Genomic DNA, 55,849 nt, shown 5'->3' on the forward strand with positions numbered 1-55,849 from the left:
CTGCAACGTACGCGCCGCCTCGCGCTGGCGCTCGGGCGAAGCGCCCAGCAGTTCCATGCCCGCCAGCGCATTCTCCATAGCGCCGCGCAGGCGGTTGTTGATCATGATGTCGCTGGCGTCTTCCGGCAGCGTGGCCAGCTTCTCGCCAGTCACCGCATCGATGGCGCCGTCGCCATCCACCAGCAGCACGCGCTCGCCCTGCACACGCACCGCCTCTTCGGACATCGCCTTGATCAGCGCGGTGGCCCGCTCATCCGGCTCCACCGCCAGGCGGTTGATCGTGTCGATGCGGGTATCGGTGTCGCCATCCACCACCGCAAGCGCATCGGCCGGCGTGAGCGCATGGGCCACGCCCAGCGACATGCACACCACAAGCCCCAGCCCCACGCTGCGGAGCCACCAAGTCTTCATAACAAATCCCATCCGAATGAAGGCGCATCTGCCAGAGGCATCAAGGGTCCGGCTTTGCCGGCCCGAGATGCCGTCCCCCCTCGAAGCGCCGAAGGCGCGCCACAGAGGGGGGAAGCCGCGTCAGCGGCGCAGGGGGGTGTTACTTCTTCTCCGGCACGTTCTTCTTGCCCTTGTTCTCGGGGATGTAGTCGCTCCACGGATCCGCGACCACGGGACCCGGCGTCTTCCACACCACGTTGAACTGGCCATCGGCACGCACCTCGCCGATGAACACCGGCTTGTGCAGGTGGTGGTTTTCCTTGTCCATGGTGCTGGTGAAGCCACCCGGCGCCTTGAAGGTCTGGCCGGCCATGGCGGCGATGACCTTGTCGGTATCGGTCGACTTGGCCTTGGTCACGGCCTGGGCCCACATGTTGACGCCGATGTAGGTGGCTTCCATCGGATCGTTGGTCAGCGGCTTGTCCTTGTGGCCGGGGATGTTCTTGGCCTTGGCGTAGGCGCTCCACTTCTTCACGAACTCGGTGTTGGCCGGGCTCTTGATGCTCATGAAGTAATTCCATGCAGCCAGGTGGCCCACCAGCGGCTTGGTGTCCACGCCGCGCAGCTCTTCCTCGCCCACGGAGAAGGCCACCACCGGCACGTCCTTGGCGGACAGGCCTGCATTGCCCAGTTCCTTGTAGAAGGGCACGTTGGAGTCGCCGTTGATGGTGGAGACCACCGCCGTCTTCTTGCCAGCCGACGCGAACTTCTTGATGTTGGCGATGATGGTCTGGTAGTCGCTGTGGCCGAAGGGGGTGTACTCCTCCATGATGTCGGCATCGGCCACGCCCTTGCTCTTGAGGAAGGCGCGCAGGATCTTGTTGGTGGTGCGCGGGTACACATAGTCGGTGCCCAGCAGCACCCAGCGCTTGGCGGAGCCACCGTCCTTGCTCATCAGGTATTCCACCGCCGGAATGGCCTGCTGGTTGGGCGCGGCGCCGGTGTAGAACACGTTCTTGCTCAGTTCCTCGCCCTCGTACTGCACGGGATAGAACAGCAGGCCGTTGTTCTCTTCCACCACCGGCAGCACCGACTTGCGCGACACCGAGGTCCAGCAACCGAAGATCACCGCCACCTTGTCCTGCGTCAGCAATTGCTTGGTCTTCTCGGCGAACAGCGGCCAGTTGGAGGCCGGGTCCACCACCACGGGTTCGAGCTTCTTGCCCAGCACGCCGCCCTTGGCGTTGATCTCGTCGATGGCCATGAGCACCGTGTCCTTGAGCACGGTTTCAGAGATGGCCATGGTGCCGGAGAGGCTGTGCAGCACGCCGACCTTGATGGTCTCCTGGGCGTGGGCAGGCAGGGCGGACAGGCCGCCCAGCGTGGCCACCATGGCGGCGGCCGAAAGGGTCTTGAGGGTGATACGACGGGTGTTCTGAGATTGGGACATCGCGCTTCTCCAGTGTTCCTGTGGTCCCCGTGAGGGGGTGGTGTGTTGGCGCCGCCGGCTGCCCTCTTCGGACGTGGCACAGCGGACGAACTGGATGCTAGGGATGCTCCGCCGCGGCGTATGTACGCCGGGTGGCGTACGCCGCCTTCTGTCTTGAGCTATATGTCCCCGCGCGGACTCCAGCCGATACCCGAGCGAGCCACGCTCGCATCGGCCTGAGACACCTTTTCGAGCGTCGGCAATAGCGCGTCAAAGGTGTCTTGGCACAGTTGCTTCCGGTACATCTGATCCCCTGTCTGGCTGTAGCCTCGGTACTGGATCAGCCGCTTGAGCGCGAGCCCTGCGTCCTGGGGAGAAGCTTGAACACGAAGGGGAAATTCCCTCAAAAGGACTTCGTGGTGTCTGCGGATCAAGCGCTCGCTGCTCAAGCCCAATGTCAGCGCGACGAGATCCTGCATCGCAGTCGGCGAGTTCACACCAAACCACCGCTCTCGGCAGGTGTTAAGACGGTTTTCAAAGGCCACCATCAATGGATGTTGCGGGTTCGGAGGAATGTGGCGATTCCTGTGCGAAAGCACCTTGTCCTCCAACAAGCCCAGCGCGTTGTCCAGTTTGCGTGCAACTTGGACAACGCCCGAAGGTGCATTGCCAATGGGCGAGGACAGTTCGCGGGCCACATGGTGATCGAACCGCCTTAGCGCCGCGTCCGCAGTTGAAGCGGTCTGGTCCGAATAGAAGGAAGCGGCAGCAAGCAAATGCAGCCATTGCCCTTGCTCCTCGGACGAAATGCTCTCGATAAGTGCCAGGCAGGCCGAGGGCAATCGGGTCCAGTAGTCACCACTTGGATCACCGTACCGAAACAAGCAATCCAAGGCGCGCAGGCGGGACTCGACGCTTGCGCCCGGAGTATCCAAGGTCCATACGACCAGTAGCGCACTCATGGGCGCCAGCAAACTGTCCACAGCCACCCCAAGCGAAACGCTGCGATCATTTCCCAGAAGCTTCAACGCCGTATTGAAAATCGCCTGTCGCAGCATCTCCTCCGAGAACTCTCTTCGAAACGGCCGAAAGCGGGTAGCCAACTGGTAGGCCAGTTCGGGGCTTTCGTGGAAATAGAGCGGAAAGAAGACGGCGGATCCCCCACTGCTTTTCCAATGCTCATCGACAAACGCCGCTGCGGCCTCCGTGTCCCTGCTCACAACCTCCAGCAAAAGGCCCCATGTCAGTCGTCGCAGATCAAGCAAGTCTCGTCCGTTGCCTTCATGTAACAGTGATCGGATCGCAGCCCTCAGTCTGACTTCTGGCGGTACGCGGCCATCTTTGACCCACTGCTGCGCAGCCAGAGTGAGACGCTTTTCCAAAAAAACTCGCGTCCACTCGCGCCCCAGTTCGACTTGCAACAAACGGAAGAACAGGAGCACACCGAGCGCGGTGTCTTCTTGAGCATTCACATCCGACTCATCCGCGATCTTGGAAATGAACTGCTCGTGAAGCCAATGCGAGTACCTATCCTCGGCCTTACCCCTTGCCACGTTGAGTTGGGCCAGACCTCGCACCAGCAAGTTGGGCTTGGGAAGTCCGTGCAATGGAAAGAGCAACTGATTCGAAACCGCCATTGAACTCCTGTTCAGGAGCTCGATAGCTGGCAGCAACGACTGCTTGCGTATCGCGTACCAGTCCGCCAGTCGCAGTACACACTGCTGCTCTTCGGACGACAGATATGAGTACAGGCTGTCTCGCCGCTCGATGAATGCGCGACGCGCATTCTCATTGAGCGCACGAACCGGCAAGAAAGCTTGATCGGACAGTTTCACAACAACGCGCCCTCGCCTGAGTCTGGTCTAACGCAACCCGTTCGCCTTGAACTCGGTCAGCATCCTAACCGAGGCGCCGCCGGGAACATCCACCAAGCGCTGCCGCTTCATCCTTCGTGAAAACCGCCGGCTCCCAGATAGGACATAGCATCAACCGACAGGCAAATCGAGCTGACGCACCCGGTTGATCGCCATAGCCGCTGCCGCGGTGCGCGTCTCCACGCCCAGCTTGGCGTAGATGCGTTCCAGGTGCTTCTTCACCGTGGCGGGGCTTGCGCCCAGGATGTCGCCGATGTCGCGGTTGATCTTGCCTTTGACCACCCAGTACAGCACCTCAGCCTCTCGCGCCGTCAGGCCAAAGGCGGCGGCCAGGCCGGAAAGCACGCTGGCGTCGGAGGTCTCCTGCATCACGATCAACCAGTCTCCACCTTCGCCATTCACCTCGTCGCCCACGCACTGGTGCAGGCGGAAGGTCAGGCGGCGCGGGCCGTTTTCGATGCTCAGGCGTGGCGGCTCGCGTTGCTCTCGCGCATCGGCCAGGTGGCGCCGCAGCCATTGCAGCACCTCGGGCGGCGTCACGGGCGCTTCGGTGCCGCAGTGGTGGCGCAACAGGTCGCGCGCCAGCGGTGTCTGCCACATCAGGCGGCCGTCGCGCTCGCGCACGGTGATGGTGGCGTAGCCAAAGGCGTCGAGCGCATTGCGCGCCTGGCTGCGCTCCACCGCGCCCTGGCGCACGTGGCGCGCGGTGCGCAGGTGCACACCCATGCGCGCCATCACTTCGCGCGGCTTGATCGGCTTGGTCACATAGTCCACGCCTCCCGCATCCAACGCCGCCACCAGGTGCTCGGTGTCGGTGAGCCCGGTCATGAAGATGATGGGAATGTTCGCCGTGGCGGGCTGACCCTTGAGCCGGCGCGCCACCTCGAAGCCATCCAGACCGGGCATGACGGCGTCGAGCAGCACCACGTCGGGCAAGGCCTGCGTGGCGCGCCGGATCGCGCTCTCTCCGTCCAGTGCCACCAGCACGGTGTAGCCCGCCTCGTCCAGCGCGTCGTGCAGGGGCGCCACGTTGTCGGGCACGTCGTCGACGATGAGGACCACCAGACTGTCCGTCAGCGGCAGGCTCAGGCCGGCGACGGGCGTAGGCGCGAGGGGCTCAACCGGATGCGGCATGGTGTTGCAGCAATTGCTGTTCGATGGCTTCGAAACGGAACTCACGCGCCAGGGCGCGCAACGACTGGGCAAAGGCGGCCTGCTCGGGATGGCGCGACACCCATTCGTCCAGCCATTGCACGATGCCCTTGTAGTACCCCAGGCGGACCAGCTCCAGCAGGGGTTCGATCTCGGCGCGGCTGGCCGGGGCGGGCGCTGCCGGCGCCGGGACCGGGGTGGGTTGCGCCGGCTCGATGCCAGCGCCCAGCCAGTCGAGCGAGAGCTTCTGGCCCAGCCAGTTCAGCAGGTCGTCGCGCCGCACCGGCTTGACGAAGAAATCCTGCGGGCGATGGCCCTGGTCGCCGTCTTCCGCCTGCAGGCCCTTGTCGAAGGCATTGGCCGAAACGATGGCCAGGGGCACGGCACCCCACCCACGCGCCCGCAGGCGGCGCAGCGTCTCCCAGCCGTCGATGCCGGGCATGGCCAGGTCCATGAAGACCGCGTGCGGCGCCTGCGGCCCACCGGGCTGCAGGTCATCGAGCAGGGCCAGCGCATCGAGGCCGCTGGTGGCCAACATCACCTCGAACCCCAGCGGCGCCAGCCAGCGCGAGAGCAGTTCCCGGTCGGCCTCCTCGTTGTCCACCACCAGCACGCGGCGGCGCTCGCCCGTGTAGCCGGTGAACTGCAGGGCCGCCTGCGGCCCGGGCAGCACCGCGCCGTGCAACTCCGGCAGGAACAGGCGAACCGTGAACACCGTGCCCTGCCCGGGTGCGCTGCGCACGGTCATCTCGCCGCCCATGAGGTCGGTGAGCATCTTGGCGATGGTCAGGCCCAGCCCGGTGCCCGCGCCAGCCGCCGAGGCGGCGTCACCCTGCCCGCGCGCGAAAGGCTCGAACACACGTTCAAGCTCCTGCGCGCTCATGCCTGGCCCGGTGTCGTGCACCTCGAACTGGGCCATCTCGCGCTGGTGCGTGACGCGCAGCCGCACCTGGCCCTGGCGGGTGAACTTGACCGCATTGCCCAGCAGGTTGATCAGGATCTGCCGCAGGCGCTTCTCGTCGGCGCGCACCGCGTCCGGCAGACGCCCACCGGTCTCGAATGCAAAGCGCAGGCCCTTGGCGGCGGCCTGCAGCTCGAACATGCTGGCCACCTCCTGCATGGTCCCGGCGAAGGCCATGGGCCGCACGTCCAGCGCCAGCTTGCCCGACTCGATGCGCGCGATGTCCAGCGTGCCATCGATCAGCGAAAGCAGGTGCTCGCCGCCGCGGTGGATCACACGGATGGCCTGCGCCCGGTGCGGTGCCATGCCGGTGTCCTCCTGCAACAGTTGCGCGTAGCCCAGGATGCTGTTGAGCGGCGTGCGCAGTTCGTGGCTGATGGTGGAGATGTAGCGTGTCTTGGCCTGGTTGGCCTGTTCGGCTGCGTGGCGTGCCTGCTGCAGGGCTTCGTCGGTGCGCTGGTGCGACTCGATCTCCTGCATCAGCAGACGCGTCTGGCGGTTGGACTCCTCCTGTGCCACCTCACGGCTCTTGTGCGCCAGCACCAGCCACCAGGCCACGGTGGCGGCGATCAGCAGCAGCACCGCGTAGACGCGCACGAAACCTGAGCGCAGCGCGGCATCGAGCAGCGAGACGTTGGCGGCCACGCCCAGCCCCTGGCTCAGGCCCTCCACTTCCTGGCGGTACAGCAGCCCCAGCACCGCCGCCAGCACGGGTGCGATCACCAGCATGAGCAGCAGGTAGTGCGCCAGACCCGCTTCCAGGTAGGGCCACACGGTGCGCGGCATCACGTGGCGCAGCGCCCCCATCCACTGCTCGGACAGGCGCGCATGCGGCTTGCAGAGGTCGCCGCAGCGCGCATCCAGCGTGCAGCACAGCGAGCAGATGTGGCCCTGGTAGGCCGGGCAGTGCGCCATGTCGGGGGCCTCGTATTCGCGCTCGCATATGACGCAGGTGTGGGTGACACCCCCGGCGCGGCCTGCGGCGTCGGGGGTCGCACTGGCCACCTGGCGCAGCCAGATCCCCGGCGCGGCCGTGCGCGCCTCGCCACCGCTTCTGGCGATGTAGTAGCGCCCCTGGGTGATCCAGGCGATCGCCGGGGCCGCCACCAGCGCCGTCACCATCGCGATCAGGGCCGAAAAGGCCTGCGGCCCCGGCCCCATGAGCCCGGTGTGCGCCAGGATCGACAGCGCCGATGCCAGGCCCATGGCGCCCACACCCACGGGGTTGATGTCGTACAGGTAGGCGCGCTTGAACTCGATGCCCTTGGGCGACCAGCCCAGCGGCTTGTTGATCACCAGGTCTGCCACCACCGCCATGATCCAGGCGATGGCGATGTTGGAGTACACGCCCAGCACCTCGCCCAAGGCCTGGAACACGTTCATCTCCATCAGCATGAAGGCGATCAGTGTGTTGAACACCACCCACACCACGCGCCCTGGGTGGCTGTGCGTGATGCGGGAGAAGAAGTTGCTCCACGCCAGCGAACCGGCGTAGGCGTTGGTGACGTTGATCTTGAGCTGGGACACCACCACGAAAAGCGCCGTCGCGGCCACCGCCCAGCCGTAGTCCGTGAACACGAACTCGTAGGCCGCTAGGTACATCTGGTTGGGGTCGACCGCGCGCTCGGGCGGCACCATGTGGCTGATGGCCAGGTAGGCCAGCAGGGCGCCGCCCAGCATTTTGATCACGCCGATCACCACCCAACCCGGGCCACCGGCGAGCACGCCGGCCCACCAGCGCCAGGCCTTGCCCGGCACGCGGGCGGGCATGAAGCGCAGGTAGTCGGCCTGCTCGCCCATCTGGGTGATGAGCGCGATGCCCACCGTCAGAGCCGCACCAAACAAGTGCCAATCGAAGCGGGTGCCTGCACCAGATTCGCCTCCGTAATGCACCACGTTGGTGAATGTCTCTGGCGCCATCCAGGCCACCGCGGCGAAAGGCACCACCATCATCACCAGCCACAAGGGCTGCGTCCAGACCTGGAAGCGGCTGATGACCGACACCCCGTGCGTCACGAGCGGAATGACCACCAGCGCGCAGATCAGGTAGCCCCAGGCGGGCGGAATGTCCAGCGCGAGTTCCAGCGCATAGGCCATCACCGCGGCCTCCAGCGCGAAGAAGATGAAGGTGAACGAGGCGTAGATCAGCGAGGTGATGGTGGAGCCGATGTACCCGAACCCCGCCCCCCGCGTGAGCAGGTCCATGTCGATGCCGTGGCGTGCGGCATAGACGCTGATGGGCAACCCGGCCAGGAAGATGATGAGGCCGGTGCACAGGATGGCCAGGGCGGCGTTGATGAAGCCGTACTGCACCAGCAGGGTCGCGCCCACCGCTTCCAGGATCAGGAAGGAGGCGGCGCCGAAGGCGGTGTTGGCCACCCGCCATTCCGACCACTTGCGAAAGCGCTGCGGCGTGTAGCGCAGCGCATAGTCCTCCATGGTCTCGCTGCCCACCCAGCTGTTGTAGTCGCGGCGCACCTTTATGATGCGCTGCGGCGCCGCGGGCTCGGCCGAAACCGGCAACGGAGAAAGGTCGGACGGGGCGTTGTTCACACCGGGTTTGTGCAGCTTTCATGCCACGCCGGCGCGTGGGGCACGGGAATTGCTGACCCGGTCTGCCAGACAGATCGAAAGCGCCCGCACCACCATGGAACTCACGCCCCGAGAAAAAGATAAGCTGCTGCTGTTCACCGCCGCGCTGCTGGCCGAGAGGCGCCGCGCGCGCGGGCTCAAGCTCAACCACCCGGAAGCCATCGCCCTGATCAGCGCCGCCGTGCTGGAGGGCGCACGCGACGGCAAGACCGTGGCCCAGCTCATGAGCGAAGGCCGGCAGGTGCTCACACGGGCCGACGTGATGGACGGCATCGCCGAAATGATCCCGGACATCCAGGTGGAAGCCACCTTCCCCGACGGCACCAAGCTGGTGACGGTTCACCAGCCCATCACCTGAAGTGCATCCAGCCGGGCCATGCCATGGGGCTTGCGGGCAGCCGACATGCGCCAGGCCTCTTTTTGACATTGGAGAACCTTTCATGAAAACCAAACACCTTCTGGCGCTGGCCTTTGGCACCTTGCTCAGTACCTCCGTCCTCGCGCACGTGGGTGCCGATGGCGGCGGACACCATGGATTCCTCACCGGCTTCTTCCACCCCATCACCGGGCTGGACCACCTGGCCGCGATGCTGGCGGTGGGCGTGTGGAGCGCCATGACGGCGCGGCGAATCTGGGCCGCGCCGCTGGCGTTCGCCTCTCTGCTGCTGGTGGGTGCACTGCTGGCGCAGGCAGGCATCGCCTTCCCGGCCATCGAGCCCATGATCGCGGCGTCCATGCTGGTGGTTGGCTTGCTGCTGGCGGCGCAGGTGAAACTGCCCGAGGCGGCGGGCGCCGTGCTGGTAGGGGCGTTCGCACTGTTCCACGGCGCGGCGCACGGCCAGGAACTCGCGGGCGCGGGCGCACTGCTGGGCATGGTGGCCGGCACGGCGCTGCTGCACGTCGCTGGCATGGGCGTGGGCCTGGTGATGCGCCGGCACAGCGCCTGGTTGCCGCGCGCGGCGGGCGCCGCGGTCGCGCTGTTCGGGCTGAACATGGCCTGGTCGCTCATGGCCTGAACCGAAGCTGCGCGAGGCAACACCCCATGATCCCCGGCGAACTGATCATCGACACAGGCGAGCACGAACTCAACCCGGGCCGCCGCACGCTCACCCTGGTGGTAAAGAACGGCGCCGACCGCCCCATCCAGGTGGGCTCGCACTACCACTTCGCCGAGACCAACGCGGCGCTGGACTTTGACCGCGATGCCGCGCGCGGCATGCGCCTGAACATCGCCTCCGGCACGGCGGTGCGCTTCGAACCCGGCCAGCAGCGCACCGTGGAACTGGTGGACTACGCGGGCGAACGCATCGTCTATGGGTTCCGCGGATTGACGCAAAACAAACTCTGAGGACGAACCGCCCATGGCCCACATTGCCCGAAGCGCCTACGCCGACATGTTCGGCCCCACCGTGGGCGACCGCCTGCGCCTGGCCGACACCGGCCTGGTGATCGAGATCGAGAAGGATTTCACCCTCTCTGCCGGCGGCTACGGCGAGGAAGTCAAGTTCGGCGGCGGCAAGACCATCCGCGACGGCATGGCACAGAGCCAGCGCACGCGCGCCGAAGGCGCAGTGGACACCGTGCTGACCAACGCCGTCGTCATCGACCACTGGGGCATCGTCAAGGCCGACATCGGCCTCAAGGGCGGGCGCATCGTGGCCATCGGCAAGGCCGGCAATCCGGACACCATGCCGGGGGTGGACATCGTCATCGGCCCGGGCACCGAAGTCATCAGCTGCGAAGGCAGCATCGTCACCGCGGGCGGCATCGACAGCCACATCCATTTCATCTGCCCGCAGCAGGTGGACGAGGCCCTGGCCTCGGGCGTCACCACCATGCTCGGCGGCGGCACTGGCCCTGCCACCGGTACCTTCGCCACCACCTGCACGCCCGGCCCCTGGCACATCGAACGCATACTGCAGGCCGCCGATGGGCTGCCCATGAACCTGGGTTTCCTCGGCAAGGGCAACGCCAGCCTGCCGAATGCGCTGCACGAACAGATCAACGCCGGCGTCATCGGCCTCAAGCTGCACGAGGACTGGGGCACCACGCCCTCGGCCATCGACAACTGCCTGGCCGTGGCCGAACAGGCCGACGTGCAGGTGGCCATCCACAGCGACACCCTCAACGAGTCCGGCTTCGTGGAAAACACCATCGCCGCCACCCGGGGGCGCACGCTGTGCGCCTTCCACACCGAGGGGGCGGGCGGCGGCCATGCGCCAGACATCCTGCGCGTGGTGGGCGAAGGCAACTTCCTGCCCTCCTCCACCAACCCCACCATGCCCTACACCGTGAACACGCTGGACGAGCACGTGGACATGCTGATGGTGTGCCACCACCTGGACGCGGGCATCGCCGAAGACCTCGCCTTCGCGGAAAGCCGCATCCGCCGCGAGACGATCGCCGCCGAGGACATCCTGCACGACATGGGCGCCATCAGCATGATGAGCAGCGACAGCCAGGCCATGGGCCGGGTCGGCGAGGTCATCATCCGCACCTGGCAGACCGCCGACAAAATGAAGACCCAGCGCGGCGTGCTGCCCGAGGACAGCGCGCGCAACGACAACTTCCGCGTCAAGCGCTACATCGCCAAGTACACGATCAACCCGGCCATCGCGCACGGTGTCTCGCACGTGGTGGGCTCGCTGGAGGTCGGCAAGTGGGCCGACCTGGTGATCTGGAAACCCGCCTTCTTCGGCGTCAAGCCCGCGCTGGTGCTCAAGGGCGGCAGCATCGCGCTGGCCGCCATGGGCGACCCGAACGCCTCCATCCCCACGCCGCAGCCGGTGCACTACCGGCCCATGTTCGGCAGCTACGGCGGCGCCACCGCCCGGGGCAGCCTGACCTTCGTCTCGCAGGCCGCGCTTTCGGCCGGTGTGGGTGAGCGCTTCGGCCTGCACAAACCGCTGGTGGCGGTGCAGGGCTGCCGGGGCGTCACCAAGGCGCAGATGGTGCACAACAGCCTGCTGCCCCGCATGGAAATCGACGCGCAGACCTATTCGGTGCGCGCCGACGGCCAGTTGCTCACCTGCGAACCCGCCAGCAAGCTGCCCATGGCCCAACGCTACTTCCTGTTCTGACCCCATGCTGCAGGTCTCCCGCATCGTTCCCCAGGGCAAAGGCCTGGCGCCCGTGCTGGTGCAGCGCGCCGCCCAACTGGTGCTGGACTGGGACGTCCGCCAGAAAAGCCGCTTCGACGCCACCGCCTCGGACGAACGCCACGTCGGCGTCTTCCTGCCGCGCGGCACCGTGGTGCGCGGCGGCGACGTGCTGATCACGCAAGACGGCTCGCTGTTGCGTGTGGTGGCCGCGCCGCAGCCTGTGATGCGCATCACCGCCTGCCCCGACCATCCCCCACAGGAGCAGGCCTTTGACCTCATGCGCGCCGCCTACCACCTGGGCAACCGCCATGTCCCCATCGAGTTGCGCCCCGATCACCTCAAGATCGAGCCCGATCACGTGCTGGCCGACATGCTGCGCGCCATGCATCTCACGGTAGAAGAAGCACGCGAGCCCTTCGAACCCGAAGGCGGTGCCTACGGTGGGCATGGCCACGGACAGGCCGCGCACGGTCACAGCCACAGCAACAGCCACAGCCACGATCACCACCACCCTCACCACGACGCCCACCACCCGCACGGCCACAGCCATGGCTGAGTCCACCACGGGTCTGCTGCAGATCCTCTGGCTGGCCTCGCCGGCCTTGCCGGTGGGCGGCTTTTCCTACTCCGAAGGCCTGGAAGCGGCAGTGGACGCCGGCCAGGTGCACGACGAGGCCAGCGCCGCCGCCTGGCTGGGCGACCAGTTGCACCTGGGCCTGGCGCGCGCCGACCTCGCCGTCGTCGCGCAGGCCATCCCCGCCTGGCGCAACAACGACCTCGCGCGCGTGAACGAACTCAACCAGTGGGTGCTGTGCACGCGTGAAACCCAGGAGTTCCGCCTGCAGACCGAGCAGATGGGCCGCTCCTTGCTCGAATGGGCGCGCCAGCTCGGCGAGCTGGGCGGCGGCGTGTTCGAGCGTTTGCTGGCGGCCGAGCTGAACCCGCCCACCTACCCCGTGGCCAGCGCCTGCGCCGCCGCCCACACCGACGCCAGCGTGCGGGACTGTCTCATCGGCTATGCCTTCGGCTGGAGCGAGAACATGGTGCAGGCCGCCATCAAGTCCGTGCCTCTGGGCCAGAGCGCCGGCCAGCGCATGCTGGCCCGTCTGGCCGCCGACATCCCCGCCGCCGTCGACCACGCCCTGGCGCTGCCCGATGCGCACCGCCAGGCGTTCGCCCCACTGCTCGCCATTCTTTCCGCGCGCCACGAGACGCAGTACTCTCGCCTGTTCCGATCGTGACCACGACAAGGAGACACCCCATGAGCGCCCTGCACCACATCCCTCGCCGCACCAAGACCCTGCCCCCCTTGCGCGTGGGCATCGGTGGCCCGGTCGGCTCCGGCAAGACCACGCTGCTGGAGATGCTCTGCAAGGCCATGCGCGAACGCTACGACCTCGTCGCCATCACCAACGACATCTACACCAAGGAAGACCAGCGCCTGCTCACCGTCAGCGGCGCACTGCCGGCCGAACGCATCATGGGCGTGGAAACCGGCGGCTGCCCGCACACCGCCATCCGGGAAGACGCGTCCATCAACCTGGAAGCCATCGACCGCATGCTGGGCGACTTCCCCGAAGCCGACGTGGTGTTCATCGAGTCCGGCGGCGACAACCTGGCCGCCACCTTCAGCCCCGAGCTCTCCGACCTCACCATCTACGTCATCGACGTCGCCGCTGGCGAGAAGATCCCACGCAAGGGCGGCCCCGGCATCACCAAGAGCGACCTCTTCGTCATCAACAAGACCGACCTGGCCCCACACGTGGGCGCCGACCTGGAGGTCATGAAGGCAGACACCGCGCGCATGCGCCCCGACCCCACACGCCGCCCCTGGGTGATGACCAACCTCAAGACCCTGGCTGGCGTCGACGAGGTGGTGAAGTTCATCGAAACCCGCGGCATGCTCCAGGCCAGCGCCACGCCCGCACTGGCCTGACCGCGCAGGCTAGAATGCCCCCCGTTGTGCCGCATCCGGAGACGTGGGTGAGCGGTTTAAACCAGCAGTCTTGAAAACTGCCGACGGGCAACCGTCCGTGAGTTCGAATCTCACCGTCTCCGCCAGGCCCTTAGTGTTTGTCCGGCTTCCAGCCTTGTGTCGTTAGCCATAAGGTGTCCCAAATGACAGCTTTTGGTTTTTCTCACGATCCGCCACATTTTGCTTTTCTTGCGAGATGTGTTAGCGGAGTCATGTAGCTTTGATCGTGCCTTGGGTCGGCGTAGGGCGCCGAAGTAGTTGCTTTGGCGCAGTCGAAAAATCAAGGACTTACAGAACCTCGTGCCACAGGGCTGGCACGGTCCCGGTCAAGGTTGATGCGACTGGCCTACACGACCGCCAAAGTTGTTGCGGCTGAACACCCACGTGGACGGCCTTCGGAAAGCTGTCCCTCTCGGCTACGATGTCGCAGATCGGCCAGAAGCGGACATGCGAAGGAGGGGGGCTATGCGAAGTGCTTTTTTCGTTCTTCTTTGTTCAGTCTTGTTTTTTGCGGTTGGACCGCTGGTCCCACTCCTGGCTCATGGCAGCTTTAGCCCTTGGGCATTGGTTCTTTCACCGTTTGCTTACTTCTTTGGCGGAATTTATGCTGCGGGCCTTGGCGTGGTATTCGCGCTCGTCTCGTTGCTTTCGGTGCGCTTTTCGCCGCGCCTGATACCGAGGGGCGGTCGAATTCCTCTGGCGCTGGCTGGGGCTCTGCATGGCCTTGGGGTCGGAGTACTGCTATTTGTCGTTCCTGCATTGTGGTGGGCTCTTGATAATCCAGCACTAGCGCAAGCGAACAACAATACCTTTGGATATTGGCTTCAAACGGACGCGCCTGGATACGTGTTCCGTACCTTTGTTCTGCCAACAGCAGTCTGCGGAGCAATGGCCTGGTCTTGGCTATTGCCGCGACTTCTCCAAGTGTCACGCGTGAACGCATCTGACGGCGGACAACCCCAAAGTTGAACTGCGACGCTTGTCTGAGCAACGTCCGCTCAGGGCCCGAAGCTGACGTTGCATCATTCCGAGAACGGTTGCTGGGCGCGTGCCGCAAATCAGACTGAAGGTCGCACAAAACGACCTTGATGGCATCGGCGTGTTCGAGAGCGAGACGCCTTCAGCGCGACAAATACCCCCCATTCGGGCTGAGCACCTGCCCCACGAAGAACGACGAGCGCTCGCTGACGAGGAACAGGATGGTCTCGGCGATTTCACGGGCTTCACCGAGGCGGCCCAAGGGCGTGGCGCGCACATGGCCGCGGGCGATCACCTCGGGCAGCTCGGCGCGCATCGCGGTGGCGATGAAGCCGGGCGCGACGGCGTTGACGCGGATACCCAGGGGCGCCACCTCCTGCGCAACGGCCCGGGTGAAGCCGTTGATGGCCGCCTTGGTGGCGGCGTAATGCGGCACGCCGCTGCCGCCGTCGATCCCCAGCACCGAGCTGAGGTTGACGATGGCTCCGCTGCGCCGAGGCTGCATGTGGCGCAACGCCGCCCGCGTGCAGAAGAAGGTGCCGTCCAGCCCGATGGCCAGCATGCGGCGCCATTCTTCGTCGCTCAGGTCGGCGGTGGCGTTCAGCGGGGTCTGCACGGCACCGGTGGCCTGTATCTCGTCCAGCTGGTGCACGCGCCGCGCGAGGTTGCGGCTGTACTCCGCGCCTCCGACGATGCCGGCGTTGTTCACCAGCACATCGATGCGGCCGAAGTCCACCGCCACCGCATCCACGGTGGCGTTGACCTGGGCCGAATCGCTCACGTCGCAGGCGTATCCGCGCCCACCCAGGCGTTGCGCCAGGGCCTGGGCGCGCGGCGCATCCAGGTCGAGCACCGCCACGCGGGCGCCTTCGCGTGCGAAGGCCTCGCACACGGCGCTGCCTATGCCCCCCGTGCCCCCGGTGACGATGCAGACCTGGCCGTCGAGCTCGCGGCGCGGCGCGGTGGAGCTGCTCATGACACAGCGAGCTGCTGGATGTCCTCAAGGATGGCGATGGTTTCCGCGCCAGCGTTGGGGAAGGCGCGCATGCGGCCCTCGTCGCTGATCTCGCCCCAGCGCGCCAGCAGGTCTTCGGGCGAGGCAATCTCGGCCGGGTCCAGTTGCACCCCGCTGGTGCAGGCCACGCGCACGGTGGCGTAGTGGCCGGCGGCGGCCGAACAGATCACGCCGGATTCCTCGAACGCTTCCGAACAGAGCAGGGCCACGGCTGCGGACACATGCTCCGGCTTGAAGTGCGGCGCAATGTCCGCCGGCATCACGCCTTCGGTCATGCCGGTCATGGCCACCGGAGCGATGGTGTTGACGCGGATGTTGTACTTGCCGCCTTCCTGCTTGAGGGTGTTCATCAGGCCCACCATGCCCATCTTGGCGGCCGAGTAGTTGGACTGCCCGAAGTTGCCGTACAGGCCGCTGTTGGAGGTGGTGAACACCACGCGCCCGTAGCGCTGCTCCTGCATCAGCGGCCAGGCGGCGCGCGTGACGTAGGCCGTGCCCGAGAGGTGAACCTTGACGACGGCGTCCCAGTCGTTCATGTCCAGCTTGCCGAAGGTGCGGTCGCGCAGGATGCCCGCGTTGTTGACCACGATATCCAGGCGGCCGAAGTCGCGCACGGCCTGGTCGACCAGGCGCTGCGCACCCGCCATGTCGGCGATGGAGTCGTGGTTGGCCACGGCCTCTCCGCCCGCGGCACGGATCTCGGCGACCACGTCGTCGGCGGCCCAGCCACCTTCGTTGTCGGCGCGGCGCGATGGCCCGGGGTCGTTGACCACGACTTTGGCGCCGCGCGCAGCCAGCAGCAGTGCGTGGCTGCGGCCCAGGCCTGCGCCCGCGCCGGTGATGATGGCCACGCGGCCGTCGAATCGAATGCTCATGGTGGTGTTGTCCTCTCTGCGATCGGTCGTTGGGGTCAGGCCGGCGTGAACACCGGAATCGTCACGCCGCCTTCCGATGGCCGGAAAGCGACCTTGACACGTTGGCCGATGGCCAGCTTGTCCAGGTCGGCATCGACGATGTTGCTCATCACGGTGACGCCTTCGTCCAGCGTCACGTAGGCAATGGCGTAAGGCACCTCGACGCGCCGCATCACGCTGTACGAGTAGATGGTGCCCAGACCCGCGCTCTCTTGCCATGCCGTCTGGTCGCTGAAGCAGTGCGGGCAGATGGCGCGCGGGTAGAAGTGCGCATGGCCACAGGCCTTGCAGGTCTTGAGGAGGAAACGGCCGGCGGCGGCGCCGTCCCAGAAAGGCTGGTTCTCGACGTTGGTACCCGGCGAGATGAAGGCACGTGTCGCGCTGCTGTTGCTGCTCATTTCAGTCGTTCCTTTCGAGGATGAGGACACCTGCGCCGTGGCGGCTGCCCATCCACCCGCCCATGCCGCTGGCCAGAGCCAGCTTGCAGTCGGGCACCTGCACGGCGGGGTGGGCCTCGCCGCGCAGCTGGCGCACCGCCTCGATCGCCTTGGTCATGCCACCGCGGTTGGCCGGGTGGTTGTTGCACAGGCCGCCCCCATCGGTGTTGAAGGGCAGCTTGCCCACGCCGGAGATCAGGCCGCCATCGGCCACGAAGCGGCCGCCCTGCCCTTTCTCGCAGAAGCCGAGGTCTTCGAGCTGCATCAGCACCGTGATGGTGAAGCTGTCGTAGATGGAGGCGTACTGGATGTCCGAAGGTTTCACGCCAGCCTGCTCAAAAGCCTGCTGCCCGGCCCACGCGGCGGCCGAGTGGCTGAGGTCGATGCGGCCACCGCTCTGGTGTTTGGCGGCCTCGCCGGTACCGATCACGCGCACCGACTTGCGCTTGAGCGTGCGCGCGATCTCCGGGCGCGTCACCACCAGAGCGCCGCCGCCGTCGCTGACCACGCAGCAGTCCAGGCGGTGCAGCGGGTCGGAGATCATGGGTGAGTTCACCACATCCTCCACCGTGACCACCTTGCGCAGCATGGCGTTGGGGTTGTGCTGGGCATGGTGCGAGGCCGCCACCTTGATCCAGGCGAGTTGCTCGCTGGTGGTGCCGTACTGGTGCATGTGGCGCATGGCGCACATGCCGTAGGTGTTGACCACGGTCGGGCCGTAGGGTTGCTCGAACGGCATGTCGGGGATGTTGTAGTCCACCACCGGCTCCGCCGTGAGGCCGGCGGCCCGGGGCCGGCCCGCCAGCGTGATCAGCGCCACATTGCACTTGCCCTGGGCGATGGCCTGGGCCGCGTGGGCCACGTGCAGCAGGTAGGCCGAGCCGCCGGTGTCGGTGTTGTCCATGTAGCGCACCTTCAGGCCAAGGTAGTCCACCATGGACAGCGGCCCCAGGCCGGGCGCCTCGGTATCGCAGAAGTAGCCGTCCACGTCGTCTTTGCTCAGGCCGGCGTCCTCCAGGGCGCCGCGGGCCACTTCAGCGTGCAGCTGTGCCAGGGATTTGTCGTCTGCCTTGCGCGTGGGGTGTTCGTACGCCCCCACGATGCAGGCATGGGTCTGTGTGCTCATGCGTTCTTCAACCTTTCCTGAAAATCATGTGGTGCTGGCGGTGAGTACGGCCTTGCCATGGTCAAGGGCGACCACGCCGCGCTCGACCACGCGGGTGCGGAACGAGACGGTGTCGCCATCCACCCAGTAAGCGGTGCTCAGGGTCTCGCCGGGAAACACGGGCGCGGTAAAGCGCGCCTCGAAGTGGGTGATGCGGTCCGCGCGCATCCCGCAGGCGCCGCGCACCACGCTGACCGCCGCCACGCCGTAGCTGCACAGGCCATGCAGGATGGGCCGTTCAAAGCCGGCACGCCGCGCGAAGGCGGGGTCCACATGCAGCGGGTTGCGGTCGCCGCTGAGGCGGTAGATCAGCGCCTGTTCAGGCCGCGTGCGCAGCGCCACCTCGCCATCGGGTGCCCGCTCGGGCACATGGTGTGGCGCCGGTCCGCGGCCCGTGGGCCCACCGAAGCCCCCGTCGCCGCGCGCGAAGATGGTGGAGAGCAGCGTGGCCACCGGCGCGGCGTCCACCGCGTCATGGATGTCGGTGCGCGCCAGCAGCACCGCGCCGCGCCCTGGCCCCTTGTCGAAGGCATCGACGATGCGCAGCTTGGCGCGCACATGCCCGGCCACGGTCAGCGGCCGGTGCAGCGTCACGCGCTGTTCGCCGTGCACGATCTTCGTGAGGTCCATACCCGTGGCTTCCTGCCAGGTGTCTTCCCAGGCCATCACCGTCGCCTGCGTGGGCAGGACCTGCAGTCCCTGCTCGAAGACGAAGGGCAAGTCGGTGGGCATGTCCTGCCCCATGCCAACGCCCAGGGCATAGAGCAGTGTGTCGCGTTCGCCGTAGCGGAACTCACGCGCCGGAAAGTCCAGCGCCATCAGGTGGTCGTAGCGGATGGCCATGCTCAGAGTACCTCTGTGTCCAGTTCGGCGAACAGCGGGTGGGCCGACGCCAGCAAGGGCAGCCAATGCCGCAGGCGGCCGAGTTCGAAGTCGTAGAAGTAGCGGCAGGCCGCCAGCTTGCCCTGGTAGAACAGGCGGTCGTCCCCGCTGGCGCCCGCGGCCAGCGCCAAGCTGGCCACCGAAGCCTGGCGCAGCCACATCCAGGCGATCACCACATGGCCGAACATGTCCAGGTAGCAGGTGGCATTGGCCAGGTAGACGCGCTCGTTGTCAGCGCCCGCCTGCATGGCGCGCGTGGCCGCTTCCACGTCGTCCAGCGCCTGGTCCAACTGGCGCGCATGGGCACCCACGGCCTCGTCGCCCGCCGGGCAGGCCGCGATGTCGGCGCGGATGGTGTCGAACAGCAGGCGCAGGGCGGCGCCGTCCTGCATCCGGATCTTGCGGCCCACCAGGTCCATGGCCTGGATGCCGTGCGTGCCCTCGTGGATGAGATTCAAACGGTTGTCGCGGTAGAACTGCTCCACCGGGTAGTCGCGCGTGTAGCCGTAACCGCCGAGCACCTGCATCGCCAGCTTGTTGGCCTCCAGGCAGAACTCGCTGGGCCAGCTTTTCACGATCGGTGTGAGGATCTCCAGCAGCAGCGCGGCGCGCTCACGCGCCTGGGTGTCCTCGTGGCTGCGCACGTCGTCCACCAGGGTCGCCGCGTAGAGGCACAGGCCGAGCGCGCCCTCGGCGTAGCTCTTCTGCGTGACCAGCATGCGGCGGATGTCGGCGTGCTCGACGATGGGCACCGGTGGCGTGGCGGGGTCCTTGGCGCCGGGCAGTCGGCCCTGGGGGCGGTTCTTCGCGTAGTCCAGGCTGTAGAGGTAGCCGGCGATGCCGAGCATGGTCGCGCCCACGCCCACGGAGATGCGCGCCTCGTTCATCATGTGGAACATGCACGACAGGCCGTTGTGCGGTTCGCCGATCAGTTCGCCCATGCAATCGTCGTCGTCCCCGAAGCTGAGCAGGGTGTTGACGGTGCCGCGGTAACCCATCTTGTGGTTGAGGCCGACCAGCGTGACACCGTTGTCCGCCCCGACGCTGCCGTCCTCCGCCACGCGCCTGCGGGGCACGATGAACAGCGAAATGCCGCGCGTGCCCGCCGGTGCGCCGTCGATGCGGGCCAGCACCAGGTGCACGATGTTCTCGGAGAGTTCGTGCTCACCGGCGGATATCCACATCTTGGAGCCCTTGATGCGGTAGCCGCCGTCGGGCTGGGGAATGGCTCGGGTGCGGATGTCGGCCAGGCCGGAGCCGGCGTGCGGTTCGCTCAGGCACATGGTGCCCAGGAAGCGCGCCGCCAGCATGGGTTGCATGTAGAGCCGCCGCTGGCGTTCGGTACCGAAGGCGCGGATCACCGCCGCGCCGGAGATGGTGAGAAAGTTGTAGCTGGAGGTGCCGATGTTGGCCGCCTGGAAACACGCCAGCGAGGCCTGCAGCAAGGTGAACGGCAACTGCTGTCCGTCTTCCTCGTAGGGCCGGTCGGCGTTCATGAAGCCCGCATCGGCAAAGGCTTTGAGCGCTTCCTTCACTTGCGGCACCACGCGCACCTTGCCGTTTTCCAGGCGGGGTTCGTCCAGGTCGGCTTCGCGGTAGTGGGGCTGGAACTTGTCGCGGGCCACGGCCTGCGCAGTGTCGAGCACGGCCGCGAAGGTCTGTCGGTCGTGGTCCGCGTGCACGGGGCGCTGCGTCAGGCGTTCGACGCCCAGCACCTCGAACAGCTGGAAATCCAAGTCGCGGCGGTTGATCGTGGGGTGCGTGCTGGATGCGCTCATGGTCATGCGGTCAGGTAGCCACCGTCCACCACGAGCGTGGTGCCGGTGATGTAGGCGGCCATATCGGAAGCCAGGAACACCACCGGTCCGATGAGGTCCTCGGGCTCGCCGATGCGTTGCAGGGGCACGCGCCGGCACAGCGCGGCCATGCGCTCGGGATCGCTGGCCGATGGCGACATCGGCGTGCGGATGGCCCCTGGCGCGATGCCATTGACGCGGACGCCGTGCGGACCGAGCTCGCGCGCCATGGCCACGGTGAGCAGGCGCACGCCCCCCTTGGAAGCGGAGTAGCCGGGCGTGTTGGCGGTGTAGATGTAGCTGGCGATGGAGCCCATGTTGACCACCGCGCCGCGCGTGGCCTTGAGCTGCGGCAGCCAGGCCATGATCACGTTGAACGGGCCCGACAGGTTGATGTCCATGGACTCCTTCCAGGCCTGCATCACCTGCGGGCTGTCGACGCCGGCGTAATGGATCACGCCGGCGTTGTTGACCACCAGGCTGGTGTCACCCAGTTCGGCCTGCATGCGCTGCGCCACATCGGCGCACGCGGCGGCATCGGCCACGTCCATGGCGTAGGCGCGCGCCCGGCCACCCGCAGCCTCGATGGTGGCCACGGTGTCCTGCAGGCTCTTGAGGGTGCGCCCGGTCACGGCCACGGTGGCGCCGTGCGCCGCCAGGCCACGCGCGATGGCCGCGCCTATGCCGCTGCCGCCACCGGTGACCAGGGCGACACGGCCGTTCAGGGAGGTGTCCGCTGTGTTCATGGTTCGCTCAGACCGAGAGGGAAGGCGCCTGGGCGCGGGCGTAGTCGGTATAGCCCTCGGCACCGCTGCCGTACCACTGCGAAGGCTGCCGGGGCACCAGAGGCAGGCCCTGGCGCAGGCGTGTCACCAGGTCGGGGTTGCCGATGAAATCGCGCCCGAAGGCCACCAGGTCGCAGCGGCCCTGCCGCAGTTCCTCGCGGGCCGTGTCCAGCGTGAAGTCTCCTGCGGCCACCAGCGTGCCGCTCCAGCGCGGGCGCACGAAGCCCAGCACGTCCGCCACGGGGCCGCTGACGCTTTGATTGCCGGACACCTGGGCACGCACCACATGCAGGTAGGCCAGGCCCAGCGCCTGCAGCCGCGGCAGCAGGTAGTCGTAGGTACCGGCTTCGTCGGCGCTTTCAGCGCCGTTGAACTTGTTGAAGGGGGTCAGGCGAATCCCCACGCGCTGCGGTCCGACCGCGGCCGCGCAAGCCTCGGCGGTCTCGAGAATGAAGCGGGCGCGGTTGGCCAGGCTGCCGCCGTAGCGGTCGGTGCGCAGGTTGCTGCTCTCGTGCAGGAATTGGCTGGGCAGGTAGCCATTGGCGCCGTGGATCTCGATGCCATCGCAGCCGGCGTCCACCGCACGGCGCGCCGCCTGCGCGTAGTCGCGCACGGTGGCGGCCACCTCCTCGGTGCTCAGCGCCCGTGGCACCGGCACGGGTTGTTCACCCGCGGGCGTGACCACCTTGCGCGGGAAGACCACCGCGCTGGGTGCCACCGGGTGCAGGCCCGGCGCCATGTTGGCCGGATGGGCGATGCGGCCCACGTGCCAGAGTTGCATGAACAGGCGCGAGCCGGCGGCGTGCACCGCATCGCTCACCTCTCGCCAGGCATCGCGCTGCGCATCGGTATGGATGCCCGGCGTCCCGCTGAACCCCTTGCCCTGCGGCGAGATGTCAACCGCCTCGGACACGATCAGGCCGGCCTCGGCGCGCTGCGCGTAGTACGTCGCCATGAGCGCCGTGGCTTCGCCTTGCGCATTGGCGCGTGAGCGCGTCATGGGCGCCATCACCACACGGTTCTTGAGCGCCATGCCACCGACGCTGGCGGACGAGAACACGTCCGGCGGTGCATGGGTATCGGGAGTGCTGTTCATGGCCGCGGCCCTTTCAGGATCGGGAAGGTTTGACAAAGGGCGGCAGGGCCGCGGCGCGGGTGCGCAGTTCCAGTTTGGCCAGCTTGCCCGCTGAATTGCGGGGCAGAGGCTCCGTGCCGACTGTCACGGTCTCGGGGACTTCATAGTCTCCCAGGCGCTCGCTGCAGAAGGCGCGGATGGCGTCGGCATCGAGGTCGTCGCGCGTGGTGGTGACGAAGGCGTGTACCCGCTCGCCCAGCACCGGGTCCGGCCGCCCCACCAGCGCGGCCTCCTGCACACCCGGAATCTGCAGCAGCACGTTCTCCACGACCGCCGAATAAATCTTGTAGCCGCCGCGGTTGATCATGTCCTTGAGGCGGTCCAGCACGTAGAGGTAGCCCTGCTCGTCCAGGCGGCCGATGTCACCCGAGCGCCAGTACCCGGCCACGATGCCATCGGCGCTGGCGGCGGCGTCGTTCCAGTAGCCGCTGACCACGCCCGGGCTGCGCACCCAGATCTCGCCGGATTCCCCGGTCGGGACTTCCACCCCCGTCTCGGGATGGACGATCAGCACCTCGATGCACGACAGCGGTTTGCCAACCGCGTCCAGGTGCGCATTGCCCGCTTCGCGCGGCGTCATGACGGCCGCACCGCAGGTCTCGGTGCTGCCGTAGCCATTGACCAGACGCAGGCCGGGACAGGCAGCGGCGAGCCGCTGGGCCACCGCGGTGGGCATGGGGGCGCCACCGAAATGGCCGACGCGCCAGGCGCTCAGGTCGTGCTGCTCGAAATCTGGCTCCATGAGGCACAGGTTGTACATGGCCGGCACCATGATGGTGTAGGTCATGCGCTCGCGCGCCGCCATGGGCAGGAACTCGGCCGCCTTGAAGCGCGGCGCGAGCAGCAGGGCCGCCCCGACCACCAGTGGAGACACCACGCCGCACATCAGTCCGGTGGTGTGGCTCAGAGGCACGGCGATCGCCACACGGTCCTGCTCATGCAGATCCAGGTTGCCGCAGTGGTGCAGCACCGAATGCACCATGTTCAGGTGCGTGATGGCCGCGCCCTTGGGCTTGCCGGTGGAACCCGACGTATAGAGGATGACGGCGACATCTTCTTCGGACGCCGGCTCGTGCGCCGGTGGCGCGGCATCGGCATGCGCTTGCGGGAAAACGGGCAGACCGGTGGAGGCTGGCAAAGCGATGGTCACCAAAGGTCCGGGCCGCCCGGAGGTGGGCGGGACGCGGTCGGCCAGCGCCGCGTCGTGCAGCAAGCAGCTGGCCCCGGCATTGCGCAAAACATGCAGCACCTCGGGGGCCTTGAGCCGCACGTCCACGGGCACGGCCACCGCGCCCAGCCAGAGCACGGCATAGAACAGGAACACGAACTCTGGCCGGTTGCCCACCAGCAGCACCACGCGGTCGCCCGGTTGCACCCCATGGGCCTTCAGGCCCGCCGCGCAATGCCGGATCTCCGCGAGCAGTTCCGCAAAGCGCCAGCGCTGCGCCTCGAACACCAGGGCATCGCGCTGCGCATGCTGTTCGGCCATGGCCTGCAGCGCCTGCAGCACGCTGCGCGGCCTGTCCTGGAAACACCAGACCACCCGGTTGCCGAAATGGCTCTCGCGGCGCCTGGGCAGCGCCTCCTGTTGAAAGATCATCCATCCACCCTGCAGAGTCGAATGCGGCCGGGGCACGCCGTGCCCCGGCCAGTCCAAGCGCGTGAAAAACTCAGTCCAGCGAGAAGCCGATGCGCTTGATCACCGCGCCATAGGCCTCGGTATCGGACTTGATCAGGTTGGCGAACTCGGCCGCGGTGCCCGTGGCCGGGTCCAGCGACACAGTGGCCAGCCAGCTCGTGATCTTGGGATTGGCAATGGCCTCGCGGAACAGCCCGTTGATCTGCGCGATCACGGGGGCCGGCGTGCCTGCGGGCACGAAGACGCCAAACCAGCTGCCGGCGGTGAAGCCCGGATAACCCGACTCGGCGAACGTGGGCACATCCGGCAGCGCATCGGAGCGCTTGGTCGATGCCACCGCCAGCACGCGCACCTGGCCCGCCTTGACGAACGGCATGGCGCTGGTGAGATCCATCCAGACGGAAGGAATCTGCCCGCCCACCAGATCCTGCATGGCCGGCGCGCCGCCACGGTAGGGGATGTGCGCGGTCTCGATGCCCGCCAGCCCCTTGAAGCGCTCGCCCGCGAGGTGCACCGCGTTGCCCGCGCCCGACGAACCGAAGGTGATCGTGCCGGGCTTGGCCTTGGCCGCGTCAACGTACTCCTTGAGCGTCTTGTAGGGCGCGTCGGCACGGACCATGAGGCCGAAATGGATGCGCACCATCTGCGTCACCGGCACGATGGACGTGGTGGGGTCATAGGCCAGCCTCTTGAACAGGAACTGGTTCATCGCCACGGTCGACGGATCGAAGAATGCCACCGTGTGGCCGTCCGGCGGCGCCTGAATCAGCGCCTGGGCCGCGATCACGGTTGCGCCACCGGGCTTGTTGTCGACGATGAAGGACTGGCCGGTCTTCTCGGCCAGCACCGTCGAGACCTGGCGGGCCAGGTTGTCGGTGGCGCCTCCCGCCGGATAGGGAACGACGATCCTCACTGTCTTGGTGGGGAAGCTGTCCGCCATAGCGGGCAAAGCGACCAGAGCGGCGGCCGCGACAGCGGCCCCCCAGCGAATCCATGCATTTCTCATGACGTGTCTCCTGCAAAAGTTGTCAACCCGTTGAACCACGACCACCACCGGGCTTCCCGCCTGCGCCGATGATCTTCCATCTAACAAACTAACGACCGTTAGTATAAATAGAAAATCCAGACGAATACACCATCGAATCTAGGGAAAACCCTTGGCAGAGAACACTTAAAACCCTCTTAGAAGCTGGGAATCATTAAAACTAACAATTGTTAGCAAATTTCGTCATGAATACCCAAGCTTCCCAAGGCATGGGCAGTCACCTCAGTACACTCGCGTTCGCATTGGAGACCCCGACACATGGCCAAGACCCGCTCCTCCGGCGAAATCACACAGCGCGCGCTGCGTGAAGCCGCCATCCGCCTGATCGCGCAGGACGGCTACCACGGTGTGAGCCTGCGCACGCTTGCCGAGGAGGTGGGCATACAGGCCGCCTCCCTCTACAACCACATCGAGAACAAGCAGCAGTTCCTGTTCGACCTGCTGCGCGCCATCATGGAAGACTTGGTGGAGGAAGTGCAGGCAGAAGTGGCGCAGACCGAGGGCACCCTGGCCAAGGTCTGCGTGTTCGTGGCCAACCACGTTTCATTTCACGCGCGTCGGCAGTTGGAGGTCTACATCGGCACCATGGAACTGCGCAGCCTGCTGCCCGAGCACCGCGCGGTGCAACTTCGCCTGCGCGAGGAACACGAGATGCTGCTGCAAGCGCTCATCGACCAGGGCGAGGCCGAAGGGCTGTTTCGCGTGCCGGACCGGCGCGTGGTGACGTTCGCGATCCTGAGCATGACCACGACACTGGCCAACTGGTACCGGGAAGACGGGCGGCTGTCGGTGCAGGACTTGCAGCGTCTGTATATCGAGCTGGCACTGCGCATGCTCGACGCCAAACCGACCATGCAGGACCTGCTGGCGATCGGCGAGCGTGTGTCCGCGATGAACAACCCCAAGGTCGCTCAGGCGGACGAGGTGCAGGAAGAGAGAGACAAAGCCGCGCCCCGCGCAAAAGCGCCTCGCAAGCTGGGGAGGCGCCGGGCGTAGCGCGGGCCGGCGCGGCTCTGGACATCGCAGCAGAAGAGCTGCTGCTCACCACCGGCCGCGGCCGGCGGCACGGTGGGCCTTACTTCAGCACGACCTGGGTGGCCTGCACGCCCGCCAGACGGATCTGTTCGGCCTGGGCCGGGGTGGGGAAGGTCATGTCCTCGCCGTAGGACAACAGGCCCAGGCGACGGGCCTCGGCGGTCTCCGCGGCCACCTGAGCCCGCGACTTGCCCACGCTGACGTCCGACTTGACCACCGGCGCGATCTCGCCCCGGGCGATCTGCTGCGCGGCGCTCGCAGCTTTGGCTTGTTCCAGCACCGCGGCACGGCTCTGGGTGGACTGGAAAGCGAAGACTTCATTGCCCTGGATGGGGCCTTCGGCAAAGGCGGCGCCGGCGGCGATGGTGAGGGCAACGGGCAGGAGGATGCGGCTGGAGAGTTTCATGATGGTTCCTTGTGAGAGAGGTTGGACGGGTTCTTTGGCGTACCGCCTTGTGTTCGGCACGGATCAAACTGTAGAAACCCAGTCTGTCGTTTCCCGAACGCCAGAATGACGAATTCGTAATCCAGCGAAAGCGGCATTTCCTCGACAATCCAGTTCCATGGGCTGCTCCTTGCACGCCATCCATCCTCCCCCTTCCTCCGATACGCCCCTACTTCCATGCGCGTGCTGGTCATCGAAGACGAATCCAAGCTGGCGGACTATGTCCGGCGCGGCCTGTCCGAGGCTGGCTATACCGTGGACGTGGCGCGCGATGGCATCGAAGGCCGCTATCTGGCGCTGGAAGGCGACTACCAGCTCCTGGTGCTGGACATCATGCTGCCGGGCATCGACGGCTTTGGCGTGCTCTCGGCGCTGCGAGAGAAGCGCAACACACCGGTGCTGATGCTCACCGCCCGCGACCGGGTGGAGGACCGGGTGCAAGGCTTGCAGGCCGGTGCCGACGACTACCTGGTCAAACCCTTTGCCTTCTCCGAACTGCTGGCCCGTGTCGCTGCGTTGCTGCGCCGAGGTCCCGCGGCCACGGAGGCAACGGCGGCCCATGCCCGAATGACCGTGAGCGACCTGGAAATGGACCTCATCAGCCGCAAGGCCTGGCGAGCGGGCCAGCGCCTGGACCTGACCGCCAAGGAGTTTGCGCTGCTGGCACTGCTGGCGCGGCGCAAGGGGCAGATTCTTTCGCGCACCACCATCGCCGAACAGGTGTGGGACATGAACTTCGACTCCGACACCAACGTGGTCGAAGTCGCGGTGCGCCGCCTGCGCTCGAAGATGGACGACCCCTTCAAACCCAAACTGCTGCACAACGTGCGTGGCATGGGTTATGTGCTGGAGGACCGCACCGCATGAACACGCACGCCCTTGACTCGCCCTTGAAGGGAGAGGCACGTCCCGCATCCCCCCCCTGCCATTACTCGATCGGCAAGCGCCTGTCGCTGCTGCTGGCGCTGCAGACCATCGTCGGGCTGGGCGTGTTGCTGGCGGTCATCTATGGCGGGACCTACATGCTCTTCAAGACCAAACAGGAAGAGGAGCTTCGCGCCTACTCGACCGTGCTGGTCGAAGTTCTGCGCGATGCCGACGCCAAGGGTGGCGAGGCCGAGATGCTGCACAAGCTCGAATGGCTGGCCGAGCGTCGCCCAGGCACTTTCGTGCAGATGCTGCGCGCGGATGGCACCGAGTTGTACCGCGACGCCGCCCCGACCTTCAATGTCGAGCGCGCGCCTTCCCGCGAGCAGCGATTCGAGGTGCCTCGCGCGGACGGGACCGCCCCGCTCACCGGACGTCTGGTGATCGATTGCACGCGCGACGCGCAACATGGTCAGCGCATCGCGTTGCTGCTGGTGCTGGCCACACTGGCCGGTGGTGGCTTCGTCGCCTGGGCGACGTACTGGCGCGTGCGCTGCAGTCTACGGCCCCTGCTGGACCTGGCGGCGCAAACCCGTGCCATCGACGTGGGCCGCCTCGACCAGCGCCTGACCTTGCCCGAGCCGGTGGAGGAACTGCAGCCGCTGATCGAGCAGTTCAACGGCCTCATGCAGCGCGTGGAACGCACCTACGCACAACTGGAAGGCTTCAACGCCGACGTGGCACACGAACTGCGCACGCCGCTGGCCAACCTTATCGGCCAGACCGAAGTGGCGTTGAGCCGCGAGCGCAGCGCAGCCGAGCTGGAAGATGTGCTGGTCTCCAACCTGGAGGAACTGCAGCGCATGGCGGGTATCGTCAATGACATGCTGTTCCTTGCCCAGGCCGACCGCGGCGTGAAGGCACGCCGTGGCGCGCCGGTGAGCCTGGCACAGGTGGTCAGCCAGGTGGTGGAGTTCCATGAGGCACCGATCGAAGAGCAGCAGCTCAGCGTGGAAGTGGAAGGCGATGCCCGCATCGCGATGGACGAACCCCTGGTCAAGCGCGCCCTCTCCAACCTGCTGGGTAACGCCATCCGCTATGCCGAAAAGGGCTCCCGCCTGGGGGTCCGTATCGTGCGCGAGTCGGGTGACAGCGTGCGGCTGTGGGTGGAAAACGTCGGCCCCGCGATCGCCCCGGAGCATCTGCCCAGGCTGTTCGACCGCTTCTTCCGCGCCGACGCCGCCCGCTGCGAACTGGAGAAGCCGCACCACGGCCTGGGCCTGTCCATCGTGGCCGCCATCGCGCGCATGCACGACGGCTTCCCGGCAGCGGAGTCCAGCGAGGGCACCACCCGCGTCGGCTTCAGCCTGCAAGCCTGAGGGCGCGGCGCCGCCGCCTCAGTTTTCCGGCAGGAACAGCGCCTGAAGGTCGCTCAGGAAATCGAAACCGCGCTCGCTCGGGCACACACGGCCCGCCTCGCGCTCGATCAGACCCTGGGCCGCAGCCTCCTTCAGCGCCGGTTCGATGCTGGACAGCGGCAGACCGGTGCGCTCCACGAAATCCTGCAGCGCAAAGCCTTCGCGCAGGCGCAAGGCATTGAGCATGAATTCAAACGGCAGGTCGGCACGGCGCACGTCCTGCGCACTGACCACCGCATCCCCCGCCAATGCGCGTTCCATGTACAGCCGAGGCTCGCGCGCGCGCACCAGCCGCGCCACGCGGTGCGCGAAGCTGAGTTTGCCGTGCGCGCCCGCGCCGATGCCCAGGTAGTCGCCGAACTGCCAATAGTTCAGGTTGTGCACGCAACGGTGGCCATCGCGCGCATAGGCCGAGACCTCGTAGCGTTGAAGGCCCGCCTGGCCGGTGAGCTCCGTGATGCGGTCCAGCATGGCCCAGGCATCGTCTTCTGGCGGCAGCTCGGGCGGGTACTTGGCAAACAGCGTGTTCGCCTCCAGCGTGAGGTGGTAAACGGAGAGGTGCGGCGGCGCGAAGGCGAGCGCCGTGCGCACGTCTTCCTCGTTGTCGGCGAGCGTCTGTCCCGGCAAGGCGTACATGAGATCCAAATTGAACGTGTCAAAGGCTCCGGCGGCCTCTTCCACCGCCGCCAGCGCCTGCGCGCGGTCGTGCACACGGCCCAGAGCCTTGAGGTGGGCATCGTTGAAGCTCTGCACGCCGATGGACAGGCGCGTCACACCGGCCTGGCGAAACGCCTTGAAGCGCGCTTTCTCGAACGTCCCCGGGTTGGCCTCGAGCGTGATCTCCGCATCCGCCTCCAGGCGCACGCGGGCCCGCACGTCACCCAGGAGGCGGTCGATGGCCTCAGGTGAAAACAGGCTGGGCGTGCCGCCACCGATGAAGACGCTGTGCACCGTGCGGCCCCAGATCAGTGGCAGAGAGGCCTCCAGGTCGGCACGCAGCGCGTCCAGGTAGGCCGCTTCGGGCAAAGGCTCGCCCGGCGCTGCGGTGGCATTCCATTCGTGCGAATTGAAGTCGCAGTACGGACACTTCTTCAGGCACCAGGGCAGGTGGATGTAGAGCGACAGCGGCGGCAGGCTTTGCAACTGCAGGGTGCCTGGGCGCATCCAGTGGCGCGGATCGTTCCAGGCCGGCGAAGGTGCCTCGGCGCCTGGCCGTTCGCCACCAGGCCAGGGCAGTGGCACTGGCCGGTCCGCACTCATGGACCGCGGCCACCGGCAGCGGGCGCGAACCATTGCTCGCGCATCAGCTCCAGCATGCGTTGCGCCGCACGGCCACGGTGGCTGTTGGCGTTCTTCACGTCGGTGGGCAACTGTGCAAAGGTCTTGCCGAATGCGGGCAGAAACATCACGGGGTCAAAGCCAAAGCCGTTGTCACCGACCGGTTCGCGCGTGATCAGCCCGGGCGCACGGCCGGTCGCCACCAGGGGCTCCGGATCGTCGGCGCTGCGCAACGCCACCAGCGTGCTCACCAGGGCAGCCCGGCGGTCATCAACATCGGCCATCTGTTCCAGCAAGGCGCGCACATTGTGGGCATCGCCCTTGGGGTAACCGAAGCGCGTGGCATAGAAGGCTGTGTCCACACCGGGCAGCCCGCCGAAGGCGTCCACACAAAGCCCCGCGTCGTCCGCGAGCGCGGGCAGCCCGCTCTCGCGCGCGGCATGGCGTGCCTTGGCCAGGGCGTTCTCCACGAAGGTGCGGTGCGGCTCCGGCGCTTCAGGAATGCCGAGCTCGGCCTGACGGACCAGTTCAACACCCAGCGGAGCGAACAAGGCCTGCAGCTCGGCCAGCTTGCCCGGGTTGTTGGAGGCGAGAACCAGTTTCATCCCTGGGCCAGCGCCTGGCGTTGCAGCGCGATCAGTTCGCCAATGCCCTTCTCCGCCAGGGACAGCAGCGTATCCATTTCGCGGCGCGTAAAGGCAGCCCCCTCGGCCGTGCCCTGGACCTCCACGAAATGGCCGGCGCCGGTCATCACCACGTTCATGTCGGTGTCGCAGGCCGAATCCTCCACATACTCCAGGTCCAGCAGCGGCGCGCCTTGCAGAATGCCCACCGAGATCGCAGCCACGTGATCGCGTATCGGCGAGGCCGCCAGCTTGCCACTGGCCAGCAAACGGGATACCGCGTCGTGCGCGGCGACAAACGCCCCCGTGATGGCGGCCGTGCGGGTGCCCCCATCGGCCTGAATCACGTCGCAGTCAAGCGAAATGGTGCGCTCCCCCAGCGCCTTGAGATCGAACACCGCCCGCATCGAGCGGCCAATGAGACGCTGGATTTCCTGCGTGCGGCCGCTCTGTTTGCCCTTCGCGGCTTCGCGGTCACTGCGGGTGTGCGTGGCGCGCGGCAGCATGCCGTATTCGGCCGTCACCCAGCCTTCGCCGCTGCCCCGCTTGTGCGGCGGCACTTTCTCTTCCACGGAAGCGGTGCACAGCACGCGCGTGTGCCCGAACTCGATCAGCACCGATCCCTCGGCGTGGATGGTGTAGTGGCGCGTGATGCGCACGGGGCGCAAGGCATCGGCAGCCCGTTGGCCTGGTCGGGAGAAATCACTCATGTTGGAACCTGCTTGATGGATACGCACCGCGACGCGCACTGGAGACACCAGGCTCGACGCACGCGGAATATGTCAGAGATTGCGTTCGGCCGTGCGGCGGATCGCGGCATTGATCTCGGCGATCGAGCGTTCGATCGCTGCATCGTCCATGTCCTCGATGCTCGGATCCGGCACGCCGGACTGGATGGTGGAGGCGAAAACGCCATCCTCGATGTCCTCGGTGGAGACCCGCGTGGCCTGGAATTCGTCGGCGGTTTCCCACTCCATGGCCAGCACGGTCACGTTGTCGCAGCGCGGCCCGCCACGCTTGAGCGCCATCTCGACCAGTTCGGGCACCGCATGCTCCAGCGGATGCCGCGAGAGTTCAGCGGTGATTTCCTCGTCGGCCACCGTGCCCCACAGGCCGTCCGAACACAGCAGTACACGGTCACCCTGCTGCAACAGCACGGGACCCGAGAGGTCGAACACCGGCTTGGCCGGCGACCCCAGGCAGGTGAACAGAATGTTGCGGTTGATGTGGTCCGTAGAGCGCCCCAAGTGGGCCTGCTGCTCCATGTAGGAATGGTCTCGCGTGCGCGTCAGCAACTGGCCATGGCGCACCACGTAGAGGCGCGAGTCACCACAGTGCACCCAGTGCACATGGCCGCGCTCCATGACAGCCGCCACCAGCGTGGTGCGGGGCGTGTCCAGCATGCCTTTTTCCGCCGCGTAGCGAATGATCTGGTGGTGCGCTGCCATCAGGGCACTGGAGAGGAATTCCGGCACCTCCTTGACGGTGGGATTCGCTGCCTTCTGGAAGTAGGCGGAGAAGGTCTGCAACGCGAGCTGGGCCGCCATCGCGCCTTCGGGATGCCCACCCATGCCATCGGCCAGCACGAACAGCCCGGACTCGCGCGTGTAGGCATAGCCCATGCGGTCCTCGTTCCGCTCCCGACCTCCCTGACGGCTGATCTGGTAGACCGAGAACTTCATCGAAACTTGGTGCCCGCGGCGGTGGACTTGCGCATGGCCTTCTTGTTGTCCGACACGATGTTGTCGAACTGCAGCCGCATTTTTTCGGCCACGGTGAGCTTGGTGTAGCTGCGCTCTGTTTCGCGGCTGAGTTCCTTCTGGAGCGCAAACACCGACTGCGGCCTTGAGAGCGGGTCCAGCGACATGCACCACTCCACCACCTCGATGAGGTTGTCGGAGTAGACCCCCCGCAGGCGGGACAGCGCGAGCGAGAGACGGTCTTTTTCCAGCCGCTGCGGCGCATCGTTGGGCGGATAGCCTTGCATGCTGGCGTAGATGCAGGCGCCGATCGCGTAGATGTCCGTCCACGGCCCCATGGAAGAGTCACGCCGGTACATCTCGGGCGCGGCAAAACCTGGCGTGTACATCGGACGGATGAAGTTGCCTTCCTTGCTCAGCACCTCGCGCGCGGCGCCAAAGTCGATCAGCACGGCGCGGTTGTCGTCGGTCACGAAGATGTTGGCGGGCTTGATGTCCAAGTGCAGCATCTTGTGCTGATGCACGATGCGCAGCCCGCGCAGCACCTCGTCGTAGAGCGAGCGGATGGTGGACTCGCGGAACACTTTCTGCTTCTTCTGTTCCCGCGCGGTGATGATGAATTCCTGAAGGGAGGCGCCCTCCAGGAAGTTCATGACCATGTAAACGGTCTCGTTTTCGCGGAAAAAGTTGAGCACGCTCACCACCGACTGGTGGGAAATCTGCGCCAGAGCGCGGCCCTCCTCGAAGAAGCTCTTGAGGCCCAGCCGGTAGAGCGACAGCTTCTCGGGTTGAACCTGCGGCAGCAGCTCGCCCGGCGCCCGCGTGGCCAGCGAGGACGGCAGGTACTCCTTCACCGCGACCTGCTGACCTTCCGTGTCCACGGCCAGATACACCACCCCGAAACCGCCTGCTGCGAGCTTGCGAACAATGCGGTAGCCGCCAATCACGGTATCTGGCGGCAGCGGAGCGGGTTTGACCTTTGACATAATTCGGTTGGTTTCCGGAACGCCTCGTTTTGGACCACTCAACCCGATGGGGCACAGTTCAATGCCAGTTTACAGCATGACCGGCTACGCCACGGCCCAGCTGGGCGGGCCCGCAGCCACTGGCTCAGGCGAGACGGCACGCGAATCCGGACCCGGCCTGGGCCTGGAAATCCGCTCGGTCAACAGCCGTTTCCTCGATCTCGTTTTCAAGCTGCCCGACGAGTTGCGCGCCAACGAACCGGCGCTGCGCGAGCTGCTGGGCACGCGTCTCAAGCGCGGCAAGGTGGAAGTGCGCGGCTGGGTCGAAGGCCGCGCCGACAACCTGCCCCGTCCTCCCAGTGCGCAAGACCTGCAACGCCTGGTCAGCCTTCAGGACAGCGTGCGCAGTTGGCTGCCTGCCGCAGCGCCGCTGTCGGTGGCTGAAGTGATCCAGATCACCTCGCGCCAGCAGGCCCACACGGGCAACCTCAGTGAGTCTCTGGTTCAGTTGGCGCAGACCGCACTGGACGGTCTGGTCGGGGCCCGTGAACGCGAGGGCAAGCGGCTCGCCACCATGCTACTGGACCGCATCGGACAGCTGCGGCAACTCGTCAAAGATGCCCAGCCCCTGGTCCCGCAGCTCGTCGAACAGCAGCGCCAGCGCTTCCTGGACCGCTGGAATGAGGCCCTGAGCGCGGGTGGCGCCGGCGCGTCAAACCAGGCCATCGCCTCCGACATGGCTCAGGACCGGGCCCTCACCGAAGCCACCGCCTTCGCCATTCGCATCGACGTGGCCGAGGAGCTGACCCGCCTGGACTCGCACCTCTCCGAAATCGAGCGTCTGATCAAGAAGGGCACGGAAGTCGGCAAACGGCTGGACTTCCTGATCCAGGAGTTGCACCGGGAAGCCAATACCCTGGGCTCCAAGTCATCGAACCTGGAACTGACCCGCATTTCGGTGGACATGAAGGTGCTGATCGAACAGATGCGCGAGCAGGTGCAGAACATCGAATGACTATGGACTACCCCGGAAACCTGTTTGTCGTCGCGGCCCCGAGCGGGGCCGGCAAATCCAGCCTGGTCAAGGCCCTGATGGAGCTGGATTCCCGTGTGGTTCCTTCGGTATCGCACACCACGCGCGCACCGCGCGGCCAGGAGCTGCATGGCCGTGAGTACTACTTTGTCAGCAAGGAAACCTTCGACCAGATGGTCCTGCAGGACGCCTTCCTGGAATGGGCCCTGGTGCATGGCAACCGCTACGGCACATCCAAGATGGCCATCGAACAGCGCATGGCGCAAGGTGCCGACGTGGTGCTGGAAATCGACTTCCAGGGTGCCATTCAGGTCAAGCGGATCTTTCCGAACGCGGTGCTCATCTTCATCCTGCCACCCAGTTGGGAGGAGCTGCGCTCCCGGCTGGAGCGCCGGGCTGAGGACAGCGCCGAAGTGATCGAGCTGCGGCTGCAGAACGCAGCCAGCGAGATGCTCCATGCCAAGGAATTCGACTTCGTTATAATCAACGAGTTGTTCGAGCGGGCTTTGTTTGACCTCAAAGCCATCGTCCACGCCCAGCGGCTGAAGTTTGCCGCCCAGCGCATCGCCCGCAGCGATACCTTCAAGGCGCTCAACATCCTCTGAATCCACCGTTCAAGCCCGGAGCAAGACCATGGCCCGCATCACCGTCGAAGATTGTCTGGAAAAGATCCCCAACCGCTTTCAACTGGTGCTGGCCGCCACCTACCGTGCGCGCATGCTGAGCCAGGGCCATGCCCCCAAGATCGAAAGCAAGAACAAGCCCGGTGTGACCGCCCTGCGCGAGATCGCTGAAGGCAAGGTGGGTCTGGAGATGCTCAAGAAGGTGCCGGTCTGAGCAGCAACCGCCTGCAGACCCATTGAAGAGAAACACCGCATCGCGGTGTTTTTTTTCGTCTGGAGCCCCTATCCGACATGTTCCGGCGTCTCGCGCTAAAGTACCGGGATGATGCCGACCGCTGACAACGGTACCCTTTCTGCTCCTACCGACCAGGCCAACCCGGCTGCCAGTGCCGCGGCGGCCAGTTTCGCCGCGCTCCTGGGGAAGCTGGATTACCTGGGTGCGGCCGACATCGAGAGCATTCGTCAGGCCTACCGATTCGCGGATGAAGCCCACCTGGGCCAGTTGCGCAAGAACGGCGACCCTTACATCACGCACCCCATTGCCGTGGCGGCGCAATGCGCCGAATGGAAACTGGACGCACAGGCATTGATGGCGGCTCTGATGCACGATGCCATCGAGGACTGCGGGGTCACCAAGCAGGAGTTGGTGGAACGCTTTGGAGCGCCCGTGGCGGAGCTGGTCGATGGCCTCACCAAGCTGGAGAAGCTGGAGTTCGACACCCGGGAGCAAAACCAGGCCGAGTCCTTCCGCAAGATGTTGCTGGCCATGGCCAAGGACGTGCGCGTCATCCTGATCAAGCTGGCCGACCGCACCCACAACATGCGCACCATGGGAGACATGCCACGCTCCAAGTGGCAGCGCATCAGCAGCGAAACACTGGAGATCTATGCCCCCATCGCGCACCGGCTGGGCCTGAACTTCACCTACCGGGAACTGCAGGACCTGGCCTTCCGTTTCCTGCACCCGTGGCGCTATGAGGTACTCGCCAAGGCATTGAACAAGTCGCGCACGCGCCGGCGCGACCTGATCGCGCGTGTACAGCGTGAGGTGGAGGCCGAATTCGTGCGCCACGGCATGGCGGTGCGTATCGTGGGCCGGGAAAAGACGCTCTACTCCGTGTACCGCAAGATGGACAGCAAGCACCTGTCCTTCTCGCAGGTCACCGACATCTATGGTTTCCGCATCGTCGTGCCCGAGTTGAACGACTGCTACACCGGTCTGGGCATCCTGCACCAGCTCTACAAGCCGCTGCCCGGCAAGTTCCGTGACTACGTGGCCATTCCCAAGGTCAACGGCTACCAGTCGCTGCACACCACGCTGATCGGGCCGTTCGGCACCAACATCGAGTTCCAGTTGCGCACACACGCCATGGATGTGGTGGCGGAATCGGGTGTGGCAGCGCACTGGCTCTACAAGGCCAGCGAGCCGGGCAGCGACATGTCCCAGCGGCTGGGCACGCAGTGGCTGCAGTCGCTGCTGGATATCCAGCAGGAAACGCACGATGCATCCGAGTTCTGGGACCACATCAAGATCGATCTCTTCCCTGACGCGGTCTATGTGTTCACACCCAAGAGCAAGATCATGGCACTGCCACGCGGCGCCACCGTGATGGATTTTGCCTACGCGATCCACAGCGACGTGGGCAACCACACCGTCTCCGCGCGCATCAACGGGGAGCAGCGGCCGCTGCGCACGGAGTTGACCAACGGCGACGTGGTGGAGGTGGTCACCGCGGACAACGCCGAACCCAATCCGGCGTGGCTGTCTTTCGTCAAGACCGGGCGGGCGCGCTCCAAGATCCGCCACTATCTCAAGACCGTGGCGCACGAGAAGTCGCAAGACCTCGGGCAACGCATGCTCAGCCAGGCGCTGCGCTCAGAGGGCATTTCGACCTTGCCCGCCGAAGACGGCAGCCATGCGGCCACCTGGGAGAAACTGCTGCGCTTTACCGGCAACAGGTCGCGCGACGAGTTGCTTTCCGACATCGGCATGGGCAAGCGCATCGCCGGCATGGTGGCCAAGAAGCTGGCGGTGCTGCTCTCCGAAACCGGTCTCAAACCCGATGCCCTGCTGATCAGCACCGAGCGTTACGCCAGCGGTCTCGACGAATCCGTCTCCCAGGGCGTGGTGACGCTGGATGGAAGCGAAGGCATGTCGGTGCAATACGCGCCGTGTTGCAAACCCATTCCGGGTGACCGCATCGTGGGCTATCTGGGCCGAGGTGAAGGCCTCGTGGTGCATTCGGAAGACTGCCCGGTGAGCAAGCGCCTGATGCTGCGCGACAGCGAGCGCTTCCTGGAAGTCGAATGGGCCGACGAGCCGGTGCGCTCCTTCGAGACCACGGTGGTGGTGACGGTGACCAATGGCAAAGGCGTGCTGGCACGCGTGGCCACCGCCATTGCCGCGGCCGAAGCCGACATCACCCACGTGGACATGGGCGACGAGCCCGCGCAGACCGCCACGGACATCCGATTCACGGTTGCGGTGCGAGACCGCCAGCACCTGGCGGACGTGCTTCGCAGCCTCAAGCGCACCACCTCGGTCATCAAGGCCCAGCGCTTCAAGCCCTGAGCAGCCGGTCGTCAGGCGGCCGGGTACCGCACATCCAGGATCTCGATCTCCTGCTCCCCGCCTGGCACGACTAGGCGCACCGCGTCCCCCGTGCGCGCCTTCAACAAGGCACGCGCCACAGGCGACACCCAACTGATCTGTCCATTTGCACTGTCCGCCTCATCCACGCCCAGGATGGTCACGGTGGTCTCCGTCCCTGACGGATCCGCGTAGGTGACGGTGGCGCCGAAGAATATCTGGTCGCTGCCGTGGTGCTGAGACGCATCCACCACCTCGGCGATCTCCAGCCGGCGCGTGAGGAAACGGATGCGGCGATCGATCTCGCGCAGACGCTTCTTGCCGTAGAGGTAGTCGCCGTTCTCCGACCGGTCGCCGTTGCTGGCAGCCCAGTGCACGATGTCCACGATCTTTGGCCGTTCATCGTCGATCAGATGGAGGAGCTCCGTGCGCAACCGGTCGTAGCCGGCCCGCGTGAGGTAGTTCTTGCCACCGGGCGCAGGGGCTGCCGCGGCCGCATCCTCCTCCTCGTCGCCTGCGTCGTCGCTCTCGCGGGTAAAAGCCTTGCTCATGACTGACGGGTCGCTATTGCACGCGCGACAACAGCACGCGCGACAACAAAGAAAAAGCCCGCAGCTTGTGGCTGCGGGCTTCTGGTTTGGCGCGGCTGGCAGGATTCGAACCCACGACCCCTTGGTTCGTAGCCAAGTACTCTATCCAACTGAGCTACAGCCGCGAAGCCTTGCATTGTAGCAGCTTTTTCGGTGTTGGTAGGCCGTGTTGGACTTGAACCAACGACCAAAGGATTATGAGTCCTCTGCTCTGACCAACTGAGCTAACGGCCCGGAGCCGGGATTGTAGGGGCCCGCGAGGATGCACCTACTTCGGGTGGTGGCTCAGCGCGTTGCCCACCAGCTTGGCCGTCACGTCCACGATCTGGATCATGCGTTCGTAGGACATGCGCTGAGGACCGATCACGCCCAGCGTACCCACCACTTGGCCGTCGACCTCGTAAGGCGCGGTGACGACCGACAAGTCTTCATAGGGGACGACCTGACTTTCACCGCCAATATAGATACGCACACCATCCGCCTGTGCGGAAACGTCCAGCAGGCGGATCAGTTGGGTTTTCTGCTCGAACAGATCGAACATGCGCCGCAGGTTGTCCATGTCGCTGGAAAACTCGCTGACGGAAAGCAGGTTCCGCTCGCCCGACACCACCACGTCTTCGGCGGCGGCCCGCCCTTCGTTGCCGATGTCGACCGCGGCCTTCATCAGCTCGGCGATCTCCCCGCGCAGTGCCTCGACCTCCGTCTTGAGGCGCTCGCGTACAGCCTCCATGGTCAGACCGGAGTAATGGGTGTTGAGAAAGTTGGCGGCTTCCAGCAACTGCGGCTGGGCAAAATTGACCTGGGTGTGGATGATGCGGTTCTGCACCTCGCCATCGGGCGAGACGATGATCACCAGCACGCGCCGCTCGGACAGGCTCAGGAACTCGATATGGCGAAAGACCGAGGCCCGTCGCGGCGCCATCACCACCCCCACGAACTGCGACAGGCTGGAAAGCATCTGTGCGGCATGGCTGATGACCCGATGCGGCTGACCCGATTCGATGGCCGGCCCGGCGATGTCAGGCACCGGCTGAATCACTTCCCGGCGCACTGTGAGCATGGTGTCGACGAAAAGCCGGTAGCCGCGCGCGGTGGGGATGCGGCCAGCGGAGGTATGCGGACTGGCGATGAGGCCCAGGTCCTCCAGATCGCTCATCACATTGCGGATGGTCGCCGGCGAGAGTTCCATGCCGGCCGCCTTGGCCAGGGTGCGCGAGCCGACCGGCTGCCCGTCGGCGATGTAGCGCTCAACGAGGGTCTTGAGAAGCAGCTTGGCGCGTTCATCCAACATGAGGGCATTTTACGGAAGGATGCCGTTTTCCGGTCTTGGAAAAACAAGGGTTAACAGGCAATCTCCCACGGACCGGCTATGTTGTAATTTGCCGATGACCATGCCCGACGAGACCTCTGTCAAACCCTCGCGCAAGAACCGGCCGCTGAGGTTCGCTCACGTCGTCATCGTGGGCAAGTACCAGGCCCCCGGTGCCCGCCACGCCGTGGACGACATCGCGCATTTTCTGCACCAGGAGGGCTGCGATGTCTCCCTGGAACAGGAAACGGCCCTCAACACAGGCCTGCTGCAGTACCCGGCGCTGGACGTGGCGGCCATGGGCCGCTCCTGCGATCTGGCGTTGGTCGTGGGGGGCGACGGCACCATGCTGGGCTTTGGCCGCAGGTTGGCGCGCTACGGTCTGCCGCTGGTCGGGATCAACCAGGGCCGCCTGGGCTTCATCACCGACATCGCGCTCGATGCCTACCAGGACAAGCTGCGCCCCATCCTGCGCGGCGAATTCGAGGAAGATCCGCGCGCGCTGATCGCCGCTTCGGTCTGGCGCGATGGCCGGTGCGTGTTCGAGGCCACCGCGTTGAATGATGTGGTGGTCAACCGGGGTGGCGCGGCCAGCATGATCGAGCTGCGCGTGGAGGTAGACGGCCACTTCGTGGCCAACCAGCGCGCCGACGGCCTGATCATCGCCTCGGCCACGGGCTCCACGGCCTACGCCCTGTCGGCCGGTGGCCCGATGCTGCACCCGGCGCTCGGTGGCTGGGTGATGGTGCCGATCGCGCCACACACCCTGTCCAACCGGCCGGTGGTGTTGCCGTCGGACTGCGAGATCGCGGTGGAGATCGTCTCCGGGCGCGATGCGAGCGCGAACTTCGACATGCAGTCGCTGACGTCGCTGCTGCACGGTGACCGCATCGTCGTGCGCCGCTCGGAGCACGCCCTGCGCCTCCTGCACCCGGTAGGCTGGAACTACTTCGACACCTTGCGCAAGAAGCTGCATTGGAACGAAGGCGCTTGAAAGCCCCGGCACAATAGCGGATCCCGTTTCAGCATCGTCTCCGCCGCCGCTTCTCCCGCCATGAGCCTTCGCCGCATCGTTCTGCGAGATTTCGTCATCGTGCAGTCCCTTGACCTGGAGCTGCAACAGGGCTTCGGCGTGCTCACGGGAGAAACGGGCGCGGGCAAATCCATCCTGATCGACGCCCTGCAACTCGCGCTGGGCGCACGGGCGGAAAGCGGCGTGGTGCGCGAAGGAGCCACCCGGTGCGAGGTCACGGCCGAATTTGACAGCCCCACCAGCCTGGGCGCCTGGCTGGAAGAGCAGGGTTTCGCTTCCGAGGACAGCCTGCTGCTGCGCAGAACGGTCGATGCCGAAGGTCGCAGCCGCGCGTGGATCAACGGCAGCCCTGCCACTGTGGCGCAGCTCAAGACACTGGCCGACAGTCTGGTGGACATCCATGGCCAGCACGCCTGGCAGAGCCTGACCCGCGCCGACGCCGTGCGGGAACTCCTGGACGCTTATGCGGGCATCGACACCGCGCCGGCATCCAAGGCCTGGACGGACTGGCGCCAGCGGCGCAAGGCGCTGGAGGCCGCCAGCGAACGGCAAGCCTCCCTGCAACAGGAAAGCGAGCGCCTGGCCTGGCAGATCGCGGAGCTCGACAAACTCGCCCCACAGGCAGGTGAATGGGGCGAACTCAACACCCAGCACAGCCGACTGGCGCATGCCCAAACCTTGCAAGAGGCCGCGCAGACCGCGATACACGCCCTGGATGAAGCCGACGACAACGCGGCCGCCCTGGTGCACCGTGCGCTGGCTGCTTTGCAGGCCCAGGCCGGCATCGAACCTCGGTTCAGCAGCGCGATCGAAGCCCTGGAAACGGCGCTGGCCCAAGTGCAGGACACGGTGCACGATCTGAACCAATACGTACGCCACGCCGACCAGGATCCCGCGAGCCTGGAAGCGCTCGACCAGCGCCTCTCGCTCTGGGTGTCACTGGCGCGCCGTTATCGGCGTACCCCCGAGGAACTGGCCGACGTGCATGTCCAATGGCAACGCGAACTGGCAGACATCGACCAGGCACTCGACCTGGCTGCCCTGGAGAAGGCCGAGCGCGCCGCCTGGAAGGCCTTTGCGACGACGCTGCAACAGGTCTCACGTGAACGGCAGAAGGCGGCCCCCCGGCTTTCCAAGGCCGTCACGCAGACCATGCAGACCTTGGGCATGCAGGGTGGCGCGTTCGAGGTGGCGCTGCTGCCGCTGGACGAACCCCAGGCCCATGGCGCCGAGCAGGTGGAGTTCAGGGTCGCCGGCCATGCCGGTGCCACGCCCAAGCCGGTGGGCAAGGTGGCTTCGGGTGGAGAGCTTTCTCGCATCGCGCTGGCCATCTCGGTGGTCACCAGCCGCCTGGGCCACGCCCCGACGCTGATCTTCGACGAGGTGGACTCGGGCATCGGTGGTGCCGTGGCGCACACCGTCGGCCAGTTGCTGCGGCAGTTGGGCCAGGACAGACAGGTGTTGGCCGTCACCCATCTGCCCCAAGTGGCCGCCTGCGCAGACCACCATCTGCTGGTCAGCAAACAATCTGCCGGACGGCAGACACTGAGCACAGTGACTTCGATCGACCAGGAGGCACGCGTTCGCGAGTTGGCCCGCATGCTGGGCGGCGGCGAACAATCGGAAATCTCGCTCGCGCATGCGCGCGAACTGCTCGCGGTTTGACTCGCCATGAACAGCGATCCCGTCACCCCTACCCAACTGGTGCTGATCACCGGAATGTCCGGCTCCGGCAAGTCCGTGGCGCTCACAGCGCTGGAAGATGTCGGCTTTTATTGCGTGGACAACCTACCCCCGGAGTTGCTGGAGTCGTTCATCGAGCTGGAACGCAACCACCAAGCCTCCAAGGTGGGCATTGCCATGGACGTTCGCAGCGCCGCTTCGCTGCCTGGCCTGCCGCGCCGTCTGGCACGTCTGCAAGAGAACACCGAGCAGCCCGTGCATCTGACCACGGTGTTCCTGGATGCCACCACCGAGACCTTGGTGCGCCGCTTCTCGGAAACGCGACGCCTGCATCCGTTGTCTCTGCGGCAGACGCACGACCAACATCGCGCGCTCGTCGATGCGATCGAACACGAGCGCGATTTGCTGGCCGAATTGCGCGAACAGGCCTTGGTCATCGACACCAGCCTGATCCGTCCAACCCGCCTGCGCAGCCACATCAAGGAGTTGCTGGGTGCCGCGCGGGCCCCGCTGACGCTGGTGTTCGAGTCGTTTGCCTTCAAGCGCGGCGTGCCCATGGACGCCGATTTCGTGTTTGATGTGCGCATGCTGCCCAACCCGCACTACGAGCCGGAGTTGCGTCCTCTGAGTGGACGCGATCGGCCCGTAGCCGACTTCCTGGCCGCACAGGCGGACGTGGGTCAAATGGAGCAGCAGATCACCGGCTTTCTGCGCCATTGGTTGCCGCAGATGGTGCACGACCACCGCAGCTACGTGACGGTGGCCATCGGCTGCACCGGAGGCCAGCACCGCTCCGTCTACCTGGCCGAACAGTTGGCCCAGGCTTTCCGCGGCGAATGGTCCACCCGCGTTCGCCACCGCGAGATCGACGGCTGGCCCAGCGCTAGCTGAGTTGCTGGAGCAGGACGCGCACCGGCGCGGGCAATCCGTGCGAGGCCAAAGCCGCGTCCGCCACCCAAATGCCATCCTGTTCGCGGTCCACGAGGGCCGCGAGCGGGTCCACGACATCCAGCAGCATGGGCTGCAGGCGCAGTTCCCGATGGGTCAGCGCATGAGAGACCGGATCCAGTGCCTGTAACCGGGGAGCGAGCGACGAGGGCAGCGACGCACGCAACGCTTCTTCCTCGCGGAACACGGGTGGACAGTAAAGCCCCGCCCAGATGCCTGGCGCGGGGCGCCGCTCCAACCAGAAGCGGGTACCAGCGCTGTGGCGATCGCGCAAGAGCAGCAGCCACCAGCGTTCAAAACGCCGCTGCAGACGCCGCGTCTTCACCGGAAAACGGGTTTGTTCCCCCATAGCATGGGCTTTGCACAGCACCTGCACGGGGCAGCCGGTGCAATCCGGGCGGGAGCGGTGACACAGGGTGGCCCCCAAGTCCATGAGTCCCTGGGTGTAGGCCGTCATGTCATCCGCTGTGGGCGCGGAAGGCAGCAGGGCCTGAGCCAACCCCCAGAGCTCGCGCTGGGGTGCCGCCTGAGACAGATCACCCTCGAAGGCCAACAGGCGGGCCAACACCCGGCGCACATTGCCGTCGAGGATGGATATCCGTTCGCCATGGCAAAAAGCCGCAATGGCCGCAGCCGTGGATGCGCCGATGCCCGGCAGCGTCTGCAAGGCTTCGGCCGTGCGGGGAAATGCCCCACCGTGCGCGGTCATCACCTGCTGTGCGCAACGATGCAGGTTGCGCGCCCGGCTGTAGTAGCCCAAGCCACTCCAGAGTGCCATGACCTCGTCCGGAGCACCTTCGGCCAGCGTCTTCACGTCGGGGAAGCGGGCAAGGAAACGCGGGAAGTAAGCCAGCACGGTACTGACCTGTGTCTGCTGGAGCATGATTTCCGAAAGCCAGACACGGTACGGATCACGCGTGCCCTGCCAAGGCAGGCCATGCCGGCCCGCGCGGCGTTGCCAGTCGATCAGGCGCGGCGCAAACGCCAGCGGGAGCGCCGCGGCCGGTGGCACAACCGTGGTCATTGGGCGCCTTCTCGCACCACGTGCTGCGGGCGCGAGCGCCTTCGGAACGGCCGGGCGGCGCTCATGGAATGGCCCTCCGCACTGCGTGCTGCGGGCGCGAGCGCCTTCGGGACGGCCGGGCGGCGCTCATGCCGCCAGGGCTTCTGCAGGTTCGTCCTCGGGCGTGGCGAGCAGGTGCTCGGTCAGCTCCACCAGCTTGGCATCGAGCTGGTGGAGCGTGGCCTGGTGCACTTGCAGTTCGCGGATGCGCTCGTCCAGGCCGCTGGCGGCCTGCTGGATGCGGGACACCGCCTCGATGCGGCGGCTGAAGTTGCGGCGGCGCTCGCGCAGTTGCGCATCGAGCTGCGCAGCAGCCGACTTGTTCCACAGCTCAACCTCGTTGACCGCGGTGTCGTAGACCACGCGCAAGCGGCTCATGAGGGCCCTTGCCAGGCGCTCGGCAAACTCCGGTTGCGCCAGGCGCAGCGCATTGCCCAGGCTGAGGTACTGCAGATGGCTTTTCTCGATCAGGTCGAGGTCCTTCACGTACTGTCCCAGCCGAGGCGGAGAAGGCGCCTGCAGCGAGAAGCCGTACTCCGCATTCAGGTTCTTGAAGCTCCCTTCCAGCATGGACTGTATGTCTCCAGCCATGCGGTCGGCCTTGATCATGTCGGCGCGCAGCCGGTCAAAGGTCTGGTCGTAAGCCCGGCGCACGCCGAGTTTGATGCCTGGTTGCTTGAGCGTCTTGCCCAGCGTGCCCACCTCGGTCTTGAGATGGGTTGCACTCAGCAGCGCGAACAGGTCCTTGAGCAAGCGCAGGTGGACCGAACGCACGGCCTGGATCTTGGCACCACTGGCATCGAAGTCGGCCTGCTCCTGCTCGATGCGCAACCGCATCTGCTTGATGACACCCGCGTTCTTGCCACGCAGGCCGTCCAGCTCCTGGATTTGCTCCACCAGGTCACGGGCACGCGTGTGCACCATACGGCCGGCCTCGCTGCGCAGTGCCTGGATGCCAGAGGCCACCGCCGCACCCAGGATACGTCGCCGCTGTCCCAGCAGATCCACGCCCAGGGCAGTCTCCAACTCCAGCAGGTTGCTCGCCTCCAGCAATTTCTTGTCGCGGCTGACCTTGGCGAGCAGCCCCTTCTGAGCCGACACCGCCAGCACCTGGCGCGGCGACAGGCCCAGAATTTCCGCCGAGTCGGTGCGCTGGGACGCAATCTGCATCTGAATCTGCTCAGGCGAACTGAGCGCATCCCACATGGTGTCGATCTTGTTGAGCACGACCAGGCGCGCCTCCCGCCCATCGCCGAGCACCGAGAGGTGCTGGCGCCAGATGGTCAGATCCGATTTGGTGACACCGGTATCCGCCGCGAGGATGAACACCACGGCATGGGCTTGCGGCAACAGGCTCACCGTGAGTTCAGGTTCCGCACCGATGGCATTGAGCCCGGGTGTGTCCAGAATCACCAGCCCTTGCTTGAGCAATGGGTGGGCCATGTTGATGAGCGCATGGCGCCAGCGCGGCACCTCGATGAGGCCGTCCGGTCCGGGCAGCGGGTTGTCCTCAGGGATCTCGTCGTGCCAGAAACCCAACGCGGCGGCTTCGGCCTGCGTCACGCGTCGCACTTCGGCAACCTTCTGAATGGCGCGCGCGAGTTGTTTGGGGTCTGTTACGTCCAGATCGACACGCTCCCATTTGTCCGGCGCGTGCCGCCAGTCCAGCAGGGACTGCGGCTGCAGGCGGGTCTCGATCGGGAGCAGGCGCAGGCACGGAGGCACCTCGGCGTCGTACCCCAGCTCGGTTGGGCACATGGTGGTGCGTCCCGCGCTCGCGGGCATGATGCGCCGGCCATAGCCAGCAAAGAAGATGGCGTTGATCAACTCGGACTTGCCGCGCGAGAACTCGGCCACGAACGCCACCGTGATCTTGTCGTTCTTCACCTGGGCGTGCAGTTGGTCCAGCCGTTCACGCAGACCGGGTTCCATGAGATCGTGATCGACCAGCCACTCGGAAAGCAGCTTCAGGCGCAAGGCAAACTGCTTGCGCCATATCCCGTGCTGCTCGAAATCCTGATTGAAACTCATAAGCCCGATTGTCTGTGAATCGGTCAATATAGCATCGGGTTCACGCTGAAAACCGACCGGTCTCTGAGCCCGACAGCCGGCCCGTCAAGACCGCTGGCACACCGGACAAAAGAAGGTCGACCGCTGCCCTTGACGGATCGATCGGACCGGTGTTTCGCAGACCCTGCAGGGCATTCCTTCACGGCCGTACACCATGGCATCGAGCTGGAAATAGCCGCTCTGCCCTTGCGCGCTGGAAAAGTCGCGCAGGGTGCTTCCCCCCAACGCCACCGCGCGCTGCAGTACCGAGACGATGGCCGCGTGCAGCTTCGCCGCACGCGCTCCGCTCAGGCGGTCCGCACGCAATGTGGGACGGATCCCGGCCATGAACAGGGCCTCAGAGGCGTAGATGTTGCCCACCCCGACCACCACGTCGCCGCCCAGCAGAACCTGTTTGATGGGGGCGCGACGCTGGCGCAGAGCACGGTGAAAGGCCACGGGATCGAAAGCCCCCTCCTCCAGCGGTTCCACACCCAGCCCATCCAGCAGCTTGCGAGAGCGGGCATCCTCCAGGGACGGCACATGGACAACGGCGCCAAAGCGCCGCGGGTCGTGCAGACGGAGAACGCCTCGGCTGGTGTGCAGTTCGAAATGGTCATGCGCCCCGGTTGGCGGCAGGTTCGGCGCGAACTGCAGACTGCCGGACATGCCCAGGTGCAGCAACAACAGGCCCTGATCGAAATGAATCAGCAGGTACTTGCCCCGGCGAGAGACATGGAGCACCTCGCGCCCGACAAGCGCCTCGGGCTCACAACCCAGCGGCCAGCGCAGTGGCTTGCCCAGCCACAGACGTTGCACCCGGGCACCGGAGATGCGGTCGGCGAAACTGCGGCGGGTGACTTCAACTTCGGGTAATTCAGGCATGGCGCAAACAACGTGAAGCAATAGGCGGGAACGCCGTAGCGGTGTTCGGATCACACCCAGGTTCGCTCAGAACGTTCCATTATCATGATCCGATGAAAACAGCGCCCCGCCCTGCCTTGCCAACCTGGATGCGGCCCGCACTTGCCGCCTGGCTGATTGGCCTGGCCTTCGGCGCGTTGGCACAGCCGGCCCCCGCGTCCGCACCGCCGGCACCGGTGGTGGTGGCGCAACCTCCTGTGGTCAATTCGGCGCTCAACGCGCCCCTCTTCTACCAGTTGCTGCTGGGCGAACTGAATGTGCGCGGTGGCGATCCAGGGGCCGGCTACTCCCTGATTCTCGATGCCGCGCGGCGGCAGCGTGATCCCGCGCTGTACCGCCGTGCGGTGGAAGTTGCGCTGCAAGCCCGTTCGGGTGAGGCGGCCCTGAGCGCGGCACGCGCCTGGGCCCAGGAGGCCCCCGCCGATGCGGAGGCCAATCGCTATGTCTTGCAGATGCTGCTCGCGCTCAACCGCCCAGCAGAAACAGCGCCTGTTCTCAAGGCCATTCTGCAGGCAGCGGGCCCGGACGAGCGCAACGACATCATCAACGCCATCCCCCAGACCTACGCCCGCGTCCAGGACAAGGCGCAAGCGGCCGCAGTGGTGCGAGAAGCCCTGGAGCCTTCGCTGAAACAACCGGCACAGGCCGCCGCGGCCTGGACCACCGTGGGTCGCATGGCCCTGGCCCAGGATCAGTTGCCGCAGGCCCTGGCGGCGGCTCGCCAGGGCCATGAAGCGGACCCCGCGTCGCCTTACCCGGCACTGCTGGCGCTGGAACTGCTGGAACGTGGACAGGCCGATGCAGAACCCCTGGTTCGCAGGCAGTTGCTGGTGAGCACCAGCAACTCGTCGGACGACATCGCCGTGGCGCTTGCCTACGCGCGCATCCTGATGGACCTGCAGCGCCATGGCGAAGCGCGCACCCAGCTCGAAGCCCTGACCACGCGCCAACCCGATCAAGCGGACCCCTGGCTGTTGCTCGCCTCGCTCCAGGTGCAGGACAACGCGCTGCCTGCCGCGACCGAGTCCTTGCAGAAGTACATGAGCCTGGCCCGTCGCAGCGGCGACGAACGTGCCGCTCGCGGCCTCACCCAGGCCTATCTGCTGATGGCTCAAGTGGCGGAGAAGCAGAAGGACTTCGTTGCGGCCAATGCCTGGCTGGACCGGATAGAGAATGTGGACGACATCATGGCCGCGCAGGCTCGCCGCGCCTCATTGCTGGCCCGTCAAGGGCGCATGGCCGAAGCCCGCGCGCTGTTGCGCAACCAGCCCGAACGCCGCCCCGAAGACGCGCGGCTCAAGCTGATCGCGGAAGCACAATTGCTGCGCGACTTCAAGGACTTCGAACAGGCCTACCAAGTCTATGGAGAAGGGGTGCGCAGCTTCCCTGACGACACAGACCTCCTCTATGACCAGGCCATGATGGCCGAGAAAGCCGACCGCCTCGACGAAATGGAGCGCTTGCTGCGCCGGCTCATCGCCGCCAAACCCGACCATCACCACGCCTACAACGCCTTGGGCTATTCACTGGCCGACCGCAACCTGCGCCTGCCCGAGGCCAAGCAACTGATCGAGAAAGCGGTCTCGCTCGCGCCTGGAGATGCCTACATTCAAGACAGCCTGGGCTGGGTGGAATTCCGCATGGGGAACGCGGCACGGGCTTTGAGCATTCTGCGTGCTGCCTACTCCAAGCGCCCAGATGCCGAAATAGCAGCCCACCTGGGCGAAGTGCTGTGGTCTCAGGGACAACGTGACCAGGCTCTTCTTGTCTGGCGCGAAGGCCTGCTGCTCTCGGCCGACAACGAAACCCTGCAGGGAACCCTCAAGCGCCTGCAAGTCACGCCATGAGTCGAGGTTGGGGCTGGAGTGCACTGCTCCTGGCGGCATTGCTCAGCGCCTGTGCCACGCCTCTGCGTCCGGCTGGGCCCGGTGAAGAAGCCTGGAACGGTCGCCTCGCATTGCAGGTGGACAGCCAGCCACCGCAATCGTTTTCCGCCGGATTCGACCTGCGGGGCACGGCGGCCAGCGGGGAGCTGCAACTGGTCTCTCCTCTGGGCAACACCCTGGCCCTCGTGAGTTGGACCCCCTCCGGCGCAGAGTTGCGGCAGGGCAACCAGGTCACGCGGCGTGGCACGCTGGATGAACTCACGACGGAACTCAGCGGCACCGCGGTCCCTGTGGCCGCACTGTTTGGCTGGCTGCGGGGCCAACCCGCCGAAGCGCCCGGCTGGCATGCCGATCTTTCGCGCCACCGAGAGGGCCGCATCATGGCGCGGCGCACCGAACCGTTGCCCTCCGCCGAGTTGCGCATCGTTTTCCAACCATGAAAACACCCCCGTTGAAGCGCCTGCTGGACGTTCCCGCGCCGGCCAAGCTCAACCTGTTCCTGCACATCACCGGCCGCCGTGCGGACGGCTATCACGAGTTGCAATCGGTGTTCATGTTGATCGATTGGTGCGATACCCTGCACTTCGATCTGCGCCAAGATGGCGCCATTGACCGGGAAGACATCGGGGGCGGGCTCTCGATCCCACTGCCAACTGAGGACCTGGCGGTGCGAGCAGCCAAAGCCCTGCAAAAGGCCACCGGCTGCCGCCTGGGAGTGCGCATCGGACTGGAGAAACGCCTGCCCGCAGAAGCTGGGATGGGGGGAGGCTCATCGGATGCGGCCAGCACCCTTGTGGGGCTCAACCGCCTCTGGGGATTGGGGTTGAGGCGCCAAGACCTGGCCGCCATCGGCCTGCAACTCGGCGCGGATGTGCCTTTTTTCATCGGCGGCCACAACGCCTGGGTCGAAGGTGTGGGCGAAAAGCTCCTGCCGGTGAGCCTCCCACCCGCCCGCTTCGTGGTGGTCAAACCTCCTGGCGGCGCGTCCACGCAACGCATCTTCAGTGCGCCTGAGCTCAAACGGGACACAAAAACTGCTACAATCCAAGGCTTTGCTGCAAATGCTGCACAAGGGGTTTCAGCTGGGCCGGAAAGCGGGCACGGCGTGAAAAACGAAGTGCTTGATATCCGGAAGCTTCTGGAATTCGGGCACAACGACCTCCAACCCGTGGCGCAAGCGCTCTGCCCTGAAATAGGGCAATGCATCCAGTGGCTGGCAAGCCTGGGTATGCAGGGGCGCATGACCGGTTCGGGAACCGCGGTGTTTGCACATATGGCACAGGCCATGGACCTGCCCCAAGCCCCCCAGGGCTGGACGGTCCGGACGTGTGCCAACATGGATGCACATCCATTGCTCGACTGGTGCACCGACTAGAATCGGCACGCACGCAGCCCAGGCAGTGGTTGCGCAACCTGCGACATATCGAGGTGGGGTGTACGGTGACATGCCGAACGCCCGACCTGCGTAGGGGAGTCGCCAAGTTGGTTAAGGCACCGGATTTTGATTCCGGCATGCGAGGGTTCGAGTCCTTCCTCCCCTGCCACCGTTTTTCGAGTCATACAGGTATGCGAACGGCCATCCCCGGATGGCCTTTTTTTGATGGCGCTCCCGAGAGGCCGCCGTTCAAACCGCTGGGAACACCATGCACGTTCAGCCCCCGGATTTCATGATCTTCACCGGCAACGCCAACCCGGTGCTGGCCTCCGAGATCGCCCAGCATCTGGGCACGCAACTGGGTTCGGCCAACGTGGGCCGCTTCTCCGATGGCGAGGTCACGGTGGAGATCACGCAGAACGTGCGCGCCCGCCACGTATTCGTGATCCAGTCCACCTGCGCGCCGACGAACGAGAACCTGATGGAGTTGCTCATCATGGTCGATGCGCTCAAGCGCGCCTCGGCCGAGCGCATCTCCGCCGTCATCCCCTACTACGGCTACGCGCGCCAGGACCGCCGCCCCCGTTCGAGCCGGGTGCCGATCAGCGCCAAGGTGGTGGCCAACATGTTGCAGACCGTGGGCGTGAGCCGCTTGCTCACCATGGACCTGCACGCCGACCAGATCCAGGGCTTCTTCGACATACCCGTCGACAACATCTACGCCTCGCCTGTGCTGCTGGGTGACCTGCGCACCAAGAACTACGAAGACCTGCTGGTGGTCTCTCCCGACGTGGGTGGCGTGGTTCGGGCACGCGCGCTGGCCAAGCAGCTCAACTGCGACATGGCCATCATCGACAAGCGCCGCCCCAAGGCCAATGTGTCGGAAGTGATGCACGTGATCGGGGATATTGAAGGTCGCAACTGCGTGATCATGGACGACATGATCGATACGGCCGGTACCCTGGTCAAAGCCGCCGAGGTGCTCAAGGAACGCGGTGCCAAGAACGTGTATGCGTACTGCACCCACCCGATTTTCTCGGGCCCGGCCATCGAGCGCATCGCCAAGGGCAGCGCACTCGACGAGGTCGTGGTGACCAACACCATTCCTCTTTCGCAGGCCGCACAGGCTTGCGCCAAGATCCGCCAGCTTTCCGTGGCACCGCTGATGGCAGAGACCATCGCGCGCATTGCTTCCGGAGAGTCGGTCATGAGTTTGTTTGCCGACCAGGACAACCTCTTCTGAGTTTGTCCGGACAGGCAGCAAAAGCGGGCGGCCTCCATGGTGGGGGTTGCTCTTTTGAAACTGAGGCGTTCTGGTCGCGGAACCCCTCTTCTGGAGAATGTCATGCAATTTGTCGCTTTTGAGCGCGCCAAGCAGGGAACGGGTGCGAGCCGCCGTCTGCGCAACACCGGTCGCGCGCCCGGTATCGTGTTTGGCGGGGAAACCACCGCCACCCCGATCGAACTCGATCACAACGCCCTGTGGCACGCCCTGAAGAAGGAAGCCTTCCACGCCTCCATCCTCGACATGGAACTCGGCGGCAAGGTTCAGAAAGTGCTGCTGCGCGATGTGCAGTACCACCCCTACAAGCCACTGGTGCTGCATGTGGACTTCCAGCGCGTGGACGAGAAGACCCGCCTGCGCAAGAAGGTTCCGCTGCACTTCGAAGGTGCCGAGAACTCGCCCGCGGTCAAGGAAGACAAGTGCCTGATCAACCATGTGTTGACCGAAATCGAAATCGAATGCCTGGCCACCCAGTTGCCTGAGCACATCAGCGTCGATCTGAGCAACGTGACCAAGGGTTCCACCATCCACACCGGTGACCTCAAGCTGGCCAAGGGCATCAAGCTGGTGACGCATGGCCGCAAGAACATCACCGTGGCGTCCGTGGTGGAGCCGGTGGAAGAAGTGGTGGCAGCCCCCGTGGCCGCAGCAGCCGATGACAAGAAGGCTGCCAAGGGCAAGGGCAAGAAGTAAGCCCTGCTGGCTTCTCGTGAAGGCCCGCCCCGTGCGGGCCTTTTTCGTTTTCGGCAGTTGGATAATCTCGTCCCATGATCAAACTCATTGCCGGACTGGGCAACCCGGGGCCGGAATACGAACAGACGCGCCACAATGCCGGCTTCTGGTGGGTGGATGAGGCAGCGCGGCTGCTCAAGGTGTCGCTGCAGATGGAGCGGGGCCATTTTGGCCTGGTCGCGCGTGCCAACGTGAACGGCCAGAACGTATGGCTTGTCGAACCCCAGACTTTCATGAACCTCTCGGGCAAGTCGGTGGCTTCGGTGGCACGCTTCTTCAAGATAGCGCCTGAAGAGGTGCTCGTGGTGCACGATGAACTCGACCTGCCACCAGGAGAGGTCAAGCTCAAACGCGGTGGCGGTCATGCCGGCCACAATGGTCTGCGCGACATTCATGCCCAACTCGGCAACCCCGACTACTGGCGCCTGCGAGTGGGCATCGGCCACCCCGGCAACAAGAACGAGGTGGCGAACTGGGTGTTGAAGAAACCCTCACCCGATGACCGGATAGCGATTGCCCAGGCGCTGGATCGCAGCCTCAAGGCGCTGCCTCATCTGATCGCAGGGGAGATGGACAAAGCCACGGCGCTGATTCACACCAGCAAACCACCCAGGCCCAAACCGCCCCGCCCCACGCCTCAGGCGGACGGGGGAACACCGCCAGGTGAAGAGGGCTGAGCGGCCTGTTGCAGGCGGCGGTATTTCTGCAGAAGGGTTTCGCGCGACTCGATGTGCTCGGGGTGAACCGGAATACAGCTCACGGGGCAGACCTGTACGCACTGCGGCTCGTCGAAATGACCGACACATTCGGTGCAGCGCGCCGGATCGATCTCGTAGATGGCCTCACCCATATAGATCGCCTGGTTCGGGCACTCTGGCTCGCACACATCGCAGTTGATGCATTCATCGGTGATCATCAGGGCCATGGCCGGCTCCCGTCCCTCAGGCCTGCAAGGGTCGGGGTTTGAGCAGCCCCGCCACCGACGCGTTCACCATCTGCGACACGTCCCCACCCAGCAGGGATATCTCGCGCACCAGGGTGCTGGAGATGCACTGCAGTTCGGCCTGTGGCAGCAGGAAGACCGTCTCGGTCGCCGGGTGCAGCTTGCGGTTCATCGCCGCCATCTGGGCTTCGTAGTCGAAGTCGGTCATGTTGCGAATGCCCCGTACCACGGCGCTGGCGCCATGCACACGGCAGAAGTCCATGATGAGCCCCTCGAAGGGCATCACGCGCACGCGCCCCGGCATGCGGGAGGCCGCTTCCGCCACCATGTCCAGGCGCTCCTGCAGGCTGAACCGGGTCTTCTTGTGGTGTGCGATGGCCACCGCGATGATCACCTCGTCAAACAGTTGCGCGGCTCTGCGCGCCACGTCCTCGTGCCCCAGGGTGACCGGGTCGAAGGTGCCGCTGTAGACCGCCACGCGGTTCCGGCCTGAAGAAGTGTCTCGGGTCATGGCAGGAATTATGCGCGAGGCCCCAAACCGGGCCTCTACTGCGCAGGCAATGGCCGCAACAGGTGAAAGGCCACCGCTCCGGCCTGGCCCTTTCTATGCACCTGCAGGCCGAGCCGGGCCAGTTCGTCCTCCAGCCAGGGACGTGGCGCCTCCAGGTAGACAAGCCCGTGTTGCTCATGCACAGCCTGTCGGGCCGCACGCAAGGCATCGGTCACCAGGGCATCGTTCTGGCCGTCGGCGAAAGGCGGGTCCAGAAACACCGCATCCAGCTGCTGCCCTGCGCGCTGGCGCAGCACGGCCAGACCATCGCCGCGCTCCACGCGAACGGCGGCGGCCTTGAGGCGCCCCACGATCTGGTTCAGCGCCGCGACCAGACCGGGGTCACGCTCGACGAGAAGCACCTCGGTCGCGCCACGCGAGGCGGCCTCTAGCCCGAGCGCACCCGTTCCAGCGAAGGCATCGACACAGCGCCAGCCAGCGAGGTCATGGCCGAGCCAGTTGAAGAGTGTTTCGCGCACACGCGACGGCGTGGGACGCAGACCCGGCCGGTCGGCCACCGGTAAGCGCGTGCGCTTCCACTGACCGCCCAGGATGCGAACTTCATGGGGAGGCGGCGAAGCACGGCCCTTCAAGATTTGGCCCCCACCACCACGGTGACCTGGCGATCCGGCTGGAGCACGCGTGCAAATGCGCGCTGGATATCGGCCACGCCGACCTGCCGCACACGGTCGGTCCAGGTGTCGAGGTAGTTCAATGGCAAGCCGTTCCAGGCGATGTTGGCGACGTTGTCCAGCAGCTTGCGGTTGCTGTCTATGCGCAAGGCGAACCCGTTGATGAGGAAGTCCTTGGCCGACTGCAACTCGGCCTCGGTAGGGCCGTCGGCGACGAAGCGGCGCAGCACCTCACGGGCCACATCCACGGCGAGTGCAGCCTGGTCAGGCCGCGTGGTCAGGCCTATCTGGAATGCGCCGGCATGGCGACCCGGAGAAAAGTAGCTGTACACGCTGTAGCTCAGGCCGCGCTTCTCACGCACCTCGGTGGTCAGGCGCGAGACGAAACCGCCGCCGCCCAGGATGTAGTTGCCCACGAACAGGGGAAAGAAGTCCGGGTCGTCGCGCGCGATGCCAGGCTGACCGATGAGCACCTGGGCCTGCGCGGCGTCGAAAGGAATGCGCTCGTCCACCGCGCGTGTCAGTGGAGCAACTGCCTGCACTTCCTGCAGAGGCGGGCAGCCATGGGCCTGCACGGCCGCCATGAGCTGGCCCACGATGCGGTCCGCGCGGGCCCTGTTGATTGCCCCCACCAGCGTGACTTGCGCTCGGCAAGCGTTGACGTGCCGGCGGTAGAAAGCCTGCATGTCCGTCACTTCGATGGCGCGCAGCGTGTCTGCCTCGACTTGGTAGCCATATGGATGGCTGCCATACACGGCTCGGCTGAAAGCCCGCGCAGCATGGGTGCCGGGTCGGGTTTCAGCCTCCCGCAGCGCGGCCAGCATGCGCTCACGGTCGCGCTGCCAGACCTTGTCCGGCCAGGCCGGCGATGCCAACTGGCGGGCTGCCAGCGCCACGGCACGCTCCAGCAGGTCGGGCTCGGTGAGGCTGCGCAACGACACGCTGAACCGGTCACTGCCGGCCTGCGCACCCAACTGCGCGCCCAGGTCCATCCAGGCCTCGCTG

General features: G+C 65.8%; 53 protein-coding genes and 4 tRNA genes (2 of these 57 only partly in view). 25 read left to right on the forward strand and 32 right to left on the reverse strand.

Features of this window, described 5'->3' with window-relative positions:
* The 5 genes from urtB to KIT53_RS06205 all read right to left on the reverse strand — a co-directional run.
* Positions 1–363 carry the 5' end (the start) of an urea ABC transporter permease subunit UrtB gene (urtB, locus tag KIT53_RS06185; RefSeq protein WP_297749640.1) on the reverse strand. 1,185 nt of this gene lie to the left of the window's left edge, so only the first 363 of its 1,548 coding nucleotides appear in the window; its start codon is at positions 361–363; its stop codon lies beyond the left edge, outside the window.
* Between the two features lie 187 nt (positions 364–550).
* Positions 551–1,840 (reverse strand): urea ABC transporter substrate-binding protein, encoded by a 1,290-nt coding sequence (gene urtA, locus KIT53_RS06190; protein ID WP_297749297.1) that lies wholly within the window; start codon positions 1,838–1,840, stop codon positions 551–553.
* Positions 1,841–1,998: 158 nt separating this feature from the next.
* On the reverse strand, positions 1,999–3,654 hold the full coding sequence (locus KIT53_RS06195; protein ID WP_297749300.1) for a hypothetical protein: 1,656 nt from the start codon (positions 3,652–3,654) through the stop codon (positions 1,999–2,001).
* 150 nt (positions 3,655–3,804) lie between these two features.
* Entirely contained in the window at positions 3,805–4,827 is a 1,023-nt protein-coding gene (locus KIT53_RS06200) for a response regulator transcription factor (RefSeq protein WP_297749302.1), read from the reverse strand.
* A complete protein-coding gene (locus KIT53_RS06205) occupies positions 4,811–8,245 on the reverse strand; it encodes an ATP-binding protein (RefSeq protein ID WP_297749643.1) in 3,435 nt (1,144 codons plus the stop codon). Before KIT53_RS06205 ends, KIT53_RS06200 begins: the two co-directional genes overlap by 17 nt.
* A gap of 208 nt (positions 8,246–8,453) precedes the next feature.
* Between KIT53_RS06205 and KIT53_RS06210 the strand changes: the two genes are divergently transcribed.
* From KIT53_RS06210 to KIT53_RS06245, 8 genes are all read left to right on the forward strand, one after another.
* Positions 8,454–8,756 (forward strand): urease subunit gamma, encoded by a 303-nt coding sequence (locus tag KIT53_RS06210; RefSeq protein ID WP_297749305.1) that lies wholly within the window; start codon positions 8,454–8,456, stop codon positions 8,754–8,756.
* Between the two features lie 82 nt (positions 8,757–8,838).
* On the forward strand, positions 8,839–9,414 hold the full coding sequence (locus KIT53_RS06215) for a HupE/UreJ family protein (RefSeq protein WP_297749308.1): 576 nt from the start codon (positions 8,839–8,841) through the stop codon (positions 9,412–9,414).
* A 26-nt stretch (positions 9,415–9,440) separates the two neighbouring features.
* A complete protein-coding gene (locus tag KIT53_RS06220; protein WP_297749311.1) occupies positions 9,441–9,746 on the forward strand; it encodes an urease subunit beta in 306 nt (101 codons plus the stop codon).
* 13 nt (positions 9,747–9,759) lie between these two features.
* Positions 9,760–11,478: an urease subunit alpha gene (gene ureC / locus KIT53_RS06225; protein ID WP_297749313.1), complete on the forward strand. Its 1,719-nt coding sequence runs from the start codon at positions 9,760–9,762 to the stop codon at positions 11,476–11,478.
* A 4-nt stretch (positions 11,479–11,482) separates the two neighbouring features.
* Positions 11,483–12,055 (forward strand): urease accessory protein UreE, encoded by a 573-nt coding sequence (gene ureE, locus KIT53_RS06230; RefSeq protein ID WP_297749316.1) that lies wholly within the window; start codon positions 11,483–11,485, stop codon positions 12,053–12,055.
* Positions 12,048–12,740: an urease accessory protein UreF gene (locus KIT53_RS06235; protein ID WP_297749319.1), complete on the forward strand. Its 693-nt coding sequence runs from the start codon at positions 12,048–12,050 to the stop codon at positions 12,738–12,740. Before ureE ends, KIT53_RS06235 begins: the two co-directional genes overlap by 8 nt.
* A gap of 20 nt (positions 12,741–12,760) precedes the next feature.
* A complete protein-coding gene (gene ureG / locus KIT53_RS06240; protein WP_297749322.1) occupies positions 12,761–13,435 on the forward strand; it encodes an urease accessory protein UreG in 675 nt (224 codons plus the stop codon).
* Positions 13,436–13,472: 37 nt separating this feature from the next.
* A tRNA-Ser gene (locus tag KIT53_RS06245) sits at positions 13,473–13,560 on the forward strand.
* Between the two features lie 1,034 nt (positions 13,561–14,594).
* On the opposite strand, the gene KIT53_RS06250 is transcribed toward KIT53_RS06245, so the two are convergent.
* The 10 genes from KIT53_RS06250 to KIT53_RS06295 form a co-directional block, all read right to left on the reverse strand.
* Positions 14,595–15,428, reverse strand: a complete 834-nt coding sequence (locus KIT53_RS06250) for an SDR family NAD(P)-dependent oxidoreductase (protein WP_297749325.1) — start codon at positions 15,426–15,428, stop codon at positions 14,595–14,597.
* The gene (locus KIT53_RS06255; protein ID WP_297749329.1) at positions 15,425–16,342 is read right to left on the reverse strand and encodes an SDR family oxidoreductase; all 918 of its coding nucleotides are present in this window, start codon (positions 16,340–16,342) and stop codon (positions 15,425–15,427) included. The genes KIT53_RS06250 and KIT53_RS06255 overlap by 4 nt, the downstream gene beginning before the upstream one ends.
* A 35-nt stretch (positions 16,343–16,377) precedes the next feature.
* The gene (locus tag KIT53_RS06260; RefSeq protein WP_297749332.1) at positions 16,378–16,779 is read right to left on the reverse strand and encodes a Zn-ribbon domain-containing OB-fold protein; all 402 of its coding nucleotides are present in this window, start codon (positions 16,777–16,779) and stop codon (positions 16,378–16,380) included.
* Between the two features lies 1 nt (position 16,780).
* On the reverse strand, positions 16,781–17,944 hold the full coding sequence (locus KIT53_RS06265) for a thiolase domain-containing protein (RefSeq protein ID WP_297749335.1): 1,164 nt from the start codon (positions 17,942–17,944) through the stop codon (positions 16,781–16,783).
* Positions 17,945–17,968: 24 nt separating this feature from the next.
* Positions 17,969–18,826, reverse strand: a complete 858-nt coding sequence (locus KIT53_RS06270) for a MaoC family dehydratase (protein WP_297749339.1) — start codon at positions 18,824–18,826, stop codon at positions 17,969–17,971.
* A 2-nt stretch (positions 18,827–18,828) separates the two neighbouring features.
* Positions 18,829–20,643 (reverse strand): acyl-CoA dehydrogenase, encoded by a 1,815-nt coding sequence (locus KIT53_RS06275; protein ID WP_297749343.1) that lies wholly within the window; start codon positions 20,641–20,643, stop codon positions 18,829–18,831.
* A 2-nt stretch (positions 20,644–20,645) separates the two neighbouring features.
* Complete coding sequence (locus KIT53_RS06280) at positions 20,646–21,407, reverse strand: glucose 1-dehydrogenase (protein WP_297749344.1); 762 nt, start codon at positions 21,405–21,407, stop codon at positions 20,646–20,648.
* 7 nt (positions 21,408–21,414) lie between these two features.
* A complete protein-coding gene (locus KIT53_RS06285; protein ID WP_297749347.1) occupies positions 21,415–22,542 on the reverse strand; it encodes an alkene reductase in 1,128 nt (375 codons plus the stop codon).
* A gap of 13 nt (positions 22,543–22,555) precedes the next feature.
* A complete protein-coding gene (locus KIT53_RS06290; RefSeq protein WP_297749350.1) occupies positions 22,556–24,181 on the reverse strand; it encodes a class I adenylate-forming enzyme family protein in 1,626 nt (541 codons plus the stop codon).
* A gap of 70 nt (positions 24,182–24,251) precedes the next feature.
* Positions 24,252–25,226: a tripartite tricarboxylate transporter substrate binding protein gene (locus tag KIT53_RS06295; protein ID WP_297749353.1), complete on the reverse strand. Its 975-nt coding sequence runs from the start codon at positions 25,224–25,226 to the stop codon at positions 24,252–24,254.
* A 297-nt stretch (positions 25,227–25,523) separates the two neighbouring features.
* On the opposite strand from KIT53_RS06295, the gene KIT53_RS06300 reads away from it, so the two are divergent.
* A complete protein-coding gene (locus tag KIT53_RS06300; RefSeq protein ID WP_297749356.1) occupies positions 25,524–26,261 on the forward strand; it encodes a TetR/AcrR family transcriptional regulator in 738 nt (245 codons plus the stop codon).
* A gap of 79 nt (positions 26,262–26,340) precedes the next feature.
* Here KIT53_RS06300 and KIT53_RS06305 read toward each other — a convergent pair whose 3' ends face one another.
* Positions 26,341–26,706 (reverse strand): DUF4148 domain-containing protein, encoded by a 366-nt coding sequence (locus KIT53_RS06305; protein WP_297749359.1) that lies wholly within the window; start codon positions 26,704–26,706, stop codon positions 26,341–26,343.
* A gap of 216 nt (positions 26,707–26,922) precedes the next feature.
* Here KIT53_RS06305 and KIT53_RS06310 point away from each other — a divergent pair, with 216 nt between their 5' ends.
* Together KIT53_RS06310 and KIT53_RS06315 are read left to right on the forward strand one after the other, a co-directional pair.
* Positions 26,923–27,612, forward strand: coding sequence for a heavy metal response regulator transcription factor (locus KIT53_RS06310; protein ID WP_297749362.1), 690 nt, complete (start codon positions 26,923–26,925; stop codon positions 27,610–27,612).
* The gene (locus tag KIT53_RS06315; RefSeq protein WP_297749365.1) at positions 27,609–28,991 is read left to right on the forward strand and encodes a heavy metal sensor histidine kinase; all 1,383 of its coding nucleotides are present in this window, start codon (positions 27,609–27,611) and stop codon (positions 28,989–28,991) included. Before KIT53_RS06310 ends, KIT53_RS06315 begins: the two co-directional genes overlap by 4 nt.
* 18 nt (positions 28,992–29,009) lie before the next feature.
* Here the strand turns inward: KIT53_RS06315 and hemW are convergent, their stop codons facing one another.
* The 5 genes from hemW to KIT53_RS06340 all read right to left on the reverse strand — a co-directional run bounded on the left by hemW (position 29,010) and on the right by KIT53_RS06340 (position 33,617).
* On the reverse strand, positions 29,010–30,194 hold the full coding sequence (hemW, locus tag KIT53_RS06320; protein WP_297749647.1) for a radical SAM family heme chaperone HemW: 1,185 nt from the start codon (positions 30,192–30,194) through the stop codon (positions 29,010–29,012).
* Between the two features lie 92 nt (positions 30,195–30,286).
* Positions 30,287–30,913, reverse strand: a complete 627-nt coding sequence (gene rdgB / locus KIT53_RS06325) for an RdgB/HAM1 family non-canonical purine NTP pyrophosphatase (RefSeq protein WP_297749367.1) — start codon at positions 30,911–30,913, stop codon at positions 30,287–30,289.
* On the reverse strand, positions 30,910–31,641 hold the full coding sequence (rph, locus tag KIT53_RS06330; RefSeq protein WP_297749370.1) for a ribonuclease PH: 732 nt from the start codon (positions 31,639–31,641) through the stop codon (positions 30,910–30,912). The genes rdgB and rph overlap by 4 nt, the downstream gene beginning before the upstream one ends.
* Positions 31,642–31,713: 72 nt before the next feature.
* Positions 31,714–32,613 (reverse strand): protein phosphatase 2C domain-containing protein, encoded by a 900-nt coding sequence (locus KIT53_RS06335; protein ID WP_297749373.1) that lies wholly within the window; start codon positions 32,611–32,613, stop codon positions 31,714–31,716.
* Positions 32,610–33,617 (reverse strand): serine/threonine-protein kinase, encoded by a 1,008-nt coding sequence (locus KIT53_RS06340; RefSeq protein ID WP_297749376.1) that lies wholly within the window; start codon positions 33,615–33,617, stop codon positions 32,610–32,612. Before KIT53_RS06340 ends, KIT53_RS06335 begins: the two co-directional genes overlap by 4 nt.
* Positions 33,618–33,678: 61 nt before the next feature.
* On the opposite strand from KIT53_RS06340, the gene KIT53_RS06345 reads away from it, so the two are divergent.
* The 4 genes from KIT53_RS06345 (at position 33,679) to KIT53_RS06360 (ending at position 37,824) form a co-directional block, all read left to right on the forward strand.
* Complete coding sequence (locus tag KIT53_RS06345; RefSeq protein WP_297749379.1) at positions 33,679–34,611, forward strand: YicC/YloC family endoribonuclease; 933 nt, start codon at positions 33,679–33,681, stop codon at positions 34,609–34,611.
* Between the two features lie 2 nt (positions 34,612–34,613).
* Positions 34,614–35,234, forward strand: a complete 621-nt coding sequence (gene gmk / locus KIT53_RS06350; RefSeq protein WP_297749382.1) for a guanylate kinase — start codon at positions 34,614–34,616, stop codon at positions 35,232–35,234.
* Positions 35,235–35,262: 28 nt separating this feature from the next.
* Positions 35,263–35,466 (forward strand): DNA-directed RNA polymerase subunit omega, encoded by a 204-nt coding sequence (gene rpoZ, locus KIT53_RS06355; RefSeq protein ID WP_086119124.1) that lies wholly within the window; start codon positions 35,263–35,265, stop codon positions 35,464–35,466.
* Between the two features lie 108 nt (positions 35,467–35,574).
* Positions 35,575–37,824 carry a bifunctional (p)ppGpp synthetase/guanosine-3',5'-bis(diphosphate) 3'-pyrophosphohydrolase gene (locus tag KIT53_RS06360; RefSeq protein WP_297749387.1) on the forward strand — a complete coding sequence of 750 codons (2,250 nt, stop codon included), beginning with the start codon at positions 35,575–35,577 and terminating at the stop codon, positions 37,822–37,824.
* An 11-nt stretch (positions 37,825–37,835) separates the two neighbouring features.
* Here KIT53_RS06360 and greB read toward each other — a convergent pair whose 3' ends face one another.
* From greB to hrcA, 4 genes are all read right to left on the reverse strand, one after another.
* Positions 37,836–38,393, reverse strand: a complete 558-nt coding sequence (gene greB, locus KIT53_RS06365) for a transcription elongation factor GreB (protein ID WP_297749389.1) — start codon at positions 38,391–38,393, stop codon at positions 37,836–37,838.
* 87 nt (positions 38,394–38,480) lie between these two features.
* A tRNA-Arg gene (locus KIT53_RS06370) sits at positions 38,481–38,557 on the reverse strand.
* Between the two features lie 32 nt (positions 38,558–38,589).
* Positions 38,590–38,666, reverse strand: a tRNA-Ile gene (locus KIT53_RS06375).
* 34 nt (positions 38,667–38,700) lie between these two features.
* Positions 38,701–39,723, reverse strand: coding sequence for a heat-inducible transcriptional repressor HrcA (hrcA, locus tag KIT53_RS06380; RefSeq protein ID WP_297749392.1), 1,023 nt, complete (start codon positions 39,721–39,723; stop codon positions 38,701–38,703).
* A gap of 94 nt (positions 39,724–39,817) precedes the next feature.
* On the opposite strand from hrcA, the gene KIT53_RS06385 reads away from it, so the two are divergent.
* The 3 genes from KIT53_RS06385 to rapZ are packed head-to-tail and all read left to right on the forward strand — an operon-like array spanning position 39,818 to position 43,348.
* Positions 39,818–40,735: an NAD kinase gene (locus KIT53_RS06385; protein WP_297749395.1), complete on the forward strand. Its 918-nt coding sequence runs from the start codon at positions 39,818–39,820 to the stop codon at positions 40,733–40,735.
* Between the two features lie 60 nt (positions 40,736–40,795).
* Positions 40,796–42,439, forward strand: coding sequence for a DNA repair protein RecN (recN, locus tag KIT53_RS06390; RefSeq protein WP_297749398.1), 1,644 nt, complete (start codon positions 40,796–40,798; stop codon positions 42,437–42,439).
* A gap of 6 nt (positions 42,440–42,445) precedes the next feature.
* Positions 42,446–43,348 (forward strand): RNase adapter RapZ, encoded by a 903-nt coding sequence (gene rapZ / locus KIT53_RS06395; RefSeq protein WP_297749400.1) that lies wholly within the window; start codon positions 42,446–42,448, stop codon positions 43,346–43,348.
* On the opposite strand, the gene mutY is transcribed toward rapZ, so the two are convergent.
* From mutY to mutM, 3 genes are all read right to left on the reverse strand, one after another.
* Positions 43,341–44,429: an A/G-specific adenine glycosylase gene (mutY, locus tag KIT53_RS06400; protein ID WP_297749403.1), complete on the reverse strand. Its 1,089-nt coding sequence runs from the start codon at positions 44,427–44,429 to the stop codon at positions 43,341–43,343. The two genes, rapZ and mutY, sit on opposite strands and share 8 nt — an antisense overlap.
* Positions 44,430–44,555: 126 nt before the next feature.
* Positions 44,556–46,499: a dynamin family protein gene (locus KIT53_RS06405; RefSeq protein ID WP_297749406.1), complete on the reverse strand. Its 1,944-nt coding sequence runs from the start codon at positions 46,497–46,499 to the stop codon at positions 44,556–44,558.
* Between the two features lie 84 nt (positions 46,500–46,583).
* Positions 46,584–47,402: a bifunctional DNA-formamidopyrimidine glycosylase/DNA-(apurinic or apyrimidinic site) lyase gene (mutM, locus tag KIT53_RS06410; RefSeq protein WP_297749409.1), complete on the reverse strand. Its 819-nt coding sequence runs from the start codon at positions 47,400–47,402 to the stop codon at positions 46,584–46,586.
* A gap of 92 nt (positions 47,403–47,494) precedes the next feature.
* On the opposite strand from mutM, the gene KIT53_RS06415 reads away from it, so the two are divergent.
* From KIT53_RS06415 to pth, 7 genes are all read left to right on the forward strand, one after another.
* Complete coding sequence (locus KIT53_RS06415; protein ID WP_297749412.1) at positions 47,495–49,288, forward strand: tetratricopeptide repeat protein; 1,794 nt, start codon at positions 47,495–47,497, stop codon at positions 49,286–49,288.
* Entirely contained in the window at positions 49,285–49,767 is a 483-nt protein-coding gene (locus KIT53_RS06420) for an outer membrane lipoprotein LolB (protein WP_297749415.1), read from the forward strand. Before KIT53_RS06415 ends, KIT53_RS06420 begins: the two co-directional genes overlap by 4 nt.
* An 11-nt stretch (positions 49,768–49,778) precedes the next feature.
* Positions 49,779–50,702, forward strand: a complete 924-nt coding sequence (gene ispE, locus KIT53_RS06425; protein WP_297749650.1) for a 4-(cytidine 5'-diphospho)-2-C-methyl-D-erythritol kinase — start codon at positions 49,779–49,781, stop codon at positions 50,700–50,702.
* Between the two features lie 92 nt (positions 50,703–50,794).
* Positions 50,795–50,871 (forward strand) — tRNA-Gln (locus KIT53_RS06430).
* Positions 50,872–50,970: 99 nt separating this feature from the next.
* A complete protein-coding gene (locus tag KIT53_RS06435; RefSeq protein WP_297749418.1) occupies positions 50,971–51,945 on the forward strand; it encodes a ribose-phosphate pyrophosphokinase in 975 nt (324 codons plus the stop codon).
* A 102-nt stretch (positions 51,946–52,047) separates the two neighbouring features.
* A complete protein-coding gene (locus KIT53_RS06440; RefSeq protein WP_297749421.1) occupies positions 52,048–52,680 on the forward strand; it encodes a 50S ribosomal protein L25/general stress protein Ctc in 633 nt (210 codons plus the stop codon).
* Between the two features lie 74 nt (positions 52,681–52,754).
* Positions 52,755–53,396: an aminoacyl-tRNA hydrolase gene (pth, locus tag KIT53_RS06445; protein ID WP_297749424.1), complete on the forward strand. Its 642-nt coding sequence runs from the start codon at positions 52,755–52,757 to the stop codon at positions 53,394–53,396.
* Here the strand turns inward: pth and KIT53_RS06450 are convergent.
* The 4 genes in view from KIT53_RS06450 to KIT53_RS06465 are tightly spaced (at most 35 nt apart) and all read right to left on the reverse strand, a layout consistent with a single transcriptional unit that may run on beyond the window.
* The gene (locus KIT53_RS06450) at positions 53,357–53,644 is read right to left on the reverse strand and encodes a YfhL family 4Fe-4S dicluster ferredoxin (RefSeq protein ID WP_297749427.1); all 288 of its coding nucleotides are present in this window, start codon (positions 53,642–53,644) and stop codon (positions 53,357–53,359) included. The genes pth and KIT53_RS06450 overlap by 40 nt on opposite strands.
* Positions 53,645–53,660: 16 nt before the next feature.
* The gene (gene coaD / locus KIT53_RS06455) at positions 53,661–54,173 is read right to left on the reverse strand and encodes a pantetheine-phosphate adenylyltransferase (RefSeq protein WP_297749430.1); all 513 of its coding nucleotides are present in this window, start codon (positions 54,171–54,173) and stop codon (positions 53,661–53,663) included.
* Positions 54,174–54,208: 35 nt separating this feature from the next.
* Entirely contained in the window at positions 54,209–54,805 is a 597-nt protein-coding gene (gene rsmD / locus KIT53_RS06460; protein WP_297749433.1) for a 16S rRNA (guanine(966)-N(2))-methyltransferase RsmD, read from the reverse strand.
* Positions 54,802–55,849: the 3' portion of a pitrilysin family protein gene (locus KIT53_RS06465; protein ID WP_297749652.1), read on the reverse strand. The gene runs 245 nt beyond the window's last position; 1,048 of the gene's 1,293 nt are visible here — the last part of the coding sequence; its start codon lies beyond the right edge, outside the window; it ends in the stop codon at positions 54,802–54,804. Before KIT53_RS06465 ends, rsmD begins: the two co-directional genes overlap by 4 nt.

It is taken from the genome of Hydrogenophaga sp. (genome assembly GCF_026125785.1).
Taxonomy (GTDB): Bacteria; Pseudomonadota; Gammaproteobacteria; order Burkholderiales; family Burkholderiaceae_C; genus Hydrogenophaga.

Bases quoted from the DNA above. Each gene is read 5' to 3' on its own strand.
- KIT53_RS06450 (WP_297749427.1), bottom strand. From the start codon at position 53,644: ATGGCCCTGATGATCACCGATGAATGCATCAACTGCGATGTGTGCGAG.
- pth (WP_297749424.1), top strand. From the start codon at position 52,755: ATGATCAAACTCATTGCCGGACTGGGCAACCCGGGGCCGGAATACGAA.
- KIT53_RS06305 (WP_297749359.1), bottom strand. From the start codon at position 26,706: ATGAAACTCTCCAGCCGCATCCTCCTGCCCGTTGCCCTCACCATCGCC.
- KIT53_RS06415 (WP_297749412.1), top strand. From the start codon at position 47,495: ATGAAAACAGCGCCCCGCCCTGCCTTGCCAACCTGGATGCGGCCCGCA.
- ureC (WP_297749313.1), top strand. From the start codon at position 9,760: ATGGCCCACATTGCCCGAAGCGCCTACGCCGACATGTTCGGCCCCACC.
- KIT53_RS06310 (WP_297749362.1), top strand. From the start codon at position 26,923: ATGCGCGTGCTGGTCATCGAAGACGAATCCAAGCTGGCGGACTATGTC.
- KIT53_RS06235 (WP_297749319.1), top strand. From the start codon at position 12,048: ATGGCTGAGTCCACCACGGGTCTGCTGCAGATCCTCTGGCTGGCCTCG.
- KIT53_RS06255 (WP_297749329.1), bottom strand. From the start codon at position 16,342: ATGAGCATTCGATTCGACGGCCGCGTGGCCATCATCACCGGCGCGGGC.
- KIT53_RS06265 (WP_297749335.1), bottom strand. From the start codon at position 17,944: ATGAGCACACAGACCCATGCCTGCATCGTGGGGGCGTACGAACACCCC.
- ureE (WP_297749316.1), top strand. From the start codon at position 11,483: ATGCTGCAGGTCTCCCGCATCGTTCCCCAGGGCAAAGGCCTGGCGCCC.
- KIT53_RS06200 (WP_297749302.1), bottom strand. From the start codon at position 4,827: ATGCCGCATCCGGTTGAGCCCCTCGCGCCTACGCCCGTCGCCGGCCTG.
- greB (WP_297749389.1), bottom strand. From the start codon at position 38,393: ATGAGCAAGGCTTTTACCCGCGAGAGCGACGACGCAGGCGACGAGGAG.
- KIT53_RS06250 (WP_297749325.1), bottom strand. From the start codon at position 15,428: ATGAGCAGCTCCACCGCGCCGCGCCGCGAGCTCGACGGCCAGGTCTGC.
- KIT53_RS06345 (WP_297749379.1), top strand. From the start codon at position 33,679: ATGCCAGTTTACAGCATGACCGGCTACGCCACGGCCCAGCTGGGCGGG.
- KIT53_RS06290 (WP_297749350.1), bottom strand. From the start codon at position 24,181: ATGATCTTTCAACAGGAGGCGCTGCCCAGGCGCCGCGAGAGCCATTTC.
- ureG (WP_297749322.1), top strand. From the start codon at position 12,761: ATGAGCGCCCTGCACCACATCCCTCGCCGCACCAAGACCCTGCCCCCC.
- rph (WP_297749370.1), bottom strand. From the start codon at position 31,641: ATGAGTGATTTCTCCCGACCAGGCCAACGGGCTGCCGATGCCTTGCGC.
- KIT53_RS06285 (WP_297749347.1), bottom strand. From the start codon at position 22,542: ATGAACAGCACTCCCGATACCCATGCACCGCCGGACGTGTTCTCGTCC.
- KIT53_RS06435 (WP_297749418.1), top strand. From the start codon at position 50,971: ATGCACGTTCAGCCCCCGGATTTCATGATCTTCACCGGCAACGCCAAC.
- coaD (WP_297749430.1), bottom strand. From the start codon at position 54,173: ATGACCCGAGACACTTCTTCAGGCCGGAACCGCGTGGCGGTCTACAGC.
- KIT53_RS06295 (WP_297749353.1), bottom strand. From the start codon at position 25,226: ATGAGAAATGCATGGATTCGCTGGGGGGCCGCTGTCGCGGCCGCCGCT.
- urtA (WP_297749297.1), bottom strand. From the start codon at position 1,840: ATGTCCCAATCTCAGAACACCCGTCGTATCACCCTCAAGACCCTTTCG.
- KIT53_RS06210 (WP_297749305.1), top strand. From the start codon at position 8,454: ATGGAACTCACGCCCCGAGAAAAAGATAAGCTGCTGCTGTTCACCGCC.
- KIT53_RS06420 (WP_297749415.1), top strand. From the start codon at position 49,285: ATGAGTCGAGGTTGGGGCTGGAGTGCACTGCTCCTGGCGGCATTGCTC.
- gmk (WP_297749382.1), top strand. From the start codon at position 34,614: ATGGACTACCCCGGAAACCTGTTTGTCGTCGCGGCCCCGAGCGGGGCC.
- KIT53_RS06260 (WP_297749332.1), bottom strand. From the start codon at position 16,779: ATGAGCAGCAACAGCAGCGCGACACGTGCCTTCATCTCGCCGGGTACC.
- KIT53_RS06385 (WP_297749395.1), top strand. From the start codon at position 39,818: ATGACCATGCCCGACGAGACCTCTGTCAAACCCTCGCGCAAGAACCGG.
- recN (WP_297749398.1), top strand. From the start codon at position 40,796: ATGAGCCTTCGCCGCATCGTTCTGCGAGATTTCGTCATCGTGCAGTCC.
- rpoZ (WP_086119124.1), top strand. From the start codon at position 35,263: ATGGCCCGCATCACCGTCGAAGATTGTCTGGAAAAGATCCCCAACCGC.
- KIT53_RS06280 (WP_297749344.1), bottom strand. From the start codon at position 21,407: ATGAACACAGCGGACACCTCCCTGAACGGCCGTGTCGCCCTGGTCACC.
- rapZ (WP_297749400.1), top strand. From the start codon at position 42,446: ATGAACAGCGATCCCGTCACCCCTACCCAACTGGTGCTGATCACCGGA.
- hemW (WP_297749647.1), bottom strand. From the start codon at position 30,194: ATGCGCCCAGGCACCCTGCAGTTGCAAAGCCTGCCGCCGCTGTCGCTC.
- mutM (WP_297749409.1), bottom strand. From the start codon at position 47,402: ATGCCTGAATTACCCGAAGTTGAAGTCACCCGCCGCAGTTTCGCCGAC.
- KIT53_RS06340 (WP_297749376.1), bottom strand. From the start codon at position 33,617: ATGTCAAAGGTCAAACCCGCTCCGCTGCCGCCAGATACCGTGATTGGC.
- KIT53_RS06220 (WP_297749311.1), top strand. From the start codon at position 9,441: ATGATCCCCGGCGAACTGATCATCGACACAGGCGAGCACGAACTCAAC.
- KIT53_RS06205 (WP_297749643.1), bottom strand. From the start codon at position 8,245: ATGGAGGACTATGCGCTGCGCTACACGCCGCAGCGCTTTCGCAAGTGG.
- KIT53_RS06360 (WP_297749387.1), top strand. From the start codon at position 35,575: ATGATGCCGACCGCTGACAACGGTACCCTTTCTGCTCCTACCGACCAG.
- hrcA (WP_297749392.1), bottom strand. From the start codon at position 39,723: ATGTTGGATGAACGCGCCAAGCTGCTTCTCAAGACCCTCGTTGAGCGC.
- KIT53_RS06300 (WP_297749356.1), top strand. From the start codon at position 25,524: ATGGCCAAGACCCGCTCCTCCGGCGAAATCACACAGCGCGCGCTGCGT.
- KIT53_RS06315 (WP_297749365.1), top strand. From the start codon at position 27,609: ATGAACACGCACGCCCTTGACTCGCCCTTGAAGGGAGAGGCACGTCCC.
- rdgB (WP_297749367.1), bottom strand. From the start codon at position 30,913: ATGAAACTGGTTCTCGCCTCCAACAACCCGGGCAAGCTGGCCGAGCTG.
- KIT53_RS06440 (WP_297749421.1), top strand. From the start codon at position 52,048: ATGCAATTTGTCGCTTTTGAGCGCGCCAAGCAGGGAACGGGTGCGAGC.
- KIT53_RS06335 (WP_297749373.1), bottom strand. From the start codon at position 32,613: ATGAAGTTCTCGGTCTACCAGATCAGCCGTCAGGGAGGTCGGGAGCGG.
- KIT53_RS06270 (WP_297749339.1), bottom strand. From the start codon at position 18,826: ATGGCCATCCGCTACGACCACCTGATGGCGCTGGACTTTCCGGCGCGT.
- mutY (WP_297749403.1), bottom strand. From the start codon at position 44,429: ATGACCACGGTTGTGCCACCGGCCGCGGCGCTCCCGCTGGCGTTTGCG.
- KIT53_RS06275 (WP_297749343.1), bottom strand. From the start codon at position 20,643: ATGAGCGCATCCAGCACGCACCCCACGATCAACCGCCGCGACTTGGAT.
- KIT53_RS06215 (WP_297749308.1), top strand. From the start codon at position 8,839: ATGAAAACCAAACACCTTCTGGCGCTGGCCTTTGGCACCTTGCTCAGT.
- KIT53_RS06405 (WP_297749406.1), bottom strand. From the start codon at position 46,499: ATGAGTTTCAATCAGGATTTCGAGCAGCACGGGATATGGCGCAAGCAG.